The organism is Pseudomonas sp. ICMP 10191, from assembly GCF_001467335.1.
Taxonomy (GTDB): domain Bacteria; phylum Pseudomonadota; class Gammaproteobacteria; order Pseudomonadales; family Pseudomonadaceae; genus Aquipseudomonas; species Aquipseudomonas cerasi.
Map to the genome: position 1 here is coordinate 170,982 of NZ_LKGW01000168.1, position 57,671 is coordinate 228,652.

General features: G+C 59.6%; 47 protein-coding genes, 1 tRNA gene and 3 pseudogenes (2 of these 51 cut by a window edge). 30 read left to right on the top strand and 21 right to left on the bottom strand.

Features of this window, described 5'->3' with window-relative positions; genetic code table 11:
- The 7 genes from AO388_RS25095 to AO388_RS25125 form a co-directional block, all read right to left on the bottom strand.
- A protein-coding gene (locus tag AO388_RS25095; protein ID WP_003435513.1) for an ABC transporter ATP-binding protein crosses the window boundary here: on the bottom strand, positions 1–1,085 show its 5' portion. The gene continues 493 nt to the left of window position 1, outside the view; 1,085 of the gene's 1,578 nt are visible here — the first part of the coding sequence; its start codon is at positions 1,083–1,085; the stop codon falls past the left edge of the window.
- A gap of 1 nt (position 1,086) precedes the next feature.
- Positions 1,087–2,109, bottom strand: a complete 1,023-nt coding sequence (locus AO388_RS25100; protein ID WP_003435512.1) for an ABC transporter permease — start codon at positions 2,107–2,109, stop codon at positions 1,087–1,089.
- The gene (locus tag AO388_RS25105; RefSeq protein WP_003364338.1) at positions 2,109–3,173 is read right to left on the bottom strand and encodes a microcin C ABC transporter permease YejB; all 1,065 of its coding nucleotides are present in this window, start codon (positions 3,171–3,173) and stop codon (positions 2,109–2,111) included. The genes AO388_RS25100 and AO388_RS25105 overlap by 1 nt, the downstream gene beginning before the upstream one ends.
- Positions 3,174–5,042 (bottom strand): extracellular solute-binding protein, encoded by a 1,869-nt coding sequence (locus tag AO388_RS25110; protein ID WP_058417371.1) that lies wholly within the window; start codon positions 5,040–5,042, stop codon positions 3,174–3,176.
- Positions 5,043–5,258: 216 nt separating this feature from the next.
- Positions 5,259–5,540 (bottom strand): peptidylprolyl isomerase, encoded by a 282-nt coding sequence (locus AO388_RS25115; RefSeq protein ID WP_002553340.1) that lies wholly within the window; start codon positions 5,538–5,540, stop codon positions 5,259–5,261.
- An 81-nt stretch (positions 5,541–5,621) separates the two neighbouring features.
- On the bottom strand, positions 5,622–6,704 hold the full coding sequence (locus AO388_RS25120) for a 3-deoxy-7-phosphoheptulonate synthase (protein WP_058417372.1): 1,083 nt from the start codon (positions 6,702–6,704) through the stop codon (positions 5,622–5,624).
- A gap of 748 nt (positions 6,705–7,452) precedes the next feature.
- Complete coding sequence (locus tag AO388_RS25125) at positions 7,453–7,686, bottom strand: DNA-binding protein (protein WP_003435509.1); 234 nt, start codon at positions 7,684–7,686, stop codon at positions 7,453–7,455.
- 129 nt (positions 7,687–7,815) lie between these two features.
- Between AO388_RS25125 and AO388_RS25130 the strand changes: the two genes are divergently transcribed.
- From AO388_RS25130 to AO388_RS25150, 5 genes are all read left to right on the top strand, one after another.
- The gene (locus AO388_RS25130; RefSeq protein WP_003364326.1) at positions 7,816–8,130 is read left to right on the top strand and encodes a helix-turn-helix domain-containing protein; all 315 of its coding nucleotides are present in this window, start codon (positions 7,816–7,818) and stop codon (positions 8,128–8,130) included.
- A 169-nt stretch (positions 8,131–8,299) separates the two neighbouring features.
- Positions 8,300–8,944 carry a response regulator transcription factor GacA gene (gacA, locus tag AO388_RS25135; RefSeq protein WP_002553344.1) on the top strand — a complete coding sequence of 215 codons (645 nt, stop codon included), beginning with the start codon at positions 8,300–8,302 and terminating at the stop codon, positions 8,942–8,944.
- 2 nt (positions 8,945–8,946) lie between these two features.
- Entirely contained in the window at positions 8,947–10,770 is a 1,824-nt protein-coding gene (gene uvrC, locus AO388_RS25140) for an excinuclease ABC subunit UvrC (RefSeq protein WP_003393963.1), read from the top strand.
- A 32-nt stretch (positions 10,771–10,802) separates the two neighbouring features.
- Positions 10,803–11,363, top strand: a complete 561-nt coding sequence (pgsA, locus tag AO388_RS25145) for a CDP-diacylglycerol--glycerol-3-phosphate 3-phosphatidyltransferase (protein WP_003400851.1) — start codon at positions 10,803–10,805, stop codon at positions 11,361–11,363.
- A gap of 66 nt (positions 11,364–11,429) precedes the next feature.
- Positions 11,430–11,505: transfer RNA gene (locus AO388_RS25150), tRNA-Gly, on the top strand.
- A 484-nt stretch (positions 11,506–11,989) separates the two neighbouring features.
- Here the strand turns inward: AO388_RS25150 and AO388_RS25155 are convergent.
- From AO388_RS25155 to AO388_RS25165, 3 genes are all read right to left on the bottom strand, one after another.
- Complete coding sequence (locus tag AO388_RS25155; protein ID WP_058417373.1) at positions 11,990–12,916, bottom strand: sugar ABC transporter substrate-binding protein; 927 nt, start codon at positions 12,914–12,916, stop codon at positions 11,990–11,992.
- Between the two features lie 92 nt (positions 12,917–13,008).
- Entirely contained in the window at positions 13,009–13,797 is a 789-nt protein-coding gene (locus AO388_RS25160) for a TIM barrel protein (protein WP_054995457.1), read from the bottom strand.
- A complete protein-coding gene (locus tag AO388_RS25165; protein ID WP_058396067.1) occupies positions 13,794–14,816 on the bottom strand; it encodes a Gfo/Idh/MocA family oxidoreductase in 1,023 nt (340 codons plus the stop codon). The genes AO388_RS25160 and AO388_RS25165 overlap by 4 nt, the downstream gene beginning before the upstream one ends.
- 193 nt (positions 14,817–15,009) lie before the next feature.
- Between AO388_RS25165 and AO388_RS25170 the strand changes: the two genes are divergently transcribed.
- Positions 15,010–17,004, top strand: a complete 1,995-nt coding sequence (locus AO388_RS25170; protein WP_058396066.1) for a sigma-54 interaction domain-containing protein — start codon at positions 15,010–15,012, stop codon at positions 17,002–17,004.
- 6 nt (positions 17,005–17,010) lie between these two features.
- On the opposite strand, the pseudogene AO388_RS25175 reads toward AO388_RS25170, so the two are convergent.
- Positions 17,011–18,101: pseudogene (locus AO388_RS25175) on the bottom strand (LacI family DNA-binding transcriptional regulator).
- A 121-nt stretch (positions 18,102–18,222) separates the two neighbouring features.
- Between AO388_RS25175 and AO388_RS25180 the strand changes: the two are divergent.
- The 11 genes and pseudogenes from AO388_RS25180 (at position 18,223) to AO388_RS25230 (ending at position 30,677) form a co-directional block, all read left to right on the top strand.
- The gene (locus AO388_RS25180; RefSeq protein ID WP_058396064.1) at positions 18,223–19,314 is read left to right on the top strand and encodes a fatty acid desaturase family protein; all 1,092 of its coding nucleotides are present in this window, start codon (positions 18,223–18,225) and stop codon (positions 19,312–19,314) included.
- A gap of 36 nt (positions 19,315–19,350) precedes the next feature.
- Complete coding sequence (locus tag AO388_RS25185; protein ID WP_058396063.1) at positions 19,351–19,671, top strand: MocE family 2Fe-2S type ferredoxin; 321 nt, start codon at positions 19,351–19,353, stop codon at positions 19,669–19,671.
- Between the two features lie 18 nt (positions 19,672–19,689).
- Positions 19,690–20,922, top strand: a complete 1,233-nt coding sequence (locus tag AO388_RS25190) for an NAD(P)/FAD-dependent oxidoreductase (RefSeq protein WP_058417374.1) — start codon at positions 19,690–19,692, stop codon at positions 20,920–20,922.
- Position 20,923: 1 nt separating this feature from the next.
- Positions 20,924–21,760, top strand: a pseudogene (locus tag AO388_RS25195) (sugar phosphate isomerase/epimerase family protein).
- Positions 21,761–22,191: 431 nt separating this feature from the next.
- Positions 22,192–22,860: a DUF3313 domain-containing protein gene (locus AO388_RS25200; RefSeq protein WP_005746429.1), complete on the top strand. Its 669-nt coding sequence runs from the start codon at positions 22,192–22,194 to the stop codon at positions 22,858–22,860.
- A gap of 533 nt (positions 22,861–23,393) precedes the next feature.
- A complete protein-coding gene (locus AO388_RS25205) occupies positions 23,394–25,844 on the top strand; it encodes a TonB-dependent receptor plug domain-containing protein (protein ID WP_058417375.1) in 2,451 nt (816 codons plus the stop codon).
- 41 nt (positions 25,845–25,885) lie between these two features.
- Positions 25,886–26,860, top strand: coding sequence for an amino acid ABC transporter permease (locus AO388_RS25210; RefSeq protein ID WP_058396060.1), 975 nt, complete (start codon positions 25,886–25,888; stop codon positions 26,858–26,860).
- Entirely contained in the window at positions 26,853–27,638 is a 786-nt protein-coding gene (locus AO388_RS25215; protein WP_004665212.1) for an amino acid ABC transporter ATP-binding protein, read from the top strand. The genes AO388_RS25210 and AO388_RS25215 overlap by 8 nt, the downstream gene beginning before the upstream one ends.
- 28 nt (positions 27,639–27,666) lie before the next feature.
- Positions 27,667–28,596, top strand: coding sequence for an ABC transporter substrate-binding protein (locus tag AO388_RS25220; protein WP_058396059.1), 930 nt, complete (start codon positions 27,667–27,669; stop codon positions 28,594–28,596).
- 22 nt (positions 28,597–28,618) lie between these two features.
- On the top strand, positions 28,619–30,202 hold the full coding sequence (locus tag AO388_RS25225; protein WP_058417376.1) for a flavin monoamine oxidase family protein: 1,584 nt from the start codon (positions 28,619–28,621) through the stop codon (positions 30,200–30,202).
- Between the two features lie 40 nt (positions 30,203–30,242).
- Complete coding sequence (locus AO388_RS25230; RefSeq protein ID WP_004665218.1) at positions 30,243–30,677, top strand: RidA family protein; 435 nt, start codon at positions 30,243–30,245, stop codon at positions 30,675–30,677.
- A gap of 45 nt (positions 30,678–30,722) precedes the next feature.
- Here the strand turns inward: AO388_RS25230 and AO388_RS25235 are convergent, their stop codons facing one another.
- The 6 genes from AO388_RS25235 to xylA all read right to left on the bottom strand — a co-directional run bounded on the left by AO388_RS25235 (position 30,723) and on the right by xylA (position 37,792).
- Positions 30,723–31,994, bottom strand: coding sequence for a type III effector (locus tag AO388_RS25235; RefSeq protein WP_226439691.1), 1,272 nt, complete (start codon positions 31,992–31,994; stop codon positions 30,723–30,725).
- Positions 31,995–32,005: 11 nt separating this feature from the next.
- Positions 32,006–32,398 (bottom strand): CesT family type III secretion system chaperone, encoded by a 393-nt coding sequence (locus AO388_RS25240; RefSeq protein ID WP_226439690.1) that lies wholly within the window; start codon positions 32,396–32,398, stop codon positions 32,006–32,008.
- Positions 32,399–32,541: 143 nt separating this feature from the next.
- The gene (locus AO388_RS25245) at positions 32,542–33,678 is read right to left on the bottom strand and encodes a sugar ABC transporter permease (RefSeq protein WP_046719331.1); all 1,137 of its coding nucleotides are present in this window, start codon (positions 33,676–33,678) and stop codon (positions 32,542–32,544) included.
- Positions 33,679–35,235, bottom strand: a complete 1,557-nt coding sequence (xylG, locus tag AO388_RS25250; RefSeq protein WP_003435506.1) for a D-xylose ABC transporter ATP-binding protein — start codon at positions 35,233–35,235, stop codon at positions 33,679–33,681.
- A gap of 102 nt (positions 35,236–35,337) precedes the next feature.
- Positions 35,338–36,342: a D-xylose ABC transporter substrate-binding protein gene (gene xylF, locus AO388_RS25255; RefSeq protein WP_003364306.1), complete on the bottom strand. Its 1,005-nt coding sequence runs from the start codon at positions 36,340–36,342 to the stop codon at positions 35,338–35,340.
- Between the two features lie 133 nt (positions 36,343–36,475).
- Positions 36,476–37,792 carry a xylose isomerase gene (gene xylA, locus AO388_RS25260; protein ID WP_058417377.1) on the bottom strand — a complete coding sequence of 439 codons (1,317 nt, stop codon included), beginning with the start codon at positions 37,790–37,792 and terminating at the stop codon, positions 36,476–36,478.
- Positions 37,793–37,961: 169 nt separating this feature from the next.
- On the opposite strand from xylA, the gene AO388_RS25265 reads away from it, so the two are divergent.
- Entirely contained in the window at positions 37,962–39,149 is a 1,188-nt protein-coding gene (locus AO388_RS25265) for a XylR family transcriptional regulator (protein ID WP_003364299.1), read from the top strand.
- 178 nt (positions 39,150–39,327) lie between these two features.
- A complete protein-coding gene (locus AO388_RS25270; RefSeq protein WP_058417378.1) occupies positions 39,328–39,798 on the top strand; it encodes a DUF3237 family protein in 471 nt (156 codons plus the stop codon).
- A gap of 98 nt (positions 39,799–39,896) precedes the next feature.
- Here AO388_RS25270 and AO388_RS25275 read toward each other — a convergent pair whose 3' ends face one another.
- Positions 39,897–40,325: a VirK family protein gene (locus AO388_RS25275; protein WP_003364296.1), complete on the bottom strand. Its 429-nt coding sequence runs from the start codon at positions 40,323–40,325 to the stop codon at positions 39,897–39,899.
- A 259-nt stretch (positions 40,326–40,584) separates the two neighbouring features.
- On the opposite strand from AO388_RS25275, the pseudogene AO388_RS30480 reads away from it, so the two are divergent.
- The 6 genes and pseudogenes from AO388_RS30480 to AO388_RS25300 all read left to right on the top strand — a co-directional run.
- Positions 40,585–41,010 (top strand): annotated as a pseudogene (locus AO388_RS30480) (MCP four helix bundle domain-containing protein); the annotation flags it as partial.
- A complete protein-coding gene (locus AO388_RS25280; protein ID WP_442963828.1) occupies positions 40,993–42,138 on the top strand; it encodes a methyl-accepting chemotaxis protein in 1,146 nt (381 codons plus the stop codon). The pseudogene AO388_RS30480 and the gene AO388_RS25280, both read left to right, overlap by 18 nt.
- Before the next feature lie 243 nt (positions 42,139–42,381).
- On the top strand, positions 42,382–43,386 hold the full coding sequence (locus AO388_RS25285) for a sugar ABC transporter substrate-binding protein (protein ID WP_054080983.1): 1,005 nt from the start codon (positions 42,382–42,384) through the stop codon (positions 43,384–43,386).
- Between the two features lie 15 nt (positions 43,387–43,401).
- Entirely contained in the window at positions 43,402–44,973 is a 1,572-nt protein-coding gene (locus AO388_RS25290) for a sugar ABC transporter ATP-binding protein (RefSeq protein WP_058417380.1), read from the top strand.
- Positions 44,960–45,964, top strand: a complete 1,005-nt coding sequence (locus AO388_RS25295) for an ABC transporter permease (protein ID WP_044307984.1) — start codon at positions 44,960–44,962, stop codon at positions 45,962–45,964. Before AO388_RS25290 ends, AO388_RS25295 begins: the two co-directional genes overlap by 14 nt.
- Positions 45,961–46,947 (top strand): ABC transporter permease, encoded by a 987-nt coding sequence (locus AO388_RS25300; RefSeq protein WP_003435500.1) that lies wholly within the window; start codon positions 45,961–45,963, stop codon positions 46,945–46,947. The genes AO388_RS25295 and AO388_RS25300 overlap by 4 nt, the downstream gene beginning before the upstream one ends.
- Positions 46,948–46,954: 7 nt before the next feature.
- Here AO388_RS25300 and AO388_RS25305 read toward each other — a convergent pair whose 3' ends face one another.
- Complete coding sequence (locus AO388_RS25305; protein ID WP_058396049.1) at positions 46,955–48,193, bottom strand: acyl-CoA dehydrogenase family protein; 1,239 nt, start codon at positions 48,191–48,193, stop codon at positions 46,955–46,957.
- Between the two features lie 427 nt (positions 48,194–48,620).
- On the opposite strand from AO388_RS25305, the gene AO388_RS25310 reads away from it, so the two are divergent.
- Genes AO388_RS25310 through AO388_RS25320 form a run of 3 tightly spaced genes read left to right on the top strand, consistent with a single transcriptional unit; the run spans position 48,621 to position 51,696 of the window.
- Positions 48,621–49,835 (top strand): SfnB family sulfur acquisition oxidoreductase, encoded by a 1,215-nt coding sequence (locus tag AO388_RS25310; protein ID WP_046719339.1) that lies wholly within the window; start codon positions 48,621–48,623, stop codon positions 49,833–49,835.
- A gap of 15 nt (positions 49,836–49,850) precedes the next feature.
- Entirely contained in the window at positions 49,851–50,291 is a 441-nt protein-coding gene (locus AO388_RS25315) for an acyl-CoA dehydrogenase (RefSeq protein WP_003364275.1), read from the top strand.
- A 4-nt stretch (positions 50,292–50,295) separates the two neighbouring features.
- Positions 50,296–51,696, top strand: a complete 1,401-nt coding sequence (locus AO388_RS25320; protein WP_058417381.1) for an LLM class flavin-dependent oxidoreductase — start codon at positions 50,296–50,298, stop codon at positions 51,694–51,696.
- A 134-nt stretch (positions 51,697–51,830) separates the two neighbouring features.
- Here the strand turns inward: AO388_RS25320 and AO388_RS25325 are convergent, their stop codons facing one another.
- Both AO388_RS25325 and baeS read right to left on the bottom strand, forming a co-directional pair.
- On the bottom strand, positions 51,831–52,514 hold the full coding sequence (locus AO388_RS25325) for a response regulator (RefSeq protein WP_054080977.1): 684 nt from the start codon (positions 52,512–52,514) through the stop codon (positions 51,831–51,833).
- The gene (gene baeS / locus AO388_RS25330) at positions 52,511–53,902 is read right to left on the bottom strand and encodes a sensor histidine kinase efflux regulator BaeS (protein WP_058417382.1); all 1,392 of its coding nucleotides are present in this window, start codon (positions 53,900–53,902) and stop codon (positions 52,511–52,513) included. Before baeS ends, AO388_RS25325 begins: the two co-directional genes overlap by 4 nt.
- A 144-nt stretch (positions 53,903–54,046) precedes the next feature.
- On the opposite strand from baeS, the gene AO388_RS25335 reads away from it, so the two are divergent.
- On the top strand, positions 54,047–55,249 hold the full coding sequence (locus AO388_RS25335; RefSeq protein WP_003435486.1) for an efflux RND transporter periplasmic adaptor subunit: 1,203 nt from the start codon (positions 54,047–54,049) through the stop codon (positions 55,247–55,249).
- A 2-nt stretch (positions 55,250–55,251) separates the two neighbouring features.
- On the top strand, positions 55,252–57,671 hold the 5' portion of the coding sequence (locus tag AO388_RS25340; protein WP_058417383.1) for an efflux RND transporter permease subunit. It continues 727 nt past the right edge of the window; only the first 2,420 of its 3,147 coding nucleotides appear in the window; its start codon is at positions 55,252–55,254; the stop codon falls past the right edge of the window.

The window sequence follows — 57,671 nt, forward strand, 5'->3', positions numbered from 1 at the left end:
AAGACCACTTGCATCTCTTTACGCCACGGTCGCATCTGTTTCTGACTCAGGCCGTCCAGCGCCTGCCCGCGAAAGCGGATACTGCCGCGCGACTCCAGCAGACGCAGGATCGCCTGACCAAGAGTCGACTTGCCGGAGCCTGACTCACCAACGATACCGAGGGTTTTGCCGCGCTCAATGCTCAGGCTGATGTCATCCACCGCCTTGAGGTATTCCTTGTGCCGCCGCAGGATGCCGCCGGTCAGGGAAAACCAGACCTTCAGGTTGTCGACTTGCAGCACCGTTTCCCGGGTGTCGCGTCGCAGCGGCTCGCCGGCAGGTTCGGCGTCCAGCAGCAGGCGGCTGTAAGGGTGCTGAGGTGATTTGAACAGCGACTTGCAATCGGACTGCTCGACGATTTCACCGGCGCGCATCACGCAGACGCGCTGCGCGACGCTGTGCACCAGGTTCAAGTCATGGCTGATCAACAACAGCGACATGTTCAGGCGCTGTTGCAGCTCCTTGAGCAGCACGAGGATCTTGCGTTGCACCGTGACGTCCAGCGCAGTGGTCGGTTCGTCGGCAATCAGCAGCTCCGGCTCGCAGGCCAGCGCCATGGCTATCATCACCCGCTGGCGCTGGCCTCCAGAGAGTTCGTGCGGGTAGGCTTTCAGGCGTTTTTCCGGCTGTTGAATGCCTACCAGCTCCAGCAGCTCGACAATGCGTTTCTGCGCTTCACGACCGCTGATGCCGCGATGCAGCAGTAACGTTTCGCCGATCTGTCGGGCCACGCTGTGCAGCGGATTCAGCGAGGTCATCGGTTCCTGGAAAATCATCGCAATCCGGTTGCCGCGCAGCTCGCGCAGGGTGCGGTCGTCGGCCCCCACCAGTTGTTGACCCCGGTAGGTGATGCTGCCCGTGGTCAGGGTGCCGCTGCGGGGCAGTAATTGCAGGATCGAGTGAGCGGTGACGGACTTGCCGGAGCCGGACTCTCCCACCAGTGCCAGACACTCGCCGCGGCGCACATCCAGGCTCAGGTTACTGACCACTTTCTGCCCGTTGAAGGCGACGCTCAGGTCGCGGATTTCGATCAGGTTTTCCGACATGTCAGGACCTCGGGTCGAAGGCATCACGCAGCGCCTCGCCTATGAATACCAGCAGCGTCAGGATCAACGCGAGGGAGAAGAACGCTGTCAGCCCCAGCCAGGGCGCTTGCAGGTTCTGCTTGCCCTGGGCGATCAGTTCACCCAGCGACGCGCTGCCGGCAGGCATGCCGAAGCCCAGAAAATCCAGCGCAGTGAGGGTCGAGATGGCACCGGTAAGAATGAACGGCAGGTAGCTCAACGTCGCATTCATGGCGTTAGGCAGGATGTGGCGCATGATCACTTTTCGATCCCCCAGACCGAGCGCCCGAGCGGCCTTGACGTACTCGAGGTTGCGCCCGCGCAGAAACTCGGCGCGCACCACATCGACCAGGGTCAGCCAGGAAAACAGCGCCATGATGCCCAGCAGCCACCAGAAATCGGGCTCGACGAAGCCTGACAGGATGATCAGCAGGTACAGCACCGGCAGGCCTGACCAGACCTCCAGCAGACGCTGGCCGAACAAGTCGACCCAGCCGCCGTAGTAGCCCTGCAACGCCCCGGCGCTGATCCCGATCAGCGCGCTGATGAAGGTCAGCACTAGCGCAAACAGGATCGACACCCGGGCGCCGAAAATCACCCGCGCCATGACGTCGCGCGCCTGGTCATCGGTGCCGAGCCAGTTTTCTGCAGACGGCGGGCTGGGTGCCGGGGTTTTCAGGTCATAGTTGGGCGTGTCGTCACTGAACGGGATGGGCGGGAACAGCATCCAGCCGTCCCCTTTGCTGATCAGTGTGCGTACGTAGTCGCTGCGGTAATCGGGCTGGAAGGGCAGCTCACCGCCGAATTGCTGCTCGGTATAACGCTTGAACACCGGGAAATAGAGCGAGTGCTGATAGCTGACCAGCAGCGGCTTGTCATTGGCGATCAGTTCGCCACCCAGTGTCAGGGCAAACAGCCCGCAGAACAGCCACAGCGACCACCAGCCGCGGCGATTGCTGCGAAAACGTTCCAGGCGACGACGGGCCAGCGGCGAAAGGCTGCGCATCATGCATTCCTCGCGCTGAAGTCGATTCTGGGGTCGACCAGCGTGTAGCAGATATCGCCGATCAGCTTTATCAGCAGGCCGAACACGGTGAAGATGAACAGCGAACCGAACACCACCGGGTAGTCCCGCGACACAGCGGCTTCATAGCTCATGCGGCCCAGGCCATCCAGCGAGAAGATCACCTCGATCAGCAGCGAACCGGCAAAGAACACGCTGATGAACGCCTGCGGAATGCCCGACACCACCAGCAACATGGCATTGCGAAACACATGACCATACAGCACCCGTCGCTCGCTCATGCCCTTGGCGCGGGCCGTGGTCACGTACTGACGGGTGATTTCGTTGAGAAAGGAATGCTTGGTCAGCAGGGTCAGCGTGGCAAAGCCGCCAATGACCAGCGCCGAGACCGGCAGCGCCAGGTGCCAGAAATAGTCAGCGATCTTGCCGATCGTGGTCAGTTGCTCGAAGTTGTCCGAAACCAGTCCGCGCACCGGAAACCAGTTCAGCGACGTGCCGCCACAGAACACCACCACCAGCAGCATGGCGAACAGGAAGGCTGGCATGGCGTAACCGATGATGATGGCGGTGCTGCTCCAGATATCGAACTGGCTGCCGTGTTTCACCGCTTTGCGAATCCCCAGCGGGATTGATACCAGGTACGTCAGCAATGTCGCCCAGAGCCCCAGTGATATCGACACCGGCATTTTCTGCAGAATGAGGTCGGTCACCGTTGCGCCGCGAAAGAAGCTGCTGCCGAAATCCAGTCGTGCATAGTTCTTCAGCATCAGCCAGAGACGTTCGTGCAGCGGTTTGTCGAAACCGTATTGACGTTCGATCTGCTTGATCAGCGCCGGGTCCAGCCCGCGGGACGCTTTGGAATGACCCGCCCCGGCAGACTCGCTGGCACCCGCGCCCACGGTTGCACCGCCGATCCCTTGCAGGCGAGCAATGGCTTGCTCCACAGGCCCGCCCGGTGCGGCCTGCACGATAAAAAAGTTGACCAGCAAAATGCACAGCAGGGTAGGGATGATCAGCAGCAGGCGCCGCAGGATATAACCGAGCATTCACTGCATCTCCGAAACGATGGCCGAGGCGCCGCGTTTTTCAGCGAATTGCTCATTGGTCAGCGGTGTCGGGCTGATTTCCCACCATGTTTCGATGGCCTCATTGTTGCTGGCCTGAATTTTGGGGATGCCGAAACGGTTCCACCAGACGGTTGAAGAGCCGGGCGGATAGTAGTTGGGAATCCAGTAGTAGTTCCACTGCAGTACGCGGTCCAGGCAATGGGCGTAGTCGGTCATGGTCTGCTTGTTGTCGGCCTTGAGCAGGCCGGCAATCAGCGTGTCGACAGCAGGGTCTTGCAGCACCATGTAATTGCTCGAACCCGGGTCCATCGCCACCTTGGAGCCAAAACTGCTGTACAGCTCGGCACCGGGCGATGTCGAGACCGGGTAGCCGGTGACAATCATGTCGTAATCGCGGGCCATGACGCGGTTGAGGTATTGCGCGGCATCGATGCGGCGAATGTCGAAGTGGATACCGATCTGCGCCAGGGTGCGTTTGTAGGGCAGCAGCATTCGCTCGAAACCTGTTTGTGCATTGAGAAAGGTAAAGCTGAACGGTTCGCCCCGGGCATTCACCAGCTCATCGCCCTTGGGCGTCCAGCCAGCTTCTTTCATGAGGGCCAGCGCTTGCAGTTGCTTGTCGCGAATGAAGCCTGTGCCATCGGTTTTGGGCGTCTCGAACACGCTGTCGAACACCTGCTTGGGGACTTCGCCGCGCAGTGGCTCGAGGATTTTCAGTTCGGCAGGCGTGGGCAGTTCGCTGGCGGCCAGCTCCGAGTTGGAGAAGAAGCTGTTCTGGCGAATGTACATGTTGCGCATCATCTGCCGGTTGGTCCATTCGAAGTCCCAGAGCAGCGACAGCGCTTGGCGCACGCGACGGTCCTGGAACATGGGGCGGCTCAGGTTGAAGACGAAACCCTGCGAGCTTTGCACCGCGCCCCTGGCCAGTTGGGCTTTCTGCAGGCGCCCGTCGCTGAGGGCGGGGCCGTCATAGCGAATTGAATAGCCAGTCGCCGAAAACTCGCGGTTGTAATCATAGGCGCCGCCTTTGAGTACCGTACGTGCAACATCAATGTCGCCGAAGTACTCGATGCTGAACCTGTCGAAGTTATACAGGCCTTTGCTGACCGGCAGGTCCTTGCCCCACCAGTCCGGATCGCGCTCGAAGGTGACAGTGCGGCCCGGGTCCACATGGCTGATCCGATAGGGCCCGCTGCCAGGCGGAATTTCAAAGCCGGCACCGCTGGCGAAGTCACGGGATTTCCACCAGTGCTCGGGGAATACCGGCAGCGAAGCCAGATCAAGGGGCAGGGTGCGGTTATCGCTGTTTTTGAAGTCGAAGCGGATTTGCGAAGGCGATTCGACCTCCAGGCCCTGGACCGCTTCAAACTGGGTCCGGTATTGCAGGTTACCCTGCGTCATCAGCAACTCGTAGGTGTACTTCACGTCACTGGCGGTAATCGGCGTGCCGTCCGCGAAACGTGCCTTCGGGTTCAGGTAAAAGCGCAGGAAGAGGCCATCCGCGCCACGCTCCATTTTCTCGGCGACAAGCCCGTAAACGGTGTAGGGCTCGTCCATCGAGCGCGTAGCCAGTGGGGAGTAAAGCATGCCATTGATCTGCGAAACGCCCATCCCCTTGTCGGTGAAGGGCATCAGGTGGTCGAACTGGCCGATTTCGATGGCCGAGCGTCGCATGCTGCCGCCTTTGGGCGCGTCCGGGTTCACGTAATCGAAGTGCTTGAAGTCGGCTGGATAGCGTGGCGCTTCGCCGTAAACGGTCAGGGCGTGTTGCGGGGCTGCGGACAGCGATTGGGTTGCGCCAACGAAGGTCAGCGTCAAGGCGAGCAACGATGAAAAAACAAAACGCATGACTCGAATCCTGACTGACGTTCGCAAGCGAATGTCAGGGTTAAAGGCGACTGGCTGTACAGCGGTGACAACAATCATGACAGAGCTCATGGCCCTGCATCGCGCTATCTTCTACAGACAAATGGCCGCTTCGCCAAGCCACTGCGCTGTTGAAAACGACCACATACAAAAACGGCCCATCCGAAGATGAGCCGTCTGGCATGCGGCGCGACAGGATCAGTCCTGACGGCTGGTCACTTCCAGCAGGTGGTAGCCGAACTGAGTCTTTACCGGACCCTGAACGGTGTTCACCGGAGCACTGAATACGACAGTGTCGAATTCCTTGACCATCTGGCCTGGACCGAACGAACCCAGGTCACCGCCCTGGCGGCTCGATGGGCAGCTGGAGTTGGCCTTGGCGATTTCAGCGAAATCAGCGCCGCCTTCGATCTGAGCCTTGAGTTCGTTGCATTTTTCTTCGCTCGAAACAAGGATGTGGCGGGCAGTGGCTTTAGCCATGGGGAATAATCTCCTGTGAAAAAAAAGAAACAGCCTACCGGATTCAGTGCGGTATTTCCCGACAAAGTTCCTTCGCTCTGTTTATCTGTAACGCAGACGGTCAACCGCGCGACGCAACAGCTGTTCGGTGCCTTCCCAGCCAAGGCAGCCATCGGTGACCGAAACGCCGTACTGCAGCGTCCCGCCCAATGCCTGGCAGCCGTCGAACAGGTGGCTCTCGATCATCATGCCGATCAGCGAGGTATCGCCCGACAAGCGCTGTTCAAGCACGTCTTCGAATACGGCTGGCTGACGCAGCGGGTCCTTGCCACTGTTGGCATGGCTGCAATCGACCATGATCCGCGACGCGACATTATTCCTGCTCAGGCTCGCCTGCACCTTGGCCACACTCTGGCGATCGTAATTGGGGCCGCCGTGACCGCCGCGCAGCACAATGTGCGTGTCCGGATTGCCTTGCGTCTCGATAATGGCCGGGTGGCCATGACGGTCCATGCCAAAGTGACGATGCGGATGCACCGCCGAACGCATCGCGTCGCTGGCCACCGTTACGCCGCCGTCAGTACCGTTCTTGAAACCGACCGCCATGGGCAGGCCGCTGGCCATTTCGCGATGGATCTGCGATTCGGTGGTGCGAGCGCCAATCGCGACCCAACTGAGCAGATCGTCGAAGTAGCCTGCCGCCATGGGCTGCAGTATCTCGGTGGCGATCGGCAGGCCCAGGCCCAGCATATCCCGCATCAAATGCCGCGACAGCGTCAGGCCCTCGGCCATGTCGTCACTGCCATCGAGGCGCGGATCGTAAGCCAGGCCTTTCCAGCCCACCGTCGTGCGCGGTTTTTCGACGTAGGCGCGCATTACCAGCAGCATCTGGTCACTGACTTGCGCGGCAAGGTCGGCCAGTCGCTCAGCGTATTCAAGGGCGGATCGAGGGTCGTGGATCGAGCAGGGGCCGACGATGACCAGCAGTCGCGAGTCTTGACCTTCAAGGATGGCGCGTACGGCGCGGCGGTGGGCTGCAACCTGTTCGGTGAGCGCTGCGTCGAGGGGCAAGCGCATCTTCAATTCCAGGGTCCCTGGCAGGCGTTTCGAGGCGGGGCTTTTGTCTGCCAGCTTGACGGCGTGGCTGGACAGGTCGGACGGGGTGACGGCAACGGACGAATTCATGTTCTGGCTTCCTGGGCTGGCGGGACGCTCCCGCTCAGACCTACTGGGGTGTTCGACAAAGGGCTTCTAGAACCGGGGGTATGTGATTGCCACCTGGCAGAGACCGAACGGAGGCGGCAGGCTGTCCCGAACGGAGGTGGCTAAATCGCCAGGCAAAATCGATGTCGTTGCGGTAATAAGTGGCGTAGTTCATGTCGTGATCCTCGATGCAATGCAGATTGATGGTTTGCGGCTGTTCTTGAACAGACCGTTGAAATACGTGGCCCTGAAAAAACAAAACCCCCGGTCGGGAAGCCGACCGGGGGTTAGAGAATTCTCTGGTTGGCGTCCCCTTAACGTGGGCGCCGGATGGGTATCAGGCGCGCCAGTGGCTAAACCAATACCCATAATAAGAGTCAACGGATGCGCTCACCGAGGCAGTCTGCACAGCCACAGCACGTGCACGGCAAGCAATGCCGGTAACAGCGTCGAGTAGCGGTGAAGTGGATTGCAGCATGGTGGGTCTCCGTTAATTGAGCGCAAGCTTACTTCAGGAAACCAGGCGCCTTCAATTGGAAAATTCAATCAACGGGATTATCGTTTTTCGCGAATGCAGGCAGGTGGAACCCCGGTAGCCACAGCGAACCGCTCAACGGTTGATGGCATGCCGTATTCGGCGCGGGCTATTTTGCCCGCAACCCTGTATACCTGAATGCAGGCAACGGCTTTGGCGTTTTGTCCGGGATGCGTTGTCACCAGCCAATAACGGCTATTCTTCACGTGCTTCTTCATGCCGGGCTTCCGTGTTCGGGATCGTCCCGATCTTCATGCCCAGCAGTACAGCTACCTTATGCGCTTCACCGCGCCTTCCTTTCTTGCGTCCTGCCAGTACCTGGTAAGTGGTCGCCGGATCAATGCTGTTTTCACGAGCGAACTCCTGAACAGATTTGCCCTGTTGATCCAGCCAGGCCTTGGCTTGTGCGGCGGTGCGAATTCCGGGCATAGTTCAAAACCGTTCAAATCTATTCAATTCCGCGAGATTCTAACACTCGTTCGGATGGCTTCAACAGGATAATAGGTTCAAATGAGTGGAATCGGTTACCGACTGAGAAAGGAAAGAGAACGTCTGAGCATGTCTCAGCGTACCTTCGGTGAAATAGGAGGCGTCGAGGCTAATGCCCAGGGAAAGTATGAAAATGGTGATCGTGCACCGAAGGCCGATTACCTGGCGGCGGTTGCAGCCAAAGGTGTTGACGTGCTTTACGTGTTGACGGGGACGCGAACGCCGGTGCCGATCGACAATCTCAGCCTTATCGAGGAAAAAATCCTGGGCAATTACCGAGTGCTGGGCAAGGAAGATCAGGATGCTATCCGGCGCCTGACAACCACTATCGCCGAGCTCTCGGGGCCATTATCGGGGGCTGCGAAGCTTCCGTCGGTCAAGTGATAAAAGCCCGGGGCGGGCGCCGCTCTGCTGTCGTATCGAGATTTTTGCAGCACTGCCTGAGGTGCTTGCCATCATATTGATGTGAGACGGTGTTCGCAGTGCTAGGTCTGACTCGTTGTTTTTGTTATGGTGATTGGCATTCGTTATGACCGTTGCGCGAGGTGTCTGCTTGATTAAGGTGCTAGTTGTCGATGACCATGATCTTGTCCGGACAGGCATCACACGCATGCTCGCCGACATTGATGGTCTGCAAGTTGTCGGGCAGGCCGATTCCGGCGAGGAATCCCTGAAGAAAGCGCGCGAGCTCAAGCCTGACGTCGTATTGATGGACGTCAAGATGCCGGGCATCGGTGGGCTGGAAGCGACGCGCAAGATGCTGCGCAGCCACCCTGATATCAAGGTCGTCGCTGTTACCGTCTGTGAAGAAGATCCTTTCCCGACCCGTTTGCTGCAGGCTGGCGCTGCCGGTTACATGACCAAGGGCGCCGGGCTTGCCGAAATGGTCCAGGCCATTCGCCTGGTGTTTGCCGGTCAGCGTTACATCAGCCCGCAGATTGCCCAGCAACTGGCATTGAAGTCGTTTCAACCGCAGGTCAACAATTCGCCGTTCGATCTGCTGTCCGAGCGCGAGATCCAGATTGCCCTGATGATCGTCGGCTGCCAGAAAGTCCAGACCATCTCGGACAAGCTGTGCCTTTCACCGAAAACCGTTAATACCTACCGATACCGTATCTTTGAAAAGCTCTCGATCAGCAGTGATGTTGAACTGGCTTTGCTCGCTGTACGTCACGGCATGGTTGATGCCAGCGCCTGAACATGACCCAGACTTTCGATCCAAGTGCATTTCTCGCGACCTGTAGCGGTCGTCCCGGCGTCTACCGTATGTTCGACGCCGAAGCCACACTGCTTTACGTCGGCAAGGCCAAGAACCTCAAGAAGCGTCTTGCCAGCTATTTTCGCAAGACCGGACACGCGCCCAAGACCGGAGCGCTGGTGTCGCGCATCGCCCAGATCGAGACCACCATCACGGGCAACGAAACTGAAGCGCTGTTGCTGGAGCAGACCCTCATCAAGGAGTGGCGGCCCCCGTACAACATTCTCTTGCGTGACGACAAGTCCTATCCCTATGTGTTTCTGTCCGATAATGCCTTTCCGCGACTGAGCATTCATCGTGGTACCAAGAAAGCCAAGGGCCGTTATTTCGGGCCTTACCCGAGTGCCGGCGCGATTCGTGAGAGCCTCAGCCTGCTGCAGAAGACCTTTCAGGTGAGGCAGTGCGAGGACAGCTACTTCAAGAACCGCACGCGTCCTTGCCTGCAATATCAGATCAAACGTTGCAAAGGGCCGTGTGTCGGGCTGGTCGAGCCTGAGGTGTATGCCGAGGACGTACGTCACTCGGTGATGTTTCTCGAAGGGCGCAGCAATGCCCTGAGTGACGAACTGAACGCCTCCATGGAAAAAGCCGCGATGGCGCTCGATTTCGAACGCGCAGCCGAGTTGCGCGATCAGGTCGCCTTGCTGCGCCGCGTCCAGGATCAGCAAAGCATGGACGGCGGTACCGGCGATGTCGATGTGGTCGCCGCGTTCGTCAACCCTGGCGGCGCCTGCGTGCACCTGATCAGCGTGCGGGGCGGGCGGGTGCTGGGCAGCAAGAACTTCTTCCCACAGGTCGGCATAGAAGAGGAGGTCGGCGAAGTGATGTCGGCATTCCTGGCTCAGTATTTCCTCGGCGGCATCGACCGTGAACTGCCCGGCGAAGTCATCGTCAATGTCATCAACGACGATTTCCCTGCGTTCGTCGACGCCGTCGAAGAGCTGCGCGGCGTCGAGATGGTTATCAGTCATCGCGTGCGCGGCACCCGGGCGCGCTGGCAGCAAATGGCGGTCACCAATGCCGAGCAGGCACTGACCGCGCGGCTGGCCAACCGTCAGCATGTTGCGTCGCGTTTCGAAGCGCTGGCCAAGGTGCTGGGTCTCGAAGACCCACCGATGCGTCTGGAATGCTACGACATCAGCCACTCCAGTGGTGAGGCGACCGTAGCATCCTGTGTGGTGTTTGGCCCCGAAGGCCCGATCAAGTCCGATTACCGGCGTTTCAATATCGAAGGCGTGACGGCAGGCGACGACTATGCTGCCATGCACCAGGCATTGACCCGACGTTATAGCCGCATCAAGGCCGGGGAGGGCAAGTTGCCGGATGTGCTGCTGGTGGACGGTGGCAAGGGTCAGATGTCCATGGCGCGTGACGTGCTCAATGAATTACAGGTTCCTGACCTCATCCTGCTGGGTGTGGCCAAGGGCACCACGCGCAAGGCAGGTTTCGAGACGCTGTACCTGAACGACTCAGCGCATGAATTCACGTTGCCCGGCGACTCTCCGGCCCTGCACCTTATTCAGCAGATTCGCGACGAGGCGCACCGTTTCGCGATCACCGGCCACCGTGCGCGCCGGGGCAAGACCCGGCGTACATCGACCCTCGAGGGCGTCGCGGGTGTCGGGCCGACCCGGCGTCGTGATCTGCTCAAACATTTCGGTGGATTGCAGGAATTGTCCCGTGCCAGCATCGATGAAATAGCAAAAGCACCCGGAATCAGCAAAAAGCTGGCAGAGTCGATTTATGCAAACCTGCACAGCGAGTAGAATGCTCGTTCACCTCGTAGCCAGTTGTGCCGATGAATATCCCTAATCTGATCACCGTACTACGCGTTTTACTGATTCCGATCTTCATTTTGTTGTTCTACATGCCTTACCACTGGAGCTACATGGCGGCCAGTGCAGTCTTTGCGTTCGCTGCGGCGACCGACTGGCTCGACGGGTATCTGGCCCGCCGTCTTGAACAGAGCACGCCCTTTGGCGCCTTTCTCGATCCAGTAGCAGACAAACTGATGGTGGCCGTGGCATTGGTGCTGCTGGTTCAGGCGCATGCCAATCTTTGGCTGACGCTGCCCGCAGCGGTGATCATCGGCCGTGAAATCGTAATCTCTGCGCTCCGCGAATGGATGGCGGAAATCGGCGCGCGTGCGCAGGTTGCCGTTTCCAACATGGGCAAGTGGAAGACAGCGGCGCAGATGCTCGCGCTGGTCATTCTGCTCGGCAACCCGCCGGCCATCACCCTGTGGGTGATTCTCGGCTATGCGCTGCTGCTCATTGCTGCGGGGCTGACACTCTGGTCCATGGTGCAATACCTGAGAGCCGCGTGGCCGCACCTCAGGACGACTGCAGAAAAAAAATAAGTTTTTGAATCAAAGGCTTGACGCCGCTATCTGAATCGCTAGAATAGCGCCCGTCATCAAGACAATGCGGGAATAGCTCAGTTGGTAGAGCACGACCTTGCCAAGGTCGGGGTCGCGAGTTCGAGTCTCGTTTCCCGCTCCAAATCTAAATCCATGTATGCCCAAGAGGCATATGGGATTAACAAAAAAGACGCTTAGGCGTCTTTTTTCGTTTTTGCGGTAAATATCCCGGGTTTACTTTCTTGTGATGTACTTCTGCTTGTCTGAAGCAGTTTTGGCGTCCGAAGCCATATTGCCGTCGCCACTTCAAGCAGTCGAAGGAACAGTAGACCGGCTGGAGGCCATTATTGGGCACCCGCTGCGCACCTACGAAGACTTCGGCAAGGAAGCCACTGTCGGTTGAATCGCCGGCAGGGCAGCCATCCTGCCGGGTAAGAAACCCGGCAGTCAGCGCTTTAATAGTTCACCCAGGCGGTATCATTATTGGCAGCGCTGTACCCAGCGCACACCTTCTACGCCAGTGTCGATACCCGGCTTGGTAGCCCATGCCATGCGTTGCCTCTGAACTTCGAAACTCATCTGGTCAGGGCGTCCATCCCACCATTCGATACTCGCCTTCCCGACTACTATTTATAATGTTGCTCGAACACCGCTACCTGCTCCGGTGTAATGAGTTGGAAGGGCACCCAGACCTCGGCGTCGACCGGCTCGCCTTTGATCATTTTTATGGCCGATTGCAGAGCTGTGGTCGCTTGGGCCTTCGGGTCTTGAAACACCGAGGCTGCCAGCATTCCACGTTTGATTGCCGCCAAGCCATCAGGCAAGCCGTCAATGCCTACAATTGCAACTTCCCCCTTCGCTTTGCCAGCCTGTTGTAACGCCATGGCGGCGCCGATGGCCATCTCGTCGTTATTGGCCACGATGGCATCAAAGGTTCTGCCCGCCAGTAGCCAGTTACTGGTCAGGTCCATACCTTTGTTACGTTGCCATTCCGCTGTTTGCTGCTCGACGATCGTTATGCCCGGATAGTCCTTGAGCACCTGTTTGACGCCTTCGCTGCGGTCGTGTGTCGAGTTCTGCGCAAGGTCACCCATGATGAGCGCGATAGTACCTTTGCCTCCCATCTTTTCTGCCAGATAGCGCATCTGCAATTGTCCTGCCTCAGTGTCGTTGGACGCCACGGTGGTAACGCCCTTGGGCAAGACGCGCTCATCCGGGTGACGGTTAACGTAGACAAGTGGCATCTTTGCCTCGACTGCTGCGCGGGTCATATTTGCCGTGGCGGCGGTGTCCACCGGCAAGACGATGACCGCATCCACTTTCTGGCTGAGAAAGCCCTGAACCTGATTGATCTGGCGAACGACATCGCCTTGAGCGTCCTCGAACTGGAGCTGCACATTCTCTTTTCTGGCAGCTTCTTCCAGACCGCTGCGCACATAGGTCATGAAGTTATCGTCTACTCTGGCGATCGTGACGCCAATTCGGTAGCTCGCAGCAGCCCATTGGCTGGAAACCAGTAACAGCACGGCGATAAACAGTTTGCAGAAGGGCATGAGACGTTTCCTTTTGTTGTTATGTGTGACGTTCACCAAGACCTGTCATGAACGTTTCCAGCGCTTTTCACGAGAGCTTGCCAAGGTGTTCCTCAAGCCAGGGTAAAGGCTTTTTTGAAGCGTTCCAGTGCTGCTTCGCTGTTGCCACTGGCCCAGCCTTCAAGCCCGACGACACCCGTGTAGCCCATATCGAACAACGCTCTGGCAATGGCGGGATAATGAATTTCACCTGTACCGGGCTCTTGGCGACCGGGAACGTCGGCGACCTGGATTTCTCCTATGGCGCTGCCTGAGCGCTGGATGAGTTCGATCAGGTTTCCTTCGCCGATTTGCGCGTGATAAAGGTCCAGGTTCATTTTCAGGTGCGGGCTGCCCACGGCCTCGATCAGGGCCAATGTGTCTTCAGCGCGAGCGAACGGGGTGCCGGGGTGGTCGACCTCGGTATTCAGGTTTTCCAGCAAGAATACCCGGTCGGCCTCTTCGCCAAGGCGAGCGATTTTTTCCAGCGTTTTGCAGGCACTCAGCCACATGCGTCCATTGACATGAGCCACCGGATTGACGGGCAGACCTTTGTCGTCAAGGCCCGTGCCATGCAGGTTCAGGCTCGGGCAATTGAGCCGGGCGGCAACCGCGAGGGATTCGCGTGCGCTGTCCAGCAGGTGCTGGATTGCGTCGGCATCGGTCAGATTGCCGTGGGTGTAGCCGGTCATGGAGGTGAAATTCGCCCCTGTGGCAGCCAGCGCTGCGATGTCCTTATTGGCCCAGCTCCATATTTCGGCGCTGAAGCCCAGCTCGTGAATACGCCTGACACGCTCGGTGAAGGGTAAATCCAGGAACACCATCTCGGCGCTGACCGCTAATGTGAACGGTATGGAGCTCATGCGTCGACTCCTCGTGATACTGCTACCGGCCGGCCTTGCTGGAACGACTCGATGCAGGCGCGGGCAATGGCCAGCGCCGCTCGGGCATCTTCGCCACTGGCCAGGGGGGTGGCCCCGGTACGCAGGCAGTCGGCAAAATGATTGAGTTCGGCGATGTAGGCGTCACGCAGCAGGTCGGTGTCCAGTCGTTGGGAGTCGGCCTGTATGCCATTGGCCAGATAACGGGTCAGATCAGATTCACTGACGTTGCCCATAGTCAACATGCCGGCACTGCCGAAGACCTCGCCCCGGACGTCGTAACCGTAGACCGCCTGAAAGCTGGCTTCAGCGGTGGCAATGGCACCGTTGTCGAAACGGATCATCACCACCGCTGTGTCCAGAAGCCCATTGTTCTTGTAATCCGGTGCAATCAGCGCATCAGCCATGACGAACACGCTGACTGCCTCGGCGCCGGGATTCAGGTAGCGCAGGGTATCGAAGTCATGAATCAGCGTTTCAAGAAAGATCACCCATTGCGGCGAGGCTGCCGGATTGTTCAGCGCAGGATCTCGGGTTAACGAGCGCAACAGTTGCGGTTTACCTATACGCCCCTCAACCACGTTCAGATGAGCCGTACGAAAGCTTTTGGCGAAGCGACGGTTGAAACCGACTTGCAAGGGCACGCCGGCATCGGCGGCCGCAGCGATAGCGCGGTCGGCTTCCTCGAGAGTGATCGCCATGGGTTTCTCGCAAAAAACGCCCTTGCCGGCCCGCGCCGCGCTGATGACTAATTCTGCGTGGCTGCGCGCGGGGGCAGCGATCAGCACGCCATCCAGGTCTGGGTCGTCCAGCAATTGCTGAGGGTCGGTGTAAACCCGATCTACCCCTAACTCTGCGGCCAGACGCGACGCCTGGCCCGGAGTGGGGTCGGCGATGGCCGCAAGGCAGGCACCGGGAATATGGTGGGCGGCGGTCTGGCCGTGGAAGCTGCCCATGCGACCGGCGCCAATCAGACCAAGGCGGAGAATTTTTTTGCTCATGAAATAACCCTTTTTAATTGTTGTTCGATTATTTCCCGGCCGTAAGCGCGCCGGGCAAAAGGGGGAGAGCAAAGGCTATGCCATAACTTAAGCTATTGATTTTAAAAGTTTATTAAAAATTTCCAGTCAAAAAGTGTTCATTTTAATGACATGTCTATACTGACATGTTGAATATATGAACATGGATACATCAATGTCCTCACAGTCTGCGACCTTCAGCGTGCAAGACCTCGGATACCTCACCGCATTGGGGACTGTGGCACTCAACAGCGGTCCCATACCCGAACTGGAGCAGGCCTGGCGGGCGCGCCTGAGTGGCGTTGACGAGCGCCCGGCGACGGTCAGGAAGGTTATTTGGGATTCCTGGGGACGCAGCATCGCAGGCGGCGTGAACCCTGAAGACAGCGACTACCGGTTTGTCGACCCTCAACACCTTGCGGCTACTCTGGCGGCCAATCGGGTTTTGATTGCCGCAGCAGCTCAAGTGATGCGCGGCTTGCTTGCCTATAACCCGAGAGGCCACATCAACCTCACCGATGCTGAAGGCACCACACTGTATTTTTGCGGGCTGGATCTGACTCCGGTGGGTACGCGCTTGCTGGAGTCGGTGCAGGGCACCAACTGCACCGGGCTGGCCCTGGCTGAAGATTCCCTGGTGTATGTACTGGCAGAGGAAAACTTCGGTACAGGCCTTCGTCAGCGGCGAATGCATTGCGCTGCGGCGCCCATCCGCAATGCCCAAGGCAAGACCCTGGCGATGCTGACCCTGACCGCAGAACCTGGCTGGTTCCATTTTCATACGCTCGGCACTGTCCAGGCGGCGGCCGAGGCCGTCTCGCGGCAAATGGCCTTGCAGGCGCTGCTGGAAGAACAGCAAACCGTGCTCGAAGTGCTCAACGAAGGTTTGGTGGTACTGGACGAACGAGGCTGTATAAAAGCGCTCAATCGCTATGCCCGTCAGCTTTTTCGGGTCGGCCTGGATTTGCTGGGCAGCCCGTTCCAGCGTCTGGGGCGCAGTGATTTGAACGAACAGATTCTGGCGCGTATCGGTGAAGGGCTGCGGGACCTGGACTGCACCTTTGAACTGCATGATTTCAGCCAGTTGTCCTGTCTGGTTTCGGTATGCCCACTGGAGCAGGGCGGGCGCGTGGTGTCGCTGCGAGAAAATCGGCGCATTCGGGAGATCACCCGGCGAATTATCGGCACTCAGGCCCGTTACACGTTCGAGACCATTCAGGGCCGTTCACGGGCGATTGCAGATGCCGTGCATTTTGGGCGGATCGCCAGTCGCAGCGATTCCACCACCTTGATTCTTGGCGAAAGCGGCACCGGCAAGGAGTTGTTCGCCCAGGCGATCCATAATGCGAGTGACCGCAATAGCGGGCCTTTTGTAGCGGTCAACTGTGGCGCGATTCCCCGGGACCTGGTGCAAAGCGAGCTGTTCGGCCATGTCGAGGGCGCATTCACGGGTTCGGCTAAAGGCGGGTCGGCGGGCAAGTTCGAACTGGCCGATGGCGGCACGATCTTTCTTGATGAGATCGGCGACATGTCCTTCGACGCGCAGGTCAGCCTGTTACGGGTGTTGCAAGAGGGCGAAGTGACCCGGGTCGGGGCGAAAAGCTCGCGACCAGTGGATGTACGCATCATTGCCGCCACTCACCGTAACTTGAGTCAGGCAGTGGCCGAAGGCGCCTTTCGTGAAGATCTGTATTACCGACTCAACGTGCTCAACCTGAGCGTACCGCCGCTGCGTATGCGTCGGGAAGACATTGCCTTGCTGGCGCAACATTTTCTTGATCGTTGTGCCCGTTCATTGCGCAAGTCAGTGCTGGGGCTTTCTGCGCAAGCCCTGGAATTGCTGGTGGCTTATAGCTGGCCGGGCAACGTGCGAGAGCTGGAAAACAGCATTGAGCGCGCGACCAATCTGGCCACGGGTGAGCTCGTCCAGCCCGCCGATCTGCCCCTTGAAATCAGGCAGCGGAGCGGCCCCGCGGTGCCGGGCCGGCTGCCAGTGCCTTTGGCGGCCCATGACCTTGGCACCCACGAAATGCACGCGATTATTGCGGCGCTCGAAAGCACCCGAGGCAACATTCGCCTCGCGGCTCGACAGCTGAACGTTTCCCGCGGCGGGCTGTACAACAAAATGAGTCGATTCGGCTTGAACGCCGCCGATTTTCGAGGGCTCTGACGCCGGTCAGGCGTCGGTATTCTCCGAGGTCACGATCTGTAGCGGTACATACACCCGGTGCCTGAGCGGATCGAAGCTGTTGACGGTCTGCAACTCGATCAGCAGATTTACCAGTGCCTCGGCAATTTGAAGAGGCTGGGAGTCGATCACCACGTCAACCAGCCCGTTCGCGAGTGCGAGGCGCGACAGTTCGGTGGACTCCTGCAAAATGCAGCACAGCGCTGGACGTCTGGGCAGTTGCGAGAGGGCACTGATGATGCCGTCGCCACCACCGCCCACCACGCACAGCCCGCGCAGATCGTCATGATTGCCCAGCAATTCCAGGCTCGCCTCTTCGGTGATATCACAGTTGTCGAGGTTGATCAGCGGCACCAGAGGACGTAACCCCGGCGCATGTTCTGCCAGGTAACTGTGTAGCCCTTCAACCCGCGCCTGATGACCGAGAAAGCGATGGCCGCCTAGCAGAATGCCGATGCTGCCTTTGCGAGCACCGCAGGTACGTGCCAGCAGCCAGCCCATGGTGCGTCCGACCTGATAATTGTCCTGACCGACGTAAGGCTCATCGGCCTTCTCATGAATGTCTGAAAGCAGCGCTATCGCCGGGACGCCAGCCTGGCGAATCTGTTCGAGAGCAGCGTTGATCAGCGGGTGGGCGAAGCTGACCACCGCAAGGCCGTCACATTGCACTGCCAGTTGTTCGAGTTGGGCAACGATGGCGGCCGGGCTGCGATCAGTCACGTATTCGAACTGGCAGGTCAGATTGGCCCCGATACGACGTTGCGCGGCCTGGCCAATGGCCTGAGCGAGGTTGGCATAGAACGCCTGGGCGGTGTTCAGCAACAGAATGCCGAAACGGTAAGTGGGACGTTGCTCGACAATGCGCTGCGCAATCAGCCGTGCGGCGAAATAACCCACTGCTTCCGCGGCCTTCAGCACCTGCTCGGCGGTAGCGGGGTTTACCGGAGCGCGGGCGTTGAGCACGCGATCGACAGTCGCGACACTCAAGCCTGCCTGCGCGGCAACAGTCGCGATGGTGGGGCGCTTATTGTTATTCATGACATGCCCTTGAAGCGGCTTGATAGAAAACTATCAAGCACCGCAGATGCTCGATGATAGCTTGATAGTGAATGTATTCAAGGCCTTGAGAGGGGGGTGGGTGCTCTCTATATTTTCTTACGCAAAGTTCCTGAAACCTCACACTTGCGGAGAATAATAACAATGCCTCAAGACACTGCAGCCTGTCAGCGCGACTATAGCCTGACCGGCCCCGAAGCTGCCCGTGCAGCGGAAAAAGGCCTGGTATCTGCCGAGTGGTACCAGTCGCCCATCTCTCGTAAACGCATGAAACAATTGATGCAGCGCCGCGACGGCCCGGCCTTGCTCGACACTGCCATTTGGTTGCTGGCGCTGCTGGTCAGCGGTTTTGGCGGCTACTGGTTCTGGGGTTCCTGGGCATGTGTGCCGTTCTTCCTGGCTTACGGCGTTCTTTACGCCACAGCCTCCAACCCGCGCTGGCACGAGACTGGCCACGGCACCGCGTTCAAGACCCGGTGGATGAATGACGGGTTGTACCAGGTGGCCAGTTTCATGTGCATGTTCGAGCCACATGTATGGCGCTGGAGCCATGCGCGGCATCATACCGACACTATCGTGGTAGGTCGCGACCCGGAAATTGTCGAGCCACGGCCGCCGAGCCTTGTGATGATGTTCCTGAGCCTGTTTCAGATTCCCTTGCTGATCAAAACAATGGGCGGCGTGTGCCGACATGCTTTTGCGCACATGAGCGAGCAAGAGAAGGATTTCATCCCGGTGTCCGAATGGCCCAGAGTGTTTCTGGCCGCGCGTATCTGGCTCGCCATTTATGCCGGAGTGGTTGCTGCGGCACTGTGTCTGCAAAGCTGGTTACCCCTCATGTACGTCGGTTTGCCCATGCTTTATGGCGGCTGGCTGTCTTACCTGTTCGGCCTTACTCAACATGTGGGGCTGGCTGAAGACGTGCTCGATCATCGCAGCAACTGCCGCACTATCTACATGAACCGCGTGCTGCGCTTTCTGTACATGAACATGAACTACCACCTTGAGCATCATATGTACCCGATGGTGCCGTATCACGCGTTGGCGCAACTTCATGAAGAGATCCGCCACGACTGTCCGCCGCCTTATGCCAGCCTCGGCGAAGCCTTCAAGGAAATTATTCCAACCCTTCTGAGGCAGCGCCGCGACCCGACCTACTTCATCAAGCGCCAGGTGTCACATGCTTCAGTGCCTGCCACCGCCGCACGTCCCCAGCCTGAAGCGACCTCCGGCTGACACTTTCCGGTTGTTCCCGAACGAGAGAGAAAAACCATGAACAATCAATGGATTGATGTATGCGCCGTGGGCGAAATTGATGAAGAAGACGTCATTCGCTTCGATCACGGCCCGCATACCTATGCCGTATACCGTTCCGCCGTCAACGAATTTTTCGCCACGGCGGGCCTGTGCACCCACGAAAAGATTCACCTCGCCGACGGGCTGGTAATAGATCACGTCATCGAATGCCCTAAACATAACGGCCGCTTCGACTATCGCAATGGCAAAGCCCTGGGAGCACCCGTGTGCGTCAATCTCAAGACCTTTGCCGTACGGGTCGAAGCCGGGCGGGTTTTGCTTGCGGTCAGTGACTGAAAATCAGGAGTGCATGCCATGAATGCTCCATTGATTATCGTTGGCGCGGGTCATGCAGGTGGCCGTGCAGCGCTGACCTTGCGCGATCAGGGTTACGCCGGCCGACTGATACTGATCGGCGCCGAGCCGCACGTGCCGTATGAGCGTCCACCTTTGTCCAAGGGCGTGCTGCGAGGCTCCGTGGACCTGGCCGGTTGCAGTCTGTGTGCGGACACGCGCCTCACTGAGCTGGGTATCGAGCATCTGACCGACAATCCGGTAAAGAGCCTCGACCCGCAGGGTCATCGCCTGCAGTTGGCTGACGGCGATGAGTTGCCTTACAGCCGATTGCTGTTGGCGACCGGGGGCAGGGCGCGTTGCCTGGCACAGATCCCCAGGCACCTGAGCAATGTTTTCTACCTGCGCACCCACGATGAAGCATTGGCGTTGCGGGGTGCCTTGATCCACGGTTCACGCCTGGTGATCATCGGTGCCGGGTTCATTGGCCTTGAAGTTGCGGCGACGGCGCGGGCTCTAGGCTGCCAGGTGACGTTGCTCGAAGCAGGCCCTCGTCTGGCCGGGCGCGTCTTGCCTGAAGAAGTGTCCCGGGCATTGCTGGATTTGCATCGGCAGCACGGCGTCGATGTACAACTCAATGTCGTGCTTGAAGGCGTGCAAGGCAATGAGCGCGCCGAGTCAGTGCTGCTGGTCGACGGCCGGAGTGTGCCTTGTGACGCAGTGGTTGTCGGCGTTGGCATGCAGCCGAACATTGAGCTTGCAGTAGCGGCTGGCCTTGCCGTAGGGCAAGGGATTCGTGTCGACGATCGACTGCGCACCAGCTGCCCGGACATCTTCGCCGCCGGTGATGTGTGTGAGTATCGCCTGCACCCCGAGGGGGTGTACCAGCGGCAGGAGACCTGGCGCAACGCCGAAGCGCAGGGGCGCCACAGCGCATTGAATATGCTGGGGTACGATCTTCCGTTCCAGGAGGTGCCCGGCTTCTGGTCCGATCAGTACGACTGGAGCGTGCAGACAGTCGGTGTAATCACGCAGCCCCTGCCTTCAGCCAGCCGCGCATTGGCCTGCGGTGGGCGGTTGCTGTTCTACCTGGATGCGCAACAACGACTGCAGGGTGCCTGTGGCCTGGCGCTGGGCAACAGCGTTGCCAAAGATATCAAGCTGTGTGAGCGCCTGATCGTTGCCCGAATTCCGCTGAGCGTCACCATGCTCAACGACTCCGAGTGTTCGCTCAAACAACTGCTGAGGCTCTGACATGGACACATTTCTGGTATTTCAGTCGCTATGGGCCATGCAGGACCATCGTGGCCAGTGTGACCTTCCCATCGAGGCGCAACTGGACAGAATTGCCGCCGCTGGCTTTGACGGGATCACCGACCATTACTGGCATGCCCCCGATGTCATGCGGCTGCATGCCGCCGCAGAGGCCCGTGGCTTACAGATTGAAGGTCAGCTATTCCCACAGACAGTGGCCGATCTGGACAGGGCGCTTGAAGTTGCTTGCCGCTACGGTTGTCATCACCTGACTCTGCAGGCCGATGCACGTCCGCGGACGCTGGCCCAGGCGATTACGTTGATCGAGGGTTGGCAGCGTCTGGCCGAGCAGGTGGACTTTCCGGTTCTGCTGGAAACTCACCGTTACCGCCTTACCAGTGATCTGTTGTTTACCCTCGACGTGCTGGCGCAGATGCCGGACCTTAAACTATTGGCTGATTTGTCCCACTACGTGGTAGGTCGGGAGTTGCCCGAGTCGGCGACGGCCGAGGACGACGAGCACATTCACAGCATCTTGCGCCATAGTTGGGGCTTTCACGGCCGTATAGCCAATAGTGAACAAGTGCAGGTGCCGTTGAGCTTTGCACAACACCGCCCCTGGCTTGAGCGGTTTTGAGCCTGGTGGCGTTACGGTATTGAAGATTGGCTGGCTCGACCGAATAAACCAGCCAGCCTGTCTTTCACGTGCGAGCTGGGCCCACCCCCGTATGCAATCACAGGGAGTGACGGGCGCGAAATTTCAGATCGCTGGAGCGAGGCACTGTTACTCAAGGATCTGATTCGCGGAATCTGGAATGATTGCCGTTCAAGGGTCTGACGGGTTCAGCCCGCTTGATGCGAATAGTGAACTCTTCAAAAGCATACCGATGTGTACATTTTAGGTTGACGACCCATCGCCAACGGTTTAAAACTATACACGTCGGTACAGCTTTGGTGGTCTCGCAGTTCATTGCAGACTGACACATATCCAGAACAGTCCGGCAGCGCCTCGCAGAGCAGTCTGATGATGATCGATTAAATGCCGTGCAACGCGGTACGTCGCGATCATGGATGGCCCTGCATCAGGCAAGAGAGTGCTCCGAGATACAGTGTCTCTGGAAAACGTGCTTCTGGATAAACAGTCCCGGGATATTACCAGTGCCCTTCATAGGTACTGCCCGTGACGGTGCGTGCCTGATAGTAGTCGGGCTCGGGGATTGACGGTGAGTGCTTGAATTTCAATAACCTGATCACGCTGGAGAGTTCTGCATGCACTACGTTAAAAACATGAAGTTGGCCGGGCTGTTGTTATTGGTTTTTCTGGTCACGGGGTGTGCCAGTCACGAGCCGTCGCCGTATTCAGGAATCGAGTCATCACTTGAAATGCGGCCCAACAAACAGGACAGCTCGGGTCGTATTCCCTTCAAGTACTCGACGTCAGTCAACTGGAACCAATACGATAAAGTAATGCTTGAACCCGTGGTGATCTACTCGGGAGCTGATGCGCAATTTTCGGACCTGGAGCGCAACGAAAAGACCGTCCTGGCCAACGACATGACAGTCAGGTTCTCTGAAGCCCTGGGCAAGCATTTCCGGTTCACCGACACACCTTCACGCGGGACAATGCGCATTCGCCTCACCCTGACCGGGGCCGAGACCACTGTTACCGGGCTGTCTACATTCTCCCGATTCGATATCGGCATGGGGTCATATAACCTCGTTCAGGCCTCCAGAGACCGTGAAGGTACGTTTACCGGGTCCGTCAGCTATGCCGTCGAGATCTACGATGCGTCCACTTCGCAGCTTCTGGAGTCCTATGTCACTCGGCAATATCCAAAGGTTTATGACATAAGCTCGACCTTCGGGCGTTTGTCGGCGGCGCAGGCGGGTATTTCCAGAGGCGCGGATGAGCTGATTGAGTTGTTGCTCTCAAAGTAAAGCAGCCTTGGGAAGCCCGGCCTGATAATCGGGTCTCCCTGTCAGTCAGACACCTGAGAACTGAAAATGCTATTTGTGAATAATAAAATAAATATAAATCAAAAATAATAATATTAGCTTATGACCAAATAGAATTATATTTTCGAAATTGATTCCGTTATGTTTGGTTTCAACAGCCTACCCCTTACCTCGGATGGTACCAATCGTTATCAGGATTCTGCGCATCAGGCCGCCGTCGAGTGCGCCATGACCGAGGGATAAACCATTCCCCTCAAGCAGAATCGTTGGAAGGGAGTTCAACGTATGTTGCCTGTTCAATCCTGCCACTGGCTTTATTCCTCTCGCCCTGTTGTTGACAGGCGCTGCGCGTCACTTCTGCCGCCAACCGGCTTCTCACCCCACCGCTAGCTCATCGCGCAGGTTTTACCTGCACAGCCTGAAACGTGCGTACCGCGCTGTCCCTACGACAGCAGGAACGCCCGACTTTGCGATTTGCATGCATGGCTTCAATGACGGCCATGTCTGGAGTGAATATGAAGCAAGCTTTACACGGTGCCCGAGCCTCGACTGCCGTGCTGGGCTACTGCCCGCTGGCGTTGGCGATAGGGAGCGTTTTGCTGTCAGGGACGATTCAGGCCGAGGAAAAAACCTCTGAGGATGAGCGTCGTACCTTGTCCACCGTGGTGGTCACCGGTAATCGCGGTGCCGAGCAGCGCACCGTGACCAGCAGCCCGGTGCCGATCGATGTGGTCAGTGCCAAACAATTACAGAGTACTGGCAAGCCCGGCCTGATGGAGGCATTGAGCGCGGTCATCCCATCTCTGACACTGCCGGAAAAAACCGGTTGGGACGCCAGCGGCATTGCCCGTGCGCCCAACTTGCGTGGTTTGAGTGCCGCCGAGGTGCTGGTGTTGGTCAATGGCAAACGCCGCCATACCAGCGCGACTCTTAATATCAACGGCATCAACACCGGCGCTGCGCCGGCAGACCTCGATCTGATCTCGATCAGCGCCATTGATCATGTAGAAGTGCTGCGTGACGGTGCCGCGGCTCAATATGGCTCCGATGCCATTGCCGGGGTGATTAACGTCATCCTCAAGGCCGACACCAGCGGCACCTCGGTGACCAACGCCGGGCTCGGTTATGACGGCAAGAAGCAGACCGTGCAGCAAAGCCTCAATAAAGGCTTCGAGATTGGCGACGGCGGTATCGTGCAACTGGCGCTGGATGCCCGCAGCCAGAATGACGACAACAAGGCCAGCGCCAATGGCTACAGCTACGAACAAGCCTACGACCTGGCGGGCAAGTCCACGTATGGCGGTTACGGCACGCCGAAAACCAATCTGCTGACCCTGGGTTACAACGCCGAGCTGCCGATCGATGACAGTTTCAGTCTGTATTCCTTCACCACCTATTCGCGTCGCAAGGCCGAGCAGGGGCAGAATTTTCGCCTGCCGACCATCACCAACACGATCACCACCGGGCCCAATGGTTATCCTGCCGGATACACACCGACCTGGTACATCGACGAAGACGATTTTCAGGCTGCGTTTGGTGGCAAAGGCACGCTTGGTGAATGGGACTGGGATCTGTCCAGCACTTACGGGCGCAACGAGGCGGAGCAGGGCACCACGCATAACCAGAACCCGTCGCTGGGTGAGGCCACGCCCAACAGCTTCACATCAGGAGCGTGGATTTCCACCGAGCTGACCACCAATCTGGACTTCAAGCGCGGCTTTGACATCGGCCTGCAAAAGCCCCTCGACGTGTCCTACGGCCTTGAACATCGACGCGACACGTATGAGGTGCAGGCGGGCGACTATGAATCCTATGCCAACGGCGGTTACTGCATTGCACCGGGCAACTGTGCATCGTCAGGTGCGCAGGTCACCAACGGTATTTCGCCGGATGAAGAAAGCAGCGCCTCGCGCAACAGTGTCGCCAGTTATGTCGACGTAGGCTTCAACCCTGTGCCTGACTGGTATGTCGGCAGCGCACTGCGCTATGAACATTACAACCAAGGTGTGGGCGCGACCCGCAGCGGCAAGCTGACCACACGCTACGACTTCACCCCGCAGTTCGCCGTTCGCGCCACCGTCAGCAATGGCCTTCGTGCGCCATCCCTGGCCAACAGTCGGTTCAGTGCACGTTCGACCACTTACGGCGTGGTGGACGGCGTGTATCAGTCGATCAATTACGGCGTATTGCCGACCGGCTCGGGTGCCGCCAGAGCGTTGGGTGCCGAGGACCTCAAGCCGGAGCGCTCCACCAATTTCAGCCTCGGTTTCACCCTGACGCCTACCGATCAGTTGACCCTGACCGCCGATGCCTACGTGATCAATCTGCGTGACCGCATCACCCTGACCGGCACCCTGCTGGGTGATGAAGTCACTCAGGTGCTGCTCAACAACGGCATCGATTCGACGTCGGGCGGCCAGTATTTCATCAACGGTGCCGACACCCGCACCAAGGGGCTGGATCTGGTCAGCAACTACCGCCAGGACCTTGGGCAGTACGGGTCAGTGAAGTGGACAGCGGCGTTCAACTGGAATCAGACAAAGATCCTCAGCTACAAGGAATCCACCTCGATCCTCGGTACTTCCTATGAGCTGATGGACCGCGAGGCCCGCAATCTGATTACTGGCGTGCAGCCGCATACCAAACTGATTCTAGGCGGCGACTGGAGCATCGAGCGCTTCAACCTGAACCTGGCGCTGACCCGTTACGGTTCCTACAAAGAGGTCAATTCCTCAGCCAATCGCGATCTGGATCGGGTGTACAGCGCCAAGTGGATCACCGATCTGGACCTCGGCTACAACCTCAGCAAAAACCTCAACGTTGCCATCGGCGCAAAGAACCTGTTCGACATCTATCCAAAGAAACAGGGGGTTCCCAGCAGCACCATGGTCAGCAGTTACGGCACCTATTCGCCCTACGGTTTTACCGGCGGTTACTACTACACCCGGCTGACTTACGCCTTCTAAGGCCAGCACCTGAAAACCCCCATTGAGTGCGAGGAACAAGCATGCCCACTGTCGCCAAACCCTATGACTTCATCGACGAGACCAGCCGTTACCCGCTGCGCCAGAGCCGGGTAGCACAACCACCGATCAAGGCGTTGCAAGTAGTACCCGCCCGGCATCCCGGTCGCTGGGTGGGGTCAATATTCGCTGCACTGGTGCTGGTCGCCATCGTGCATTCGCTGGCGACCAATCCGCGCTGGGAGTGGGGCGTGTTCGGGCAATGGTTCTTCTCGCCGTCAGTGCTGCGCGGCCTGGCCCAGACGTTGCTGCTGACACTGCTCAGCACCGTGTTCAGCATCATTCTCGGCACGGCGCTGGCGCTGGCACGCCTGTCGGGCTCACCGCTGCTGGCGGCGCTGGCCTGGGGCTACATCTGGTTTTTCCGCTCGATGCCGGCGCTGCTGGTGTTGATCATTCTCTACAACTTCGCCTACCTGTACGACCACATCGTACTGGGTGTGCCGTTTACCGATCTGGTCTTCGCCGAATGGTCGACGGTCGACGTGCTCAGTCAATTCACCGTGGCGGTCCTGGGCTTGAGCCTGATGCAGGCGGCGTATACCGCAGAAATCATTCGTGGCGGGCTGATCGGTGTCGATGCTGGCCAGCATGAAGCCGCTGCAGCCCTTGGCTTGCCGGCTTCGCGTCGGGTTTTCCGCATCATTCTGCCCCAGGCACTGCGCTCGATCCTGCCTTCGGGCTTCAACGAAATCATCGGCCTGGTCAAAGGCACTTCCATTGTTTATGTGCTGGCCTTGCCAGAGCTGTTTTACACCGTGCAGGTCATCTACAACCGTACCCAGGCGGTGATTCCGCTGCTGATTGTTGCCACTGTCTGGTACCTGATCATCACCACGCTGTTGACCAGCGCGCAGTACTACGTCGAGCGACACTTTGCTCGTGGCACGGCGCGTGTTTTGCCGCCCACGCCCTTGCAGCGAGTGCGCGGCTGGTTGAAGGAGAAGCATTATGAGTGAAGCCTCTGCACCCGTGCGCGCAGGGCGCATTCAGATCCAGGGCGTGGGCAAACGCTTTGGCAGCCAGCAGGTGCTCAAGGACATTGACCTGAGCATTGAACCGGGCAAGGTCACGGTGATTCTCGGGCCGTCCGGCTCGGGCAAGTCCACGCTGTTGCGCACCATCAACCACCTGGAAAAGATCGACAGCGGTTACATCACCATCGACGGCGACTACGTTGGTTATCGGCGCAAGGGTGATCTGCTCTATGAGCTCAAAGAGCGTGAAATCCTCAAGCGGCGCATCGAAGTCGGCTTCGTGTTTCAGAATTTCAACCTGTTCCCGCACCTCACCGCCTGGGAAAACATTGCTGAAGCACCATTGGCCCATAAACGCTGGAGCAAGGCCGAGGCGCAGGCAAGAGCAGGTGAATTGCTGGCCAGGGTTGGCCTGGCAGACAAGGTGGACGCTTACCCACGCCAGCTTTCCGGGGGCCAGCAACAGCGCGTCGCCATTGCCCGTGCGTTGGCGCTGGACCCCAAGGTGCTGCTGTTTGATGAACCTACCTCAGCCCTCGACCCCGAGCTGGTCGGCGAGGTGCTGGATGTCATCAAAGGGCTCACGCAACTGGGTGTCACGCTGGTGGTAGTGACCCACGAGATCGGTTTTGCCCGGGAAGTGGCGGATCACGTGGTGTTTCTGTGCGATGGCCAGTTGATTGAGCAAGGGCCGCCGGAACAGGTTTTCCACCATCCCCGACACCCTCGCACCGCTGCCTTTCTCGGCAAGGTGCTGTGAATTTCCCGCTTTCAAGGAGTGATTGCTGATGCTAGTGAATACCGCCCGCGTAGCCCTGCTGACGATAGCCGTCAGCGTGGCGCAAAGTGCTTTTGCTTCCACCGCGCAACCGGTCGACCTCAGTCCTGACCGGCAACGCATTCATGTACCGCGTAACGAAGCGGCCATTGCGCAGATCCCGACGGGCTTCAAGTTTGCCCAGCCAGGCAAGTTCACCGTGGCCGTCTCCGGTGTGGCGGGGCCGCCCCTGGCACTGCTGGCCAATGATGACAAGACCACCATCGGCAGCGAGGCCGACACCGCGCAACTGGTGGCGGACAGCCTGGGCCTGCAATTGAACGTGGTGCAGACCAGTTGGGAGGACTGGCCGCTGGGCGTCAGTTCGGGCAAATACGACGCAGTCATCAGTAACGTCACTGTGACCGAAGCGCGAAAGAAACGCTTCGATTTCGCCACCTACCGCCAGGATGTCCTGGGCTTCTATGTCAAGACCAACAGCAAAATCAGCGAGATAAAACAGGCGTCGGACATCGCGGGGCTGAAGATCATCGTCGGCTCCGGCACCAATCAGGAAAAGGTCCTGTTGGCGTGGAACGAGGCTAACGAAAAGGCAGGTATCAAGCCTGCGCTGTTGCAGTATTTCGATGATCAGGCGGCTGCGCAGCTTGCCATTCAGTCGGGGCGCAGTGATGCGCTGTTCGGGCCCAATTCGGTGTATGCCTACTCGGCCGCCATCACCGGAGGCATCAAGCGGGTCGGCACGGTTAACGGCGGCTGGCCATTGCAGGCTGATATCGCAGTCACCACGCGCAAGGACAACGGTCTGGTCAAACCGATTCATACCGCCCTTGAAGGCGCGATTGCCGGCGGGCAGTACGAGCAGGTGTTGCAGCGCTGGGGCCTGGATGTGGAGCGCGTCGACAAGTCGCTGATCAACCCGCCCGGCTTACCGGATTGAGGACTTCAAGGGAGCAAATGACATGGGACTGACACGACGTGAAGCACTTTCCAGCATTGCTGCGGTAGGTGGCGAAAAAGCCGTCAAGGACGCGCTTGCGGTACTGGGGCTGGGGCCTTCATCACACCGGCGGCCAAAACCTCTGAAACTCGGAAGCGGGCTGGGGCAGGGCACTCGCGTACTGGTGCTGGGTGCCGGAATCGCCGGGCTGGTGACTGCGCTGGAATTGACGCGGGCAGGGTTTACCGTGCAAGTGCTGGAGGCCCGTGATCGAGTGGGCGGCCGCAACTGGACGTTGCGCAGCGGCGATCAGGTGGACTACAAGGACGGTCGCACGCAGACCGTGGGCTTTGATCCCGGGCTGTATTTCAATGCCGGGCCAGCGCGGATTCCCAGCCAGCACCGCACGCTGCTCGACTATTGCAGCGAGCTGGGGGTGCCGCTTGAAGTGCTGGTCAACAGCAGCCATGGCGCTCAGGTCCGCCCGGACCTGCAACAGCCCGCGTTCACTGTCGGCCAGGCTATCAACGACGCCCGCGGCCACCTCTCGGGTCTACTGGCCACGGCGGTGCAGCGCGATGCTCTGGACGATGTGTTGAGCGGCGAAGAGCGTCAGCGCCTGTTAGCGTTTTTGCAGGTGTATGGCGACCTCTCGCAGGAACTGGCTTATGAGGGCAGCCTGCGTTCCGGACATCAGGAGTCGCTCTCGCATCCGGGGGCATTGCCGACCAGTGCGCAGCCGGTAGGGCTGGAGCGCCTGCTGCATCCCGAGCTGTGGGGCGCGCTGCTGCACACTGAGTTTCCCGAGTTCTCGGCGACCATGTTTCAGCCGGTCGGCGGTATGGACCGCATCACCGACGCCTTTTACCAGCGCCTCACCGAACAGGTGCAACTGGGCGCGCAGGTGCGCCAGATTCGTCAACTGGAAGACGGTGTGGCGGTCACCTATCACGACAGACACAGTGGCCGTGAACAGGTAGTACGCGCCGATTATCTGGTGTCGACCCTGCCGTTGCCGTTGCTGGCCAGGCTGGATACCGACTTCAGTAATCCGGTAAAGGCTGCTTTGCTGAGCACCCGCAACGATCAGGCGACCAAGGTGGCGTGGCAATCCCCGCGCTTCTGGGAAACCGATTACCGCACCTATGGCGGGTTGTCCTGGATCGACCATCCGGCGCGCCTGCTGTGGTACCCGAGCAATGACTTGAACACCCGCGATGGCCTGCTCGTCGCCGGTTACGTGACCGGGGAGGGTGCCGACGTGTTCGGCGCGAAACCGTTCGAGGCGCAATACGCAGCCTCCAGAGAGGCGGTCGAACTGCTGCATCCCGGTTACTCGTATCACTTGCGTAACCCCTTGGCCGTGTCCTGGGAGCAGATTCCTTACAGCGAAGGCCCGTGGCTGCAACGCGAACATTTCCCGGCCGACGCCAGCGCCTTGCTGGATGAACCTCATGGCCGGGTTTACTTCGCTGGCGACGGGCTGGTGCAGAGCGGCGTGGGTATCTGGCAGGAATCAGCCGCCAATTCGGCGCGCCATGTGGTCGGGCAACTGGCCGAGCGGGTTATCCAGCAACGACAGACGGCGGCCCTCACGGCGTCCTGAGCCTTTATTGCAGCATCAACATCCATTGAGGAGTGACACCATGAGCGACAGCATTCAACGTACCAGCGTCGGCGATTTTCCAATCTCGCAAACCGTGACCGTGCCTGCCTCGGCCAGCCTGGTGTTCATCAGCGGCACCCTGCCTGACCTCGCTGACCCACACGCCGCGGCGGGTACGCCTGCCGCATACGGGAATACTGAGGTCCAGACTGTTTCGGTGTTCAACAAACTGCGCAATATCCTCCGGCAACAGGACCTTGATCTGGGCGATATCGTGCAGTTGCGGGTGTTTCTGGTGGGGGCCGAGGAAACCGGCGGAAAGCTTGACTTTGCAGGCCTGCAGGCCGGTTACACGCAGTTTTTCGGCACCCCCGAGCAACCCTTGAAACCTGCGCGCACCGCTTTGCAGGTAGTGGCGCTGCCGTTGCCCGGTGCGCTGATCGAAGTGGAAGCGGTAGCGGCCAGGCAGGCTTGAGCACCTTTCCTTCCCGGTAGCCTTTAAAGCGAGGGCTTCGATGGGTCAGCCTTTATCGGGCACAACGTTTTCCCAGTGCATCAGTAGATCTTCGCGCAGCATGCCCAATGCCTGTCGTTGGGTCTTCAGGTCTGGTGAGAAAAATGCCGCATCAAATATGATGCCCATTCGCTCCTGGCTCTGCTCTGCTTGTAATTGCGCCTTTTTCGCCTGCTCGGGTTGCATGTCCGAGAAACTGAACACCGGGAGCATATTGCGTGACCAGCTCTCGGGCAAAGGCTGGCCGCTGGCGAGCAAGGCACCTGCATAACACTCAGCCAATTGCTGCGAGCCGCGCATCATTCCGGCTCTGTACAACTCCTGCTCGGTGCGGCTTGACGCAAGCCGGGGATAGATCTGGGCAGCGGCTTTGGCGACTTCACTGATGGCGTCATCGTCGCCGCCGAAGAACGCTTTCAGCAGCGTATCTTCGCCGACAGCACCTTCAATACGTTTCGCCGCAGCGGGCCATGAGTCTCCTGTGGCCAGTTTGAAACCGTGATAGGGGTCTTTGGCCAGAGGGATAGGCAAGAGGCGTTTCGGCGTGGGTAGTTTTTCCGTCAGATGAGTGGTCAGGCCTTCGTTCAAGGCTTTCCAGTGCCGATGATCAATGTGACGACCCCTGAACTCCGGGTGGGTGTAACAGTGTATGAACTCGTGCCCTGCGATCTCGGCCGGGTGACTTTCAAGTGCAATGTTGGGGTTCAGCTTCACCTGACGGGTTTTAACGTTCCACTGACCTGCGACGCCAGGGGGAATGTCGTGAGTGACGTCTGCCTTTGCTTTGAAACAGTTACTGTCTTTGGGAATGTAGGCGCCGTAACGCTCCAGAACCGTTCTGTTTCCCTGATCCAGATCGTTCTGAGAAGAGCGATGCTTTAAACTCATGGCCGCCCATATACTGCCTCCAGGATCTTTTGCAAAATCATCCGGATGCCTTGTCAATCGACATCCTGTCGAGAGCGCAAGGGTTCCTACCATCAGTTTCACAAAAAGCCTGACTGGATCAATCCCCGGCTCTCGCCGAGCGCGTGCAGCTCCGTTGTTGTCTGCAGCCGCGCTGCCTGAGTTTTCCTGAGCCGCCTGCGGTTCTCCACCTGACGATGTGCCGGACGCTCGTAGGCGTAACGACGATGGCGCGTCCATCGGTGGCAGTGGTCGCTGACCTTGCGCTGCATCCAGTCGCATTGGCGTGGGGCTTGTGGGGCCCTCGACGGCATGGGAAGCAGCGGCTTGTGCGGTAGGGGCAATCCCGTTCAACGTCGGCTTGTTCAACATGGGCTCTGTCCTCAGCGGTAACGCAGGCGCTGCGCGGTGTTACGCAACTCCTGCGTTGTTTCGGCAAAGTTAGCCAGCAGATTTTCGAATCGGGTCTTGTCCAGTGCGAGAAAGTCATGCTCGTAGGAATACACCAACGTGTTCTCGTCCGGGTTGATGGTCAACGCGCCGCGTCGTAGCCGCAGGCCCGGAAAAGCATGGGCAAGCAGCTTGCGCAAGAGGATGTCGTCCTGAGGGTCGGCACGCAGATCGATGATCTCGGCCAACATCGTGAGGCTATCGCCGTTCACATGCAGCGTGAGGTTCATTCCTTCCTGCCACTGTACGGCCTGTGTCGCAGAATTTCCGTTGGCCGCCTGACCACGCCTATCAAGCAGCTTTTGCAGAGTGGAGGATGAGTTCATTGCCAGTATCCGTAGAAAACCATATCGACGGTGAGTGGCCGGAACGCACGCTGTGGTTCCCGGTATCTCGATTAACCTGTGGGACCTGTCGAGACCGGCAACTCCAGAATAAAGTGGTCAGCACAACCTCTGACTTCTGCGAATCACCGCCGTCCGGCCCGTGTGCTCACGTCCACCCACACCGCCAGCACGAGGATGCCGCCCTTGACGATCATCTGCCAGTAACTGTCGACGTCGAGCATGGACATGCCGTTATCGAGACTGGTGATGACCAGCGCGCCAAGCAGGGCACCGTAGACAGTGCCCGAGCCGCCGCGCATGGACGTGCCGCCGATAAAACAGGCGGCAATGGCGTCCAGTTCGCCCATGTTGCCGGCCGAGGGCGAGCCTGCAGCCAGGCGTGCGGTATTGACCAGCCCGGCGAAGGCACACATGACGCCCATGATGCCGAAGATCCACAGTTTTACGGCCTGTACGTTGATGCCGGATAACCGCGTGGCTTCCATGTTGCTGCCCACCGCATAGACGCGCCGTCCGAAAACCGTCTGGCTGGTGACATAACTGAACACACCGAGCAGGACCAGCAACAGCAATACCGGAACGGGGATTCCGTCGTAGCTGTTGAGCACATAGACAAAGCCGCCCAGCACGGCGCCGATCAGCAATACACGTAACACATCACGAATCAGCGAATGTGCCGCCAGCCCATGCAGCGCTCTGTTGCGCCGCTGTTTCCAGGTCAGGAACAGCGTCAATGCGAGCAACAGAATGCCGAGCCCGGTGCCGACCGCGTGCGGCAGATAGCCCTGGCCGATATAGACCAGCGACGGCGACACCGGGGCGATGGTCGTGCCGCCGGTGATCCCCAGCAGGACGCCACGAAACGCAAGCATGCCACCCAGCCCGACAATGAACGAGGGGATCCGCAGGTAGGCAGTCATGTAGCCATTGGCGAGGCCGATCATCAGGCCGCACAAGGCCACCACGCTCAGGTTCGCCAGCAGCGGAACGTGGTAAACCACATCCAGAATCGCCGCCAGGCCACCGAGCAGGCCAAGCAATGAGCCCACCGACAGGTCAATCTCACCGCTGATGATCACCAGCACCATGCCGCAGGCCAGAATCCCGGTAATGGACATCTGTCGCAGCAGGTTGGACAAGTTGCGCGGGGTGAGGAAGCCGCCCTCGGTCTGCCAGCTGAAGAACAGCCAGATAACGGCAATGGCAATCACCAGCGCGAGCATTTTGTAGCGGGTAAAGAACTGTTTGACCTGGTTCATCTACGCAGTCTTCCGGGCATTATTGTGAGGGGCATCGGAGTGGCTGAGTGCAGCGGCGAGCACCTGCTCCTGAGTCAGTTCATGGTTGATGAAGTCGCCGCGTAACTGGCCTTCGCCAATCACCAGTACACGGTCGGACACGCCCAGCACTTCGGCCAGTTCCGAAGACACCATGATGATCGATACACCCTCGGCTGCCAGCGCACCCATCAGCTTGTAAATCTCGTACTTGGCACCGACATCGACGCCGCGGGTGGGCTCGTCGAGAATCAGAACGCGCGGGCGGGTCAGCAGCATCTTCGCCAGCACGGCTTTCTGCTGATTGCCGCCTGACAGGCTGGTGATCGGCAAAAACGGGCTGGCCGTCTTGAGGTGCATGCGCGAGATTTCCCGGTCGATACTGCCCAGCTCGGCTTCAGCGTCGATGCGGGTCATGTTCGAGTAGCTGTCGAGGACCGCGAGGGTGATGTTCTGACCGACACCCAGGTCCGGAATGATGCCCTGGCGCTTGCGGTCTTCGGGGACCATGCACAGGCCGGCGCGGATCGATTTGAGCGGCGTGCGCGTGTCGATCATCTGGCCATCGAGCCACACTTCACCGCTGTATCGACCCGGATAGGCGCCAAACAGGGCGGATACCAGTTCGGTGCGGCCCGCGCCCACCAGCCCGGCGATGCCGAGGATCTCCCCGCGCCTGAGGCTAAACGACACGTCGTCAACCCGCTTGCGCCTGGGGTTATCGACGTCATGGCAGGTGATATGCCGCGCTTCGAAAATCACCTCGCCGACATCATGCGGCTCGGTGGGATAGAGGTTGCTCATTTCGCGTCCGACCATCTGGGTGATGATCTTCGGAATGTCCATGTCCGCCATTGCGGTGGTTGCGATATGTTTGCCGTCGCGGATGACTGAAATGGTGTCGCATACGGCGGCCACTTCATCGAGTTTGTGCGAGATGTACACGCACGCGACCCCCTTGGCCTTCAGGTCACGAATGATGTCCAGCAGAACCTCGATTTCGGAACGGGTCAGGGCCGAGGAAGGCTCGTCGAGAATCAGCAGGCGCGCCTTCTTGTTCAGCGCCTTGGCGATTTCCACCAGTTGCTGGTAGCCGCCGCCATACTGGGAAACTGGCAGCGCCACGTTCATGTCAGGCACTTTGAGCTCACGCATCAGCGACTCGGCGCGGTGGATCATGGCCGGATAATTCATGCGCCCGCCGGGAAGCGTCAGCTCGTGACCCATGAAGATGTTTTCGGCCACCGACAGGTCCGGGACCAGCGTCAGCTCCTGATGGATGATGACGATCCCGGCCGCTTCCGTTTCGCTGATCGATTGTGCCTTGAGCGGTTGGCCGTCCCACAGGATCTCGCCCTCCCAGGTGCCGTGGGGATAGACCGCCGACAGGACTTTCATCAATGTCGACTTGCCCGCGCCGTTCTCGCCGCACAGGCCGACGCATTCGCCGGGCTTCACTGTTATATCAATGCCGTTGAGCGCTTTTACACCGCCGAAGGATTTGACGATGCCGTTCATTTGCAACAGGTAGTCAGACATGGCGCAGGGCTCTACGAAGGTGTGATGGCTTGGCCTGAGCGGCGACCCTGCCTAACTGCAGGGTCGTGCTCTGGCTTTCAGCGACGTATCAACGATCGAGGCTCATTGCCCGTCAATCTGCGCCTTGGTGTAGAACCCGTCTTTCTCCAGCAGGTCGATGTTGTCCTTGGTCAGCAAGGTCGGGGTCAGCAGCATGGTGTCGACTTTCTTCATGCCATTGTCCGACTGCGAGTCAAACTTCGGTTTCTCATCGTTGCGCACCAGTTGCACGGAGAGCTTGGCGGCTTCCGTGGCAATCAGTTTCAGCGGCTTGTAGACGGTCATGGTCTGCGTGCCATCGATGACCCGCTTGACCGCCGCGAGGTCCGCATCCTGGCCCGAGATAGGGACTTTGCCGGCCAGTTTCTGTGCGGCGAGGGCCTGAATCGCGCCGCCGGCAGTGGCGTCGTTGGAGGCGACGATGCCGTCAATCTTGTTGTTATTGCGGGTCAGGGCATTTTCAACAATGCTCAGGGCTTCGGTAGGGTTCCACTCCTTTACCCACTGCTGGCCGACGATCTTGATGTCACCTCTGTCGATAGCCGGTTGCAGCGCTTTCATCTGGCCTTCGCGCAGAATCTTGGCGTTGTTATCGGTGGGCGCGCCGCCGAGCAGGAAGTAATTGCCCTTGGGCGCTGCTTTCAGCACGCCGTTGGCCTGCATCTCGCCGACCTTTTCGTTATCGAAGGAGATGTACGCATCGATATCGGCATTGAGGATCAGCCGGTCATACGACACCACCTTGATCCCGGCCTTTTTGGCTTCGGCAACGGCGTTGGTGAGCACGGTGGCGTTGAACGGCACGATGACGATCACATCGACGCCGCGAGAGATGAGGTTTTCTATCTGCGAGATCTGTTTCTGTTCATTGGCATCCGCCGATTGCACGAAGACCTTGGCGTCCAGCTTTTCCGCCGCAGCAACGAAGTAATCACGGTCGCGTGACCAGCGTTCCAGGCGCAGGTCATCAATGGAAAAACCTATTTTCGGGTGCGCAGAGTCGGCCATGACCGGCAGGGACAGCAAGGCCAGCGCGCTGGCGAGCAGCGTACGTTTGAGGGTGTTCATAGGGTGCGTCCTTTTATTGTTGTTTGAGACACTTCTTGACTGAGGGTGATACCGATAGAACTGTAGAGCGTTGCCGGACGTCGCGTATGAAGATTTGTCGCCTGAATGTCACGGCGATGTCCAGCTACGCCGGTCAGGTGTAGATAAAGCGATTGACCACACCTTCGAGCAGTTCCTGGCGGCCACTGACGGCCTGCGGGTTCAACTCGTTGGCGAAGGCGTGTTCGGCGAGCGATGCAAGGCTGAACTCGCCCGCCAGTACCGATTGTCCGAAAGGCTGCTGCCAGCCGGCGTAGCGCTGATCCTTGAAGTGCTGGAGTTTATCGTTCTGCACCATGGCGGCGGCACGCTCCAGCGCCAGGGCAAGGACATCCATCGCGGCGACGTGGCCGTGGAACAGATCGATATCGTCGAGGCTCTGGCGACGCACCTTGGAGTCGAAATTGAAACCGCCATTGGTGAAGCCGCCAGCCTTGAGGATCTCGTAGGTGGAGAGGGTCATTTCTTCGACGCTGTTGGGGAACTGGTCCGTGTCCCAGCCGTTCTGTGGGTCGCCACGGTTGGCGTCGATGCTGCCGAAGATCCCCAGCGAGACCGCCGTGGCGATTTCGTGGTGGAAGCTGTGCCCGGCCAGCGTGGCGTGGTTGGCCTCGATATTGACCTTGATCTCGTTTTCCAGGCCGTACTGCTGCAGAAAGCCGAACACTGTGGCGCTGTCGTAATCGTACTGATGCTTGGTCGGCTCCTGTGGCTTGGGCTCGATCAGCAAGTCACCCTTGAAACCGATCTTGTGCTTGTGTTCAACGACCATGCGCATGAAACGACCGAGTTGCTCGCGTTCACGCTTGAGGTCGGTATTGAGCAGGGTTTCGTAGCCTTCACGACCGCCCCACAATACGTAGTTGGACCCTTTGAGACGCTGGGTGGCATTCATCGCGCTGAACACCTGGGTCGCGGCGTAGGCAAACACTTCAGGGTCCGGGTTGCTGGCAGCGCCTGCGGCGAAACGCGGGTTGCTGAAGCAGTTGGCCGTGCCCCACAGCAGTTTTATGCCGCTCTGTTCCTGATGGCGCTCCAGGTGATCGACCATGTGCGCGAAGTTGTGGCGATACTCCTTCAGTGAGGTGCCTTCCGGTGCCACATCGGTGTCGTGGAAGCTGTAGTAATCAATGCCGAGCTTGGAGAAAAACTCGAACGCCGCTTCGGCCTTGCCGATGGCCAGTTCCATCGGGTCACCGGAACCTTGCCATGGGCGCTTGAAGGTGCCGACACCGAACATGTCGGCACCCGGCCATACGAAGGTGTGCCAATAACAGGCCGCCATGCGCAAATGCTCGCGCATGGGTTTGCCGAGGACCAGCCTGTCGGCGTCATAGTGGCGAAAGGCGAGGGGCGAGTCGCTGTCAGGGCCTTCATAGCGAACCCTGTCGACGTCGGGGAAGTACGGCATGAGCGTTTTCCTTATTGTTCTTGGCGGTGTCTGGATACTAGCAACGGCCCAGCGTGCGCTGATTATGAAAATCGCCAACGCACAGTGCGATTTTGAGTGTTGAGATTCGCCGGTCAGCGGCCTAGTCTGTGGCCAACGGCGTCGTGCTTATCGAATCGGCATAAAAACAATGAAAACCGTACCTCCCGTTCACCGTATTGCGCTGTTATTCAACGGCAGCAAGATTTATGACCGCGGTATCATCAGCGGCATCGGCAACTACCTCAGCAGCACCCGGGTGTCCTGGGACCTGTTTCTGGAGGAGGATTTCCTCTGTCGCCTGAAAGGCATCGAGCGCTGGCAGGGCGACGGGATCATTGCCGATTTTGATGACCCGCTGATCGGCGAGGCACTGGCCGGGATCAAACTGCCGGTGGTGGCAGTCGGTGGGTCCTATCAGGACGAACGCGCCTACCCGAAGGGCATTCCTTATGTGGCGACTGACAATCACGCCTTGATCAAGGCGGCCTATGAGCACCTGATCGAGGCCGGGCTGACACGCTTTGCCTGCTTCAGCCTGCCTGAAGCGCAAGCCAATCGTTGGGCCCAGGAGCGCGAGCAGGCCTTTCGCCGCTTGCTGCAACGCGACGGCCTGCACGCCGAGGTCTATCGTGGTCTGGGCACCAGCGCGCCGCTCTGGGACAGCGCCGTAGAACAGCAGATCGCCTGGCTGCAAAGCCTGCCCAAGCCGATCGGCATCATCGCCGTGACCGATGCGCGCGCTCGTCAGCTATTGCAGGCCTGCCTGACCGCCGGAATCGCCGTTCCCGAACAGGTGGCACTGATCGGCATCGACAATGATCCTTTGACCAGAACCCTCACTCGCGTGCCTCTGAGCTCGGTCGTTCAAGGCACCGACACCATGGGTCGCACCGCTGCACGTCTGCTGCACCAGATGTTGCACGGCATGCCGTCCTCGGGCACACACATTCTGATACCGCCGGATACTGTCAACGTGCAGGCGTCGAGTCTGCATCAGCCTTTGGGTGACCCCTATGTCATGCAAGCGCTGCTGTTTATCCGGCAGTACGCGTGCCAAGGCATCAAGACTGCACAGGTAGCCGCCTATGTGGGCGTTTCGCGTTCGTCACTGGAGTCACACTTTCGCCGGGTAAGGGGCTGCAGCGTGCATGACGAGATTCTGCGTTTCAAACTGGCTGCCGCTGCAAACGGACTGGAAAACACCGGGCTGGCCATTGCCGAGATCGCCCGCGATTGCGGTTTTCGGTCTGCGCAATACCTGCACACTGTGTTTCGTCGCGAGTTCGGTTGCACGCCGCGAGAGTACCAGCAGGGTGGAGGTGCTGCGGCGTCATGAACGCTGAAGGCCTGGGCGGTGAGCGACAAGCTTTGAATGCATTCCTTCCTATACCTCTCATAACAGTACCAATCGGTTCGCTTAAGTTGCCAGTTTCCAGGCGTCCGGGCTAAAACATACACCTTGGTACAGTTATGAACGAATCATCAGTCTTCACATGCACGATGGGACGTAGGGGATAGAGACGATGCAGTTGCATGAAATATTGACCATTCACCTGCGTATCGATAAGCCGCAATTGCTTTGCGACCCTTCGAAGATGCAGCGCAGCAGCTGTGAAATACAGGGTGGAGAGTTTCGTGGCGAGCGATTGCAGGGGCAGGTACTTCCTGGAGGCAGCCTTTATCTGGTGCCCCAGGACGACGACCTTGCGCGTGTCAGCCTGTACTACACCTTGTTCATTGATCAAGGAGTGAATATAGAGGTAGTAGGCGAGGGGCTCCTGGCAGGGCATGAAACGGACCGGGCGCCTTTGACCGAATCGAGTTTTACGTGCAGCAAGCAGTTCAGCGTGCCTGCCGGTGCGCATGATCACTTGCAGCGGAATCTGTACGTCGGCAGGGTGAGCATCAAGCCGGGGGATGACAGCCTGCGTGTCAGCATTTTTCAGGTCAACGACCGGCAAGCAGACATTGAAAAAAACAGCTGACGTGAAGACGCGCAGCGAGCTTTAATTCTGACGGCGTGGGGCTGGTCTCTCCCTCACGCCGACCTCTTCCTGTTTATGCAGTCATGCGTTGAGCCAGCTCATCCGGCAAAAAAGCTTAGTCCCTTGCCGACCGCACACTCATAACTCACCGGAGTGCCCACCTGCTGATAACCAGGAACATTCAGTGTCGTCATGCTGAATGTGGCTGTGCCGTTCGAGCGTATCTGATAGCGAATGAATTGCTCGATGGGCTTGTTATCGCGATCGAGGCTGAAGTGAGTGTCCGAAAACGCCAGGGTGCCGTCGGGTGTGATGCGATAGGCATCGATGCGTTTGCCGCCTTTGGTTTTGGACGGCTCGGCGCCTGCGATCGAGGATTTGCATTGTCCCAGGTCGATCACCACGGCGACCGATTCTCCAGTGTTCAACGCCTGGGTGATGGCGGAGTAGGTGGGTAGCGCATCGCCTGCGTGAGCGAGGCCTGGCAGTGAAAGAGCAAACAGTGCGGCGGCGTAGCAAGGTTTCATGGCAGCTCCAGGAAGTCAGTCTGAAGGGTGAAAAGACCCGTCCATCTCGAGATTATCGAGCGTCGCGAAACCTACCATAAGCTTCGATTCGGGTGGGCCTTGATAACAGTGGCACCTCTCTGTTCGGAGCATCTTCATCCTTTTTCCTGTTCTGCCGATAGGAATGACGATACTCATTTATTTACCGGTCACGGGAAGGGGATTGAAGATGCTGAGACAGCTGAAAATAGCTGCGCGGACCTCCGCCTGCTTTGCTGTGATGGTGGTGCTGGTGTTCGGGCTTGGTATTTTCAGCATTCAGCAATTGCACGGTATTCGTGAGCAATCGCTTGAAATCGAAAACGACGCGCTTCCAGGGATTGCGCTGGGTGACGATATTGCCCTGGCGGTCGAGAAAACCCGCACCACCGTGGCCAAAATGCTTTCCACGCATGATCTTGCGCAGGTGGCTCAGGCTCACAACGAGTTTCTTGAAAGGAAGGCCGGTTTCCAAAAGGCCGTAGAGGCCTACGACCCGCTGATCACCGATGATAATGAGCGCGCGCTTTTCGAGGGGCTGAAGAGCACTTATCAGGGCTACATCGAGCGTGCCGAGAAGGTCTATACGCTGATCAACGAGAATCAGGCAGAGGCCGGGAGGGCGCTCGTCTGGGGCGAGATGAAGGCCATGGCGGAAAGTATCGAAGCCGCCCTTGGCAAGCTGGAAAAAATCAATGATGACTCCGAAGCCGAATCCAGCGCTGCAGCGACGTCGGTGTATGAAAACGCCCTGATCGTCACTCAGGGGGTTATGTTTCTGACGGTGTTGCTGACCGTATTGCTCGCCTGGCGCCTGACCAAAAGTCTGGCAGTGCCGATCAGTCAGGCGCTGCACAGCTCGGAAACCATTGCTGCGGGCGACCTGCGTCCCAGCGCAATCAACCGTGAGGGCACTGATGAAGCGGCCCTGTTGCTGCAATCGATGGAGCGCATGCGCGGCAATCTGAGCCAGACCCTGACTCAGGTGGGCGATGCCGCTCACCAGCTGGCGTCGGCCACGGAAGAAATGAGCGCCCTGATGGTCAACAGCAACGCCGATCTGGTGGTGCAGAACAGCGAAATCGAAATGGCGGCCACCGCGGTCACCGAGATGAGCCAGGCGGTCGATGAAGTTGCGCGTAATGCGGTGGCCACCTCGGAAGAATCCAAAGCCTCTTCGGTGTCGGCCCGCGAAGGTCAGGAAGAGCTCAATCAAACCGTCCAGTCGATCCTTGAGCTGACCCGCAATGTCGGCACCGCGTCGGTCGAGGCGCAGGCGCTGGCAACCCGCACGCTGGATATCACCAAGGTGCTGGATGTCATTCGCGCGGTGTCCGAGCAAACCAACCTGTTGGCCCTTAACGCTGCCATCGAAGCGGCACGCGCGGGAGATGCCGGACGGGGGTTTGCCGTGGTCGCCGACGAGGTACGCGCTCTGGCACACCGCACCAGCGAATCGACTCGCGAGATCGAAACCATGGTCGGGCACATCCAGCAGGGCACCAAAAGTACTCTGGTTGCGCTTGAAGTCAGTACCGATCAGGCGCAGCGCACCAAACAACAGGCCGAGTCGGCCAATGCTGTGCTGGCCAGCATCGCCAGTTCGGTCATGGTCATCGATGAGCGCAACACAGTAATCGCCAGCGCCTCTGAAGAACAAGCGCTGGTCGCGCGGGAAGTGGACCGCAACCTGGTGCGCATCCGTGACTTGTCGGCACAATCGGCGGTGCGCACCGGCCAGACCGGCAGCGCCAGCCAGNTGACGATCACGCTGGGGCAGTTCAAGCTCAGATAACACGCTCCTGTAGCAGGCACGCTCCCGCATCGATTCGCTGTTGTACGGGCAACAGCGAACCGACAATGTGTTCGGCGTTTGCGCCGGTAAAACCGGCTACTGCGCACCCACACCATCCAGCGCAATGGCGCGAAAGCGCCTGCCGCCGGGCCTCGCGCCATAGCCAGTCGCAGCGCACGGCTTTGGGCATGACCTGTGCACTGCCGATCAGGATTGTTTTCCTGAGCCAGCGGAGCCACCCGAATGCCTGATGCCGTCCCGACCTTCAAGACAAACCGCCTGCATGCAATAGGGCGCACACTGTTGATGACCCTGTTGGCCACCAGTCTCGTCGCAACTGCGTATGCCGAGGACAGCGACGTGCCTTCGCTGGCGGGCAAACGCATTGCGATCAGCATGACCGGCACCAGTCACTACTTCGATATCAAGGCCTTCCAGGCGCAGGTGGCTGAGGTCAAGCGCCTGGGCGGCACGCCCATCACGCTCGATGCCGGTCGCAACGACAAGAACCTGGTCAATCAATTGCAGACCGTGGTCACGCAAAAGCCGGATGCAGTGATCCAGACTCTCGGCACCCTCAGTGTTATCGACCCTTGGCTCAAGCGCATCAGCAAGGCGGGGATTCCGCTGTTCACCATTGATGCGCCATCGCAATACAGCCTCAACAACACCACGTCCGACAACGTGGCCACGGGCAAGGCACTGGCCGGGCAACTGATCAAGGACGCAGGTGGCCAGGGTAATGTGCTGGTGTTCAATGGCTTTTATGGCGTGCCGGTCTGCGCCATTCGTTATGACCAGCTCAAGTTGGTACTCAAGGATCATCCGCAGCTGAAAATCATCGAGCCCGAGTTGCGCGATGTCATTCCCAACACGGTTCAGGACGCCTACTCGCAAGTCTCGGCGTTGCTCAACAAGTACCCCAAAGGCACTGTCTCGGCGATCTGGGCCGCTTGGGACATCCCGCAACTGGGCGCCAGCAAGGCACTGATCGATGCCGGCAGAACCGAAATCAAGACCTACGGCGTCGACGGCACACCGGAAGTGCTCGAGCTGATGCGCCGTGACGATTCGCCGGTGGGCGCCGTAGTTGCCCAGCAGCCTGCACTGATCGGCAAGACTGCGGTGCAGAACGTCGCCCGCTACCTGGCCGGACAGCACGATCTGCCGAAGGAGACCCAGGTGCCAACCCTGCTGACGACGGCCGCCAACCTGCCTGACGTGCAAAAGCTCAGAGGCGATAACTGACGCGGGAGATCGATCATGGGATCAGCGATTGCAGACGTTGAAGTGGCGCCACCGGCCTTGCACTTGGCGGGTATCAGCAAGTGCTTTGGCGCCACCCAGGCGCTGGACGGCGTAAACCTTAAGGTCGAGGCCGGAACGATTCACGGGCTTGTGGGAGAAAACGGGGCGGGCAAGTCGACCCTGATCAAGATCCTCGCTGGTATTCATCGTGCCGATGCCGGCAGTTTGAGTATTCACGGCCAGCCGTTCGACAGTTTCACGCCGCGTCAGGTCGAAGCCGCAGGCGTGCATTTCATTCATCAGGAGCGACTGCTGCCGGGCAGCTTCAGCGTCGGCGAGGCACTGTTTTTCGGGCAGGAAATCAAGCGTGGCCCCTTCGTTGATCGCCGCGCCCAGGAGCGCGAAGCGGCAAGGCTTCTGGACGATTACTTTGCCATACGCCTGCCTGAGGGGGCTTTGGTACGTGACCTGGACAGCGCTCAGCGGCAGATACTGCAGATCACTCGTGCGTTGCTGGCCAGGCCGAAGGTGCTGGTGTTCGATGAGCCGAGTGTGTCACTGGTGAAGCAGGAGGTGGACCGCTTGCTGGGCATTGTCCGCCGCCTGCGCGATGAAGGGCTGACCATTGTCTACATTTCCCACTATTTGCAGGAGATCGAATCGCTGTGTGATCAGGTCACCGTGCTGCGTAACGGACGCGATGTGGCGGTGGTCGATCCGGCACTCACCAGCACCGCGCAGATCGCCCGGCTGATGGTCAATCGGGAGGTCGGCGAACAATATTCTCGTGCCCGGACATTACCCGGCACGCCCGTGCTTCAACTGCGCGGGCTGGGGGCAGGGCGCTTCTACGACGGCGTTGACCTGAGCGTGCGGCGTGGCGAAGTGCTGGGCCTGACCGGGCTGGTCGGCTCGGGTGCCAAGGAGCTGCTCAAAAGCCTGTTCGGGCTGCTCAAGCCGGATCGCGGCGAACTGTTGTTGAACGGTCAGCCGTTGCAGCTGAAATCACCACGTGACGCGGTACGCCATGGCATCGCGCTGGTCCCCGAGGAGCGCCGCACGCATGGCGTGGCACCGGCGCTTTCGGTGCTGGAGAACATCACGCTGGCCAGCATGGGGCGCTTCAGCCGCTGGGGATTGCTCGACGCTGCGGCGCAAGCCGGGGAAAGCCAACACCTGATCGATGAACTGGCAATCAAGACCTCAGGCCATGATGCGCCGGTGCACGCGCTCAGCGGTGGCAACCAGCAAAAGGTTGCGCTGGGCAAATGGCTGAGCCGCCATTCGACGTTATACCTGCTGGACGAGCCCAGCGTGGGTGTCGACATCGGCGCCAAGGTGGAGATCTACCGGTTGATTGCCCGGCTTGCGGAGGGCGGTGCAGCGGTGCTGGTGCTGTCGTCGGACTTGCCGGAGCTGATTGGCATCACTCAGCGCATTGTAGTCCTGCACAGAGGACGCATTGCAGGCGAATTCGACTCATTGAGCACCGACAGCGACCAATTGCTGGCCTGCGCCACGGGCGCCAGTGAAAGCGACCATGACAGCCAATCATGCCCTCCGGAGGCCCATTATGTCCGCGCTTGATCTATCAATCGCACAGGCTGGCGATCCAGCGCAACGCTGGCTCGTGCAACTGGCGCAGCGCGGGTCGTTGCTGGTGTTTCTGGCGATTCTGCTCGGCTTTGCCGTCAGTGCGCCTGACTTCCTCAGCCTCGGCAACATCAGCAACGTGTTCGCCCAGTCAGCAACGCTCGGCATACTCGCGCTGGGCCTGACCTGCGTGGTTATCGGTGGTGGTTCCAATGTGGTCAGCGGCGGCCTGGACCTGTCGCTGGCGGCCAATCTCGGTCTGTGTGCGGCCGTCTACAGCAGCCTGAACAATGCCGGGCTCGATGCCTGGCAAGCGATTGGCCTGACGCTCGGCTGCGGCCTGCTGGTCGGCGCGTTCAACGGTCTGGCGGTGGTGTTTTTACGCTTGCCGCCGTTACTGGCAACGCTGGCGAGCATGAACCTGATTGCCGGCCTGGAACTGGTGCTGACCCAGAACACTGTGCTCGCGACCGACTCGGCATTGCTGGACAGCCTGGCGTCCGGCGTCTGGCTGGGTGTTCCAGCGCTGGCCTGGGTGCTGCTGGGCGTCGCGGCGGTGTTGTGGCTGGTGATTCAGCACAGCGCGTTCGGCTTGCGTCTGTACGCCATCGGTGAATACCCGCAAGCAGCCGAGGCTGCCGGGTTGAATCTGCGGCGCTATGTATTTGCCAGTTACCTGATTGCCGGAGGCTGCGCCGCGCTGGCTGCATTCTGCTCCGCAGCTTTTTTCAGTGGCAGCACGACCGGTTCCGGTGACATGTTGCTGTCAGTGGTGGCCATTGCCTTTCTCGGTGTGGTGTTCTCGCGGCGTCTGACCGCCAACATTCCCGGCACGCTGTTGGCGACGCTGCTGCTGGGCTTTTTGATCAACGGCTTTCAATTGCTGAACATTTCCAGCTTCTGGGTCAACGGCGTGCAAGGCGTGTTGATTCTGTTGGTGGTGGCATTTTCCGGAGCATTCGGCCGCCGGGAGGGTGAACAATGAATACGCTGACCCTGACGAACTCTTCGACGCTGATCAAGGTTCTGCCGCGCCTGTTGCCAGCGGTCCTGCCGCTGTTGGTGCTGATCATCCTGCTGTTTTTCGCGATCAATGCGCCGGGCTTTCTGAGTTGGGGCAACCTGTCGAGTCTGGTACTGAACAACTTCGTGTTGCTGGCCATCGTGGCAATCGGCATGACCTGGGCTGTTGCGGCTGGCGGTATCGATCTGTCGGTGGGAACGGCGCTGGACTTTGCCAGCCTCGGTTTTGTGGTCACGCTGAATGGCGGTCATGGTCTGGGCGCGGCCATTGCGGTCGCTATGCTGGCAGGTGGCATGGCCGGGGCGTTCAACGCGATGCTGATCGCCGGGCTGCGTATTTCGCCGTTTCTGGCGACGCTGGGTACGCTGTTTATCGGCACCAGCGTGCAGCAGTTGTTATCCGACGGTGGCCAGCCGATCTATATCGCTCAGGGCGTGTTACCGGGGATCAGCGCTGTGCTGATCCTCGGCGTGCCATTGCCGCTGCTGGTGGTCGGGTTGCTGGCAGGACTTTACGGGCTGGTCCTGGCGCGGGGGCGTCTGGGGCGGGAAATCCTTGCGCTGGGCACGCAGCCGCAACTGGCGTATTACTCGGGCCTGCCCACGCGACGCATTGCCGTGCAGGTGTTTTTCGCCAGTGCGCTGGCCTGCGCACTGGCGGGTATCCTGCTCAGCTCGACGGTCAACGCCTACGTGCCGATGTCAGGCAACGCTTACCTGATCAATGCCATCGGCGCCGTGTTCATCGGTACGACGCTCAGCCGTCAAGGGCGTCCGAATATTCCGGGCACACTTTTGGGCGTGCTGTTCATCAACGTGATCGCCAATGGCCTGTTGCTGATCGGCTGGAACTTCTATTGGCAGCAGGTTGCGACCGGGGCGCTGATCTTTCTGGTGCTGGCGTTCAGTTTTACCAGTCGCCACCTGCTGCGTAACGCGGCGTAATTACCCCTCAAGCGTTACCTTTACCGCTGCCGATCTGCCAGACAAACGGCGGCTCGGTGCCGTTGATGCGCCAGTCACCGACAATGCGCGCCTTGTAGATCAGCGGATTGTGCGATGCCGCTGTGCGCGCATTACGCCAGTGGCGATCCAGCGCCTTGTTGACGCTGACACCTGAAGCGCCCAGTGCGTTGAACAGATCGCTGGCAGCGCGCAGTACCAGTTCCGAGACGATCACCTGTGCCTTGGCGGTCTCGATTTCGGCGGCGATATTGGCGTCTTTTTCCCGCTGTGGGTCATCTCCGAAGCGTGCCAGGTACGCACGCTGCAACGGCTCGGCGGAGCGCAGCGTTGCGGCTTCGGCGGCGTAAACCTGAGCGGCGATCTGACCGACCACTTGCTGCACTTGTGAGTCCTGGCTGACGCTCCCGGCGTTGCCATGGCTGAAGACGCGTTTGCGATCGCGCACTTCCTGAGCGATGTCGCGTTCGACAGCTCGACCAATCCCGGCCAGCACCGCCAGCAGCACCAATTGATAAAACGCCGTCTGGTATTTGAAGCGTTGCTCGAACGGTATGACGTGTGTGGCCGGCAGCGGTACGTTGTTGTAGACCGAGGTGCCGCTGCCGGTGGTGCGCTGGCCGAACCCGTCCCAGTCGTCACTGTGACGCACGCCGGCATGCCTGGCGTCGACGACCGCGATCACATCGGCGCCGGTATCGGAGCGCTGGGCGTAGACGTCTATCCAGTCGGCAAAGATGCTGCCGGTGCTGTAAAACTTGGTGCCGTTGAGCACGAAACCGTCGCCTTGCGGGCTGACTTTGGTAATCACGTCGCCGATTTTCACCGCACCGACTTCGGTCCAGCCGTTACCCACCAGATCCCCGGCCACAAAGCGCGCAAACCACTGGTCACGGTCCGCGCCGGGTGGTGCATTCAGGCGGTCTTCGACGAAAGCGAAGTGCGCGCGCAGGGCTTGCGGAATGTTCGAGTCGGCTTCGGCCAGCTCGATCAGCAGTTGAAACAGCTGGCTGATCGATGCACCCGCTCCGCCATATTCGATAGGCACACGTACAGCGCCGAAACCGGCTTTCTGCAGCCAGGCAATCGGCTCATGGGGCAGGGCGCGAGCTTTTTCGCGTTCGACGCTGCCAGCGCCAATCTCACGGAAGATCGGGCGAAATCGGTTGGCCAGGGTTTCGTAATCGGTCCCCAGCGAGAGCGGGTTTGAGCCGGTTGTTTGAGTCATGCAGTACTCCTGAGCGCGAAGAGATCGGCACATGGGCCGGTGGAAGGTTCGCCAGGCTCTCTGCATGCTTTGTGCCTGAATGTAACTGCCTGATTTTAATGATTTATTTATGAGTCGCTGTTTTTCTTGTTGATCAGCCAACAGTGGCATGACCGCTGGCTGGCCAATCGCACAGCATTGTCAGCCATGCCGGCAGCTCGTCGGCCCTGGAATACCTGTGTCTGCGCTGGATGCGCTGTAAATGCGCTGCTGTCCGGCCAGCAACAGCGTTCGGACATTTTGCTCGGCAGGAGGCCGTCAAGTCCTGCGCGGGTATAGGCAACTTACTGCTTTTAAAGGGAAATCTTTTCCGGCACGGGCTGTGCAATGTTCAGGGTCAAGCGTGTTGAGTGTTTTCAACCTGTCGCCAACGAGCAGGAGCCTGTCCATGAGTTTTCCTTCCTCTCTTCCCACTGCCGCACCTCCCGCCGCGCACGTCATTGGTTCGGATGCCGAAGCCATCGAAGTGGCCAGGGCACTGGCCGGTCGCTTCGCTGAGGAAGCTTCAGCGCGTGATCGCGAACGGCGTCTGCCAGTCGCCGAGCTGGATGAGTTTTCCGCCAGTGGACTGTGGGCCATTACCGTACCCAAGGCCTACGGCGGTGCGGGCGTTTCCTATGTCACCGTCGCGGAAGTGATCAAGCTTATTTCTGCCGCCGACCCTTCACTCGGGCAAATCCCGCAGAACCACCTGGGCGTGCTCGATATCCTCTTGCAGACCGGGACCGAGGAGCAGAAACGCCACTACTTCGGCAAGGCGCTGGCCGGCTACCGCTTCGGCAATGCGTTCTCCGAGTCGAAAAGCAAGAACGCCGGCGCCTTTCAGACCCGGATTCGCTTCGAGGGCGAGCACGCGGTGCTGGACGGCGAAAAGTTCTACTGCACCGGCGCACTGTTCGCGCACCTCGTGCCGGTTTCAGGCGTCAACGAGCAGAATCAGGCGTTCATCGCCTTCGTCGAACGCGACAATCCGGGCCTGACCATCATCGATAACTGGGACGGTTTCGGGCAGCGCACCACGGCCAGCGGCGGGGCTGTTTTGAAAGCCGTTCGCGTACCGTCGAGTGCGGTGATCCCGGCGTATCGCGCTTTCGACGAACCGACGGCCAATGGGCCGATTTCGCAGATCATTCAGGCCGCGGTGGACACCGGCATTGCTCACGGCGCGTTCGAGGAAACCCTGAAGCACGCCCGGTTGGCGCGGCCATGGATAGACAGCAAGCAGGATTTCGGCTGGCAGGACCCGTTCAGCATTGCCGCCATCGGCGACTTGCAGTGGCGCCTGCACGGCACCGACGCGATCCTCGCCAAAGCCGGGCAGGCCATCGACCACGCCCTGGCCGAACCCAGTGAAGCCAGCGTTGCACAGGCCTCGGTGATTGTCGCCCAGGCCAAGGTGCTGTCGGCGCAGATTGCCTTGCTCGCCGGCAGCCAGTTGTTCGAACTGGCCGGCACCCGCTCGGTGCTCGGCAAACTCAATCTCGACCGCTACTGGCGCAACGCGCGGACCCACACGCTGCATGACCCGGCGCGCTGGAAATATCACCTGATCGGCAATCAGGTGCTCAACGGCATTGCACCGCCACGCCACGCCTGGAACTGATCAAGGAGTATGCCCATGACGCATCCCGCTATTACCGCACAACTGGCGGTCGCCGCCGAAGACCTTGATCGGGCGCGCCAGGGCCTGCAAGACACCCTCGATTACCTGCGTGAGCACGGTCGGCCGTGGTCGCTCAGTGGTCTGCAGCGCGTGGTCGATGACCCTTATGTGATCAGCAAGGTCGGGGACCTGCAGATTCGTCTGGACGTCGCCGCCGCGCTGCTGGAGCGCGCCGGGCGTCTGGACGCTTCGGCCGAGCAACACCTGATCGCCAGCAGCGAGGCGGTCATTGCCAGCGCCGAGGCTCTGCAGGCGGTGGGCGATATTCAGTACGAATTGACCGGGCAGCGCCCGTTATTGCCACCCCCGGCCGGCCGTGAGCCGCTGCGCTGGCACTATAAGGTTATCGGCAATCAACGCCTCAACGGCGTGGTTCCGCCACAGCTTCAGGAGTAAGTGCATGCCTCGCCAAATCCGCCTTAATGCGTTTGACATGAACTGCGTCGGCCATCAATCGCCGGGCCTCTGGGCACATCCGCGTGACCGTTCCTGGCAGTACAAGGACCTCGAATACTGGACTGATCTGGCGAAAATTCTCGAACGCGGCAAGTTCGATGGTTTGTTCATTGCCGATGTGCTGGGCATTTACGACGTCTATCGCGGCAACGGTGAGGCGGCAATTCGCCAGGCTACTCAGGTGCCGGTCAACGACCCGTTGCAGCTCATCCCGCCCATGGCGCTGGTGACCGAACATTTGGGCTTCGGCCTGACCGCGTCGCTGTCGTTCGAACATCCCTATCCGTTTGCCCGTCGCCTGTCGACGCTGGATCACCTGACCAAGGGGCGTGCGGGCTGGAATATCGTCACCTCGTATCTGGAAAGCGGTGCGAAGAACCTGGGCCAGAAAACCCTGACCGAACATGACGCGCGCTACGACTACGCGGAGGAGTATCTGGAGGTTTGTTACAAACTCTGGGAAGGCAGCTGGGAAGACGGCGCGATTCTGCGTGACCGGGAGCGCCGCGTATTCAGTGATCCGACCAAAATCCACGAGATTCGCCATGTCGGCAAACACTTCCAGGTGCCTGGCATCCATTTGTGCGAGCCGTCGCCGCAACGCACGCCTGTGCTCTATCAGGCCGGCGCTTCAAGCCGCGGCAAGCAGTTCGCCGCCGAGCACGCCGAATGCGTTTTTGTTGCAGCGCCCTCGAAAGTCCTGCTGAAAAAGACCGTGGCCGATATCCGCCGGCGCACCGCAGAGGCCGGTCGCGACCCGTCCAAGGTGCTGATTTTCAATTTACAGACGGTGATCCTTGGCGAGACGGATGCCAAGGCCAGGGCCAAATTCGAGGAATACAAAAGCTGGGTCAGTTATGAGGGCGCGATGGCCTTGATTTCCGGCTGGACCGGTATCGACTTCAGCCAGTTCAAGCCCGACGAACCCCTTCGTCACGTTCACACCAATGCCATTCAGTCGGCGGTCGAGACCTTTTCCAGCGCAGACCCGAACACGATATGGACGCCGCAGGCACTGGCCGATTGGGTCGGAATCGGTGGCTTCGGCCCGCTGTTTGTCGGCAGCCCGGAAACGGTGGCGGATCTGCTGCAGGAGTGGGTGGAAGAAACCGACGTTGACGGGTTCAACCTGGCGTACGCGCTGACCCATGAAACCTTCATCGATGCGGTCGAGCTGTTGGTGCCTGAGCTTCAGAAGCGCGGCGTCTACAAGACCGAATACGCCAAGGGCACGTTGCGCGAAAAGCTGTTTGGCGATGGGCCGCGTCTGGAAGCAAGTCATCCGGGCGCTGCCTTCCGTGACCTGGCTGCGCTGCAGAGCAACCGGCAGACGGAGAGTGCCTGAGGTGTGATGACTGTCGTTGCGCAGGCGGCGTGGCTCAGATTTGTGACGCGGAGCGTTACGACAGGCATTCCCACGCTGGAGCGTGAGGAACGATCGTCCTGTAACTATCGTACCCATGCTCCGCACAGGACCGGTCACAACTCCAGCTTGTAGCCCACCCCGTACAGCGACTGGATCGGGTCCTGACCCGGGCAGGCCTGCTCCAGTTTGCGGCGCAGGTTGCGGATGTGGCTGTCCACGGTGCGGTCGGTCACTACGCGGTGATCCGAGTAGAGCCTGTCCAGCAAGTGGTCACGGGAGAAGACCCGGCCCGGTGAGCGGGCGAAGGTCGCCAGCAGACGCAGTTCCACCGGGGTCAGGTCCAGGGTGACACCGTTGAACGAGGCCTGGTAGTGCGCTTCGTCCACCTGCAAACCCTTGGGCGTGTGCGTCTCGCTGGAGGAGCTCCGACGCAGGATGGCTTTGACGCGAGCGACCATCTCACGGGGGCTGAACGGTTTGCAGATGTAGTCGTCGGCACCGAGGTCCAGGCCGAGCAATCGGTCGATTTCCTCGACGCGTGCGGTGATCATCACAATGGGCACGTCGCTGAAGCTGCGCAGCTCCTTGCAGATGTCCATGCCATCACGGCCAGGCAGCATGATGTCGAGCAGGATCAATTGTGGCGCGTTCGCTCTGACAGCGGGCACAACGTCCAGCCCGTTACTCAGGCAGTGGGTCGAATACCCGGCCGCGATCAGGTAGTCGCGCATCAGCGACGCCAGCTTGGGCTCGTCTTCGACAATGAGAATCGGTGTTTCAACGCTTGTGGCGGTCATGGGCGCAAGTGTCCGGGCAGGCACAGGGTCAGCCAGAGGCCGCCTGTGGGCGAATGGTCGGCGCTCAGGCTGCCGCCGTGGGCGAGGGCGATGCTGTGACAGATCGCCAACCCGAGACCCGCACCGCCGCTGGCGCGGTTACGTGAGGTTTCACCGCGATAGAAGCGTTCGAACAGTCTGGGCAGTTGCTGCGGGTCGACGCCGGGGCCGGAATCCATCACATCGACGCGCACCTCATCACCCAGCAGGGCAGCACGCACGTGCACTGTGCCACCGGCATCGGTGTAGCGCACCGAGTTTTCCAGAAGGTTGCTGATCAATTGCTGCAGGCGTCCCGGGTCTGCGTGCACCGGTAGAGCTCCGCCAGCAAGCTCCAGCTGCAAATGTAACTGACGGGCTGCGCAACGCTCTTCGAACATGTCGGTGATATTCGTCAGCAGCTCCGCCAGATCACAGTCGACCTTGCGGTAGGTCAGGGCGCCCACATCCGCCAGGGACAGCTCATACAGATCATCCACCAGCTTGCTGAGCATGCCGACTTCGCCCTGCAAAGACTTCATCGACGCCTGATCCAGTGTGCGCACGCCATCCTCGATGGCTTCCAGTTCGCCACGCAGGACCGACAGCGGGGTGCGCAGCTCATGGGACACATCGGCCATGAATTCGCGGCGCATCTTCTCATTGCGCTCCAGGGTGTACGCCAACTGGTTGAAGTCGCGCGCCAGTTGACCGACCTCGTCGTTCGAGGAAACCGCCACGCGGCTGGCGTATTCACCTGCGGCAAGGCGATGGGTTGCCGCGGCCACACGTTTGACCGGATCAAGCAGGGTGCGCGCGATCCACCAGGCAATCAGCACCGCCAGCAGCAGCGACAGCACGCCCATCGCCAGGCTGGCACGCAACTGGTACTGCTGAAAGCGCTCGCCACCGGCTTCGCTGACACTTTGAAAGGGCGTGACCGCCATCCAGCCGACGATTTTGCCGTCGACTTCCACCGGGCGCATGAACTCATCGTCATGGACCCCTGGAAAGCCCATCACCAGGTTCTTCTGCGCATCCAGCAGCGCGATCCGGAACACTGCGCCGGTCAGGTCGGAGGTAGGCGGCGTCGCCAGCCCGGGGATGGCGAAATCCTGCGCCGGCTCCGGGCGCATCACTTCGAACCAGCGATCCTTGTTGTCACGCATGAATTCCCAACTGCCTTCGCGCGCATAGGCAGCGGCCAGCCGTGGCAGGACCGGCGACATGCGCTGCATGGCCTGTTCGTTGAGGTAACCCAGAAAGCCGCGGGCAAAGCTCCAGTTCGCGGTCAGGCCCATGATCAGGATGACTGACAGCACGCTGGCCAATACCGCGACAAAGAGTTTGGTGGAGATGCTCGATTTCATGAAGGCTCGGGGTTTCCCTGAAGACGGCGTCCATTTAGGCCCTCGCGACGGCAAGTTTCAAGTCAACGCGGCAATCTTCAATTTTCCTGCACATTTGCCTCGCACTCTGGCGTCAGGCTTTCGCCACAACGTCCTGAGGCAATCATGTCGAGCAAGATTTTCGCCAAATACCTGATGACTTTGACCTTTGTCATCTACGCAGCCCTTATCGGTCTTCTGAGCGGTTGTTCAGACGGCAATTCGCCGCCTGCTGCGGAGAAACCGAGCGTGTCGGTGGTCACCGTCAAACCGCGCAGCCAATCGCTGACCACCGAGCTGGCGGGGCGCACCAAAGCGTACATGGTTGCCGAGATACGGCCTCAGGTCAGTGGCATCGTGCAGCAGCGACTGTTCGTCGAAGGCGCCGAAATCAAGGCTGGTCAGCCGTTGTACCAACTCGACAGCGCGACCTACCAGGCGGCTCTGGCAGAGTCGCAGGCCACGCTCGCCAAGTCCCGTGCCACGCTCAAGTCCGCACAGGCCACCGCCAAACGCGATGTGCAACTGGCCAAGATCGATGCCATCAGCCAGCAGGATAAAGAAGACGCCGAGGCCAGCCTGCTGACTGCCGCCGCCGAGGTGAAAGTGGCGGAGGCCGATGTGCAGACCGCACGCATCAATCTGGCCTACACACGGATTACCGCACCTATCAGCGGCCGCATCGAGACCTCGACCGTGACCCCCGGTGCATTGGTGGTGGCCCAGCAGGACACTGCGCTGACCACGGTTCAGCAACTGGACCCGATTTACGTCGACGTCACCCAGTCCACCACCGAGTTGCTGCGTCTCAAGCGCGACCTGGCCAGCGGCAAGCTGCAAACCAACAGCGACGGGGAAGCCCGAATCACCCTCAAGCTGGATGACGGCAGCACCTACAGCCAGGAAGGCCGCCTGCAATTCAGCGGGGTCAGCGTCAATGAGGGCACCGGCACGGTGACGCTGCGTGCCAGCTTTGCCAATCCGGAGCGGCTGTTGCTGCCCGGCATGTACGTGGTGGCGGTGCTGGAGCAGGCGCAGGATCAGAATGCGATCCTGATTCCGCAGAAGGCCGTCACCCGCAGTGCCAGTGGCCAGACCACGGTGTTGCTGGTGGTTGACGGCAAGATCGAGCAGCGGGTGATCAGCGTCGACCGCACGGTGGGCAACCAGTGGTGGGTGAGCAGCGGGCTCAAGGCCAATGATCAAGTCGTGGTCGAAGGCGGACAGAAAACCCCGGTAGGCACCGAGGTTACTGTGCAGAGCGCTGACAACGCCGATTCGCCAGCGTCTGGTACTGCGGCCACTGCCGCTGCCGTGAAGGAGGGCTGAATATGGCTCGTTTCTTCATCGATCGGCCCATCTTCGCCTGGGTCATTGCCATCTGCATCATGTTTGCCGGTGGGCTGTCCATCAGCCAGCTGCCACTTGAGCAATACCCCAATATCGCGCCGCCGACGGTAAAGATTTCCGCCACTTATACTGGTGCATCGGCCAAGACCGTCGAAGACTCTGTCACACAGGTCATCGAGCAGCAGATGAAGGGGCTGGACCGGCTGACTTATATGTCCGCCTCCAGCAGCTCTGCGGGCAGTGCGAGCATCAGCCTGACCTTCGCCGCCGGCACCGACCCTGATGTGGCGCAGATGCAGGTGCAGAACAAGCTGCAGCAGGCTGAATCGCGCCTGCCGCAAAGCGTGCAGAGCGAAGGCTTGACGGTGACCAAGGGCAGTTCCGACTTCCTTATGCTGGTCGCCCTGGCCTCCGATAACGAAAGCGTCACCGGCACGCAGATCGGTGATTACATTTCCAGCACGCTGCTCGATCAACTGAGCCGTGTGGATGGCGTCGGCGACGTGCAGACCCTGGGGTCGGGGTACGCGATGCGGATCTGGCTGGACCCGGCGAAGATGGAAAAGTACTCACTGATGCCCTCCGACATCAGCTCGGCCCTGGAGGCGCAGAACACCGAGGTCTCGGCAGGCCAGTTGGGGGCCTTGCCGGCGGTGGAAGGTCAGCAGTTGAATGCGACCATCAGTGCCCGCAGCAAGCTGCAGACGCCCGAGCAGTTCGAGAACGTGGTCGTCAAATCTTCCAGTGACGGCGCTGTTGTGCTCTTGCGCGATGTGGCGCGAGTGGAGTTGGGCAGCGAGAGCTATGACATCAACTCGGCGCTCAATGGCAGGCCTGCGGCGGCGATGGGTATTCAGCTGGCGTCAGGCGCAAACGCGCTGAGCGTTGGTGAAGCGATCAAGGCCAAACTCAAGGAGCTCGAACCGTTCTACCCCGCGCAAATGCAACTGAAAACAGTCATTGCCTATGACACCACGCCATTCGTGAGCCTGTCGATCAAGGAGGTGGTGAAGTCGCTGGGTGAGGCGATCGCGCTGGTGGTGCTGATCATGTTTCTGTTCATGCAGAACCTGCGTGCCACGCTGATTCCGGCGATTACCGTGCCGGTGGTGCTGCTGGGCACGTTCGGCGTGCTGGCGCTGTTCGGCTATTCGATCAACACGCTGACCATGTTCGCGATGGTCCTGGCCATCGGCCTGCTGGTCGACGATGCCATTGTGGTGGTGGAAAACGTCGAGCGGGTGATGGGCGAAGAGCACCTGAGCCCGCTGGAGGCGACCCGCAAATCAATGGATGAAATTACCAGCGCGTTGATCGGTATCGCGCTGGTGCTGAGCGCCGTGTTCATTCCGATGGCCTTTTTCAGTGGTTCCACCGGGATTATCTACCGGCAGTTTTCGGTGACCATCGTTTCGGCCATGCTGCTCTCGGTACTGGTTGCAATGACCCTGACGCCAGCGTTGTGCGCAACGATGCTCAAAGCCTCGGATGCGCAACTGCACGCACAGCGCGGTGGCTTTTTCGGCTGGTTCAACCGCACGTTCGACCGCAGCGCCGATCGCTATCAGCGAGGCGTGGGCGGAGTCATCGAACATCGCGGGCGGGGCCTGCTGGTGTATGTGCTGGTGCTGGTGGTCATGGCGGTGGGTTACGTCAGTCTGCCCACCTCGTTCCTGCCGGATGAAGACCAGGGCGCGCTGATGGCGCAGATCCAGCTGCCGGTGGGCGCTACCGACAGCCGTACGCAGGCGGTGATGCGACAGTTCGAGGCTTACATGCTCAAACAGCCGGAAGTCGAGGCGTTGATCAGCATTTCCGGGCTGGGGATGGGCGGTAACAGTCAGAACACCGCCAGGGCGTTCATCAAGCTCAAGGACTGGAGCGAGCGTTCCGGCAAGGAGCAGGGCGCAGCGCAGGTGGCACAGCGCGCGACGCTGGCCCTGGCGAGCATCGGTGACGCCAGCGTGTTTGTCATGCAGCCGCCTGCGGTACGTGGCCTGGGGCAGAGCTCGGGGTTCGATGTGCAACTCAAGGACCTCGGCGGAGTGGGGCATGAGGCACTGGTGGCGGCACGCGAGCAGTTTATCGAGCTGGCGAGAAAGGACTCGAGCATGCTGGGCGTGCGCAGCAACGGCCTGGACGACACTCCGCAGCTGAAAGTGACCATCGACGATCGCAAGGCCGGAGCGCTGAGCCTGTCCACCAGCGACATCAACTCGACCCTGTCCACTGCGCTGGGCGGCAGCTACATCAATGACTTCCTCAATCAGGGGCGAGTGAAGAAAGTCTATGTGCAGGGCGAGGCTGCTTCGCGCATGCAATCAGCCGATCTGGACCATTGGTTCGTGCGCAACAGCAATGACGAAATGGTCCCGTTCTCGTCGTTCGCCAGCAGCAGCTG

Bases quoted from the DNA above. Each gene is read 5' to 3' on its own strand.
- AO388_RS25315 (WP_003364275.1), top strand. From the start codon at position 49,851: ATGACGCATCCCGCTATTACCGCACAACTGGCGGTCGCCGCCGAAGAC.
- AO388_RS25130 (WP_003364326.1), top strand. From the start codon at position 7,816: ATGTCTCAGCGTACCTTCGGTGAAATAGGAGGCGTCGAGGCTAATGCC.
- AO388_RS25320 (WP_058417381.1), top strand. From the start codon at position 50,296: ATGCCTCGCCAAATCCGCCTTAATGCGTTTGACATGAACTGCGTCGGC.
- AO388_RS25335 (WP_003435486.1), top strand. From the start codon at position 54,047: ATGTCGAGCAAGATTTTCGCCAAATACCTGATGACTTTGACCTTTGTC.
- AO388_RS25235 (WP_226439691.1), bottom strand. From the start codon at position 31,994: ATGTTGAACAAGCCGACGTTGAACGGGATTGCCCCTACCGCACAAGCC.
- AO388_RS25180 (WP_058396064.1), top strand. From the start codon at position 18,223: ATGCCTCAAGACACTGCAGCCTGTCAGCGCGACTATAGCCTGACCGGC.
- AO388_RS25155 (WP_058417373.1), bottom strand. From the start codon at position 12,916: ATGCCCTTCTGCAAACTGTTTATCGCCGTGCTGTTACTGGTTTCCAGC.
- AO388_RS25115 (WP_002553340.1), bottom strand. From the start codon at position 5,540: ATGGCTAAAGCCACTGCCCGCCACATCCTTGTTTCGAGCGAAGAAAAA.
- uvrC (WP_003393963.1), top strand. From the start codon at position 8,947: ATGACCCAGACTTTCGATCCAAGTGCATTTCTCGCGACCTGTAGCGGT.
- AO388_RS25230 (WP_004665218.1), top strand. From the start codon at position 30,243: ATGAGCGACAGCATTCAACGTACCAGCGTCGGCGATTTTCCAATCTCG.
- AO388_RS25190 (WP_058417374.1), top strand. From the start codon at position 19,690: ATGAATGCTCCATTGATTATCGTTGGCGCGGGTCATGCAGGTGGCCGT.
- xylF (WP_003364306.1), bottom strand. From the start codon at position 36,342: ATGAACACCCTCAAACGTACGCTGCTCGCCAGCGCGCTGGCCTTGCTG.
- AO388_RS25325 (WP_054080977.1), bottom strand. From the start codon at position 52,514: ATGACCGCCACAAGCGTTGAAACACCGATTCTCATTGTCGAAGACGAG.
- xylG (WP_003435506.1), bottom strand. From the start codon at position 35,235: ATGTCTGACTACCTGTTGCAAATGAACGGCATCGTCAAATCCTTCGGC.
- AO388_RS25310 (WP_046719339.1), top strand. From the start codon at position 48,621: ATGAGTTTTCCTTCCTCTCTTCCCACTGCCGCACCTCCCGCCGCGCAC.
- AO388_RS25205 (WP_058417375.1), top strand. From the start codon at position 23,394: ATGAAGCAAGCTTTACACGGTGCCCGAGCCTCGACTGCCGTGCTGGGC.
- baeS (WP_058417382.1), bottom strand. From the start codon at position 53,902: ATGAAATCGAGCATCTCCACCAAACTCTTTGTCGCGGTATTGGCCAGC.
- AO388_RS25225 (WP_058417376.1), top strand. From the start codon at position 28,619: ATGGGACTGACACGACGTGAAGCACTTTCCAGCATTGCTGCGGTAGGT.
- AO388_RS25220 (WP_058396059.1), top strand. From the start codon at position 27,667: ATGCTAGTGAATACCGCCCGCGTAGCCCTGCTGACGATAGCCGTCAGC.
- AO388_RS25275 (WP_003364296.1), bottom strand. From the start codon at position 40,325: ATGAAACCTTGCTACGCCGCCGCACTGTTTGCTCTTTCACTGCCAGGC.
- AO388_RS25265 (WP_003364299.1), top strand. From the start codon at position 37,962: ATGAAAACCGTACCTCCCGTTCACCGTATTGCGCTGTTATTCAACGGC.
- AO388_RS25185 (WP_058396063.1), top strand. From the start codon at position 19,351: ATGAACAATCAATGGATTGATGTATGCGCCGTGGGCGAAATTGATGAA.
- AO388_RS25215 (WP_004665212.1), top strand. From the start codon at position 26,853: ATGAGTGAAGCCTCTGCACCCGTGCGCGCAGGGCGCATTCAGATCCAG.
- AO388_RS25305 (WP_058396049.1), bottom strand. From the start codon at position 48,193: ATGACTCAAACAACCGGCTCAAACCCGCTCTCGCTGGGGACCGATTAC.
- AO388_RS25300 (WP_003435500.1), top strand. From the start codon at position 45,961: ATGAATACGCTGACCCTGACGAACTCTTCGACGCTGATCAAGGTTCTG.
- AO388_RS25200 (WP_005746429.1), top strand. From the start codon at position 22,192: ATGCACTACGTTAAAAACATGAAGTTGGCCGGGCTGTTGTTATTGGTT.
- AO388_RS25100 (WP_003435512.1), bottom strand. From the start codon at position 2,109: ATGCGCAGCCTTTCGCCGCTGGCCCGTCGTCGCCTGGAACGTTTTCGC.
- AO388_RS25240 (WP_226439690.1), bottom strand. From the start codon at position 32,398: ATGAACTCATCCTCCACTCTGCAAAAGCTGCTTGATAGGCGTGGTCAG.
- AO388_RS25120 (WP_058417372.1), bottom strand. From the start codon at position 6,704: ATGAATTCGTCCGTTGCCGTCACCCCGTCCGACCTGTCCAGCCACGCC.
- AO388_RS25160 (WP_054995457.1), bottom strand. From the start codon at position 13,797: ATGAGCTCCATACCGTTCACATTAGCGGTCAGCGCCGAGATGGTGTTC.
- AO388_RS25285 (WP_054080983.1), top strand. From the start codon at position 42,382: ATGCCTGATGCCGTCCCGACCTTCAAGACAAACCGCCTGCATGCAATA.
- AO388_RS25295 (WP_044307984.1), top strand. From the start codon at position 44,960: ATGTCCGCGCTTGATCTATCAATCGCACAGGCTGGCGATCCAGCGCAA.
- AO388_RS25105 (WP_003364338.1), bottom strand. From the start codon at position 3,173: ATGCTCGGTTATATCCTGCGGCGCCTGCTGCTGATCATCCCTACCCTG.
- AO388_RS25245 (WP_046719331.1), bottom strand. From the start codon at position 33,678: ATGAACCAGGTCAAACAGTTCTTTACCCGCTACAAAATGCTCGCGCTG.
- AO388_RS25125 (WP_003435509.1), bottom strand. From the start codon at position 7,686: ATGCCCGGAATTCGCACCGCCGCACAAGCCAAGGCCTGGCTGGATCAA.
- AO388_RS25290 (WP_058417380.1), top strand. From the start codon at position 43,402: ATGGGATCAGCGATTGCAGACGTTGAAGTGGCGCCACCGGCCTTGCAC.
- AO388_RS25110 (WP_058417371.1), bottom strand. From the start codon at position 5,042: ATGCGTTTTGTTTTTTCATCGTTGCTCGCCTTGACGCTGACCTTCGTT.
- AO388_RS25170 (WP_058396066.1), top strand. From the start codon at position 15,010: ATGTCCTCACAGTCTGCGACCTTCAGCGTGCAAGACCTCGGATACCTC.
- AO388_RS25210 (WP_058396060.1), top strand. From the start codon at position 25,886: ATGCCCACTGTCGCCAAACCCTATGACTTCATCGACGAGACCAGCCGT.
- xylA (WP_058417377.1), bottom strand. From the start codon at position 37,792: ATGCCGTACTTCCCCGACGTCGACAGGGTTCGCTATGAAGGCCCTGAC.
- pgsA (WP_003400851.1), top strand. From the start codon at position 10,803: ATGAATATCCCTAATCTGATCACCGTACTACGCGTTTTACTGATTCCG.
- AO388_RS25165 (WP_058396067.1), bottom strand. From the start codon at position 14,816: ATGAGCAAAAAAATTCTCCGCCTTGGTCTGATTGGCGCCGGTCGCATG.